General features: G+C 27.9%; 56 protein-coding genes, 1 tRNA gene, 1 other RNA gene and 2 pseudogenes (1 of these 60 running past the window's edge). 51 read left to right on the top strand and 9 right to left on the bottom strand.

Annotated elements, in window-relative coordinates:
- Positions 1-145: 145 nt before the first annotated feature.
- On the bottom strand, positions 146-373 hold the full coding sequence (gene acpP / locus IC213_RS08730; protein ID WP_227434025.1) for an acyl carrier protein: 228 nt from the start codon (positions 371-373) through the stop codon (positions 146-148).
- Positions 374-544: 171 nt separating this feature from the next.
- Here acpP and IC213_RS08735 point away from each other — a divergent pair, with 171 nt between their 5' ends.
- From IC213_RS08735 to ccpA, 5 genes are all read left to right on the top strand, one after another.
- Positions 545-970: a hypothetical protein gene (locus IC213_RS08735; RefSeq protein WP_227434026.1), complete on the top strand. Its 426-nt coding sequence runs from the start codon at positions 545-547 to the stop codon at positions 968-970.
- A gap of 47 nt (positions 971-1,017) precedes the next feature.
- Positions 1,018-1,224: a hypothetical protein gene (locus tag IC213_RS08740; protein WP_227434027.1), complete on the top strand. Its 207-nt coding sequence runs from the start codon at positions 1,018-1,020 to the stop codon at positions 1,222-1,224.
- Between the two features lie 180 nt (positions 1,225-1,404).
- Complete coding sequence (locus tag IC213_RS08745; protein ID WP_227434028.1) at positions 1,405-1,584, top strand: hypothetical protein; 180 nt, start codon at positions 1,405-1,407, stop codon at positions 1,582-1,584.
- 33 nt (positions 1,585-1,617) lie between these two features.
- A complete protein-coding gene (locus IC213_RS08750; RefSeq protein ID WP_227434029.1) occupies positions 1,618-1,824 on the top strand; it encodes a hypothetical protein in 207 nt (68 codons plus the stop codon).
- Positions 1,825-2,071: 247 nt separating this feature from the next.
- Positions 2,072-3,094 (top strand): LacI family transcriptional regulator CcpA, encoded by a 1,023-nt coding sequence (gene ccpA / locus IC213_RS08755; protein ID WP_413926669.1) that lies wholly within the window; start codon positions 2,072-2,074, stop codon positions 3,092-3,094.
- Positions 3,095-3,216: 122 nt separating this feature from the next.
- Here ccpA and IC213_RS08760 read toward each other — a convergent pair whose 3' ends face one another.
- The gene (locus tag IC213_RS08760) at positions 3,217-3,618 is read right to left on the bottom strand and encodes a hypothetical protein (RefSeq protein WP_227434031.1); all 402 of its coding nucleotides are present in this window, start codon (positions 3,616-3,618) and stop codon (positions 3,217-3,219) included.
- Positions 3,619-3,829: 211 nt separating this feature from the next.
- Here IC213_RS08760 and IC213_RS08765 point away from each other — a divergent pair, with 211 nt between their 5' ends.
- From IC213_RS08765 to IC213_RS08775, 3 genes are all read left to right on the top strand, one after another.
- Complete coding sequence (locus tag IC213_RS08765) at positions 3,830-4,693, top strand: hypothetical protein (protein WP_227863008.1); 864 nt, start codon at positions 3,830-3,832, stop codon at positions 4,691-4,693.
- Positions 4,694-4,810: 117 nt separating this feature from the next.
- A non-coding RNA gene (gene ssrS / locus IC213_RS08770) (6S RNA) lies at positions 4,811-4,991 on the top strand.
- A gap of 184 nt (positions 4,992-5,175) precedes the next feature.
- Positions 5,176-6,381: a hypothetical protein gene (locus IC213_RS08775; RefSeq protein WP_227482168.1), complete on the top strand. Its 1,206-nt coding sequence runs from the start codon at positions 5,176-5,178 to the stop codon at positions 6,379-6,381.
- A 101-nt stretch (positions 6,382-6,482) separates the two neighbouring features.
- Here IC213_RS08775 and IC213_RS08780 read toward each other — a convergent pair whose 3' ends face one another.
- Positions 6,483-7,805, bottom strand: coding sequence for a polysaccharide biosynthesis protein (locus IC213_RS08780; RefSeq protein ID WP_227434034.1), 1,323 nt, complete (start codon positions 7,803-7,805; stop codon positions 6,483-6,485).
- Positions 7,806-7,855: 50 nt separating this feature from the next.
- The gene (locus IC213_RS08785; protein ID WP_227434035.1) at positions 7,856-8,650 is read right to left on the bottom strand and encodes a histidinol-phosphatase HisJ family protein; all 795 of its coding nucleotides are present in this window, start codon (positions 8,648-8,650) and stop codon (positions 7,856-7,858) included.
- A 109-nt stretch (positions 8,651-8,759) separates the two neighbouring features.
- Here IC213_RS08785 and IC213_RS08790 point away from each other — a divergent pair, with 109 nt between their 5' ends.
- Genes IC213_RS08790 through IC213_RS08800 form a run of 3 tightly spaced genes read left to right on the top strand, consistent with a single transcriptional unit; the run spans position 8,760 to position 11,856 of the window.
- Positions 8,760-10,205 carry a PLP-dependent aminotransferase family protein gene (locus tag IC213_RS08790; protein ID WP_227434036.1) on the top strand — a complete coding sequence of 482 codons (1,446 nt, stop codon included), beginning with the start codon at positions 8,760-8,762 and terminating at the stop codon, positions 10,203-10,205.
- Positions 10,206-10,232: 27 nt separating this feature from the next.
- Entirely contained in the window at positions 10,233-10,442 is a 210-nt protein-coding gene (locus tag IC213_RS08795; protein WP_227863009.1) for a DUF896 domain-containing protein, read from the top strand.
- 19 nt (positions 10,443-10,461) lie between these two features.
- On the top strand, positions 10,462-11,856 hold the full coding sequence (locus IC213_RS08800) for an aminopeptidase (protein WP_227434037.1): 1,395 nt from the start codon (positions 10,462-10,464) through the stop codon (positions 11,854-11,856).
- 163 nt (positions 11,857-12,019) lie between these two features.
- On the opposite strand, the gene IC213_RS08805 is transcribed toward IC213_RS08800, so the two are convergent.
- Positions 12,020-12,925, bottom strand: a complete 906-nt coding sequence (locus tag IC213_RS08805) for a selenium metabolism-associated LysR family transcriptional regulator (RefSeq protein ID WP_227482171.1) — start codon at positions 12,923-12,925, stop codon at positions 12,020-12,022.
- A 363-nt stretch (positions 12,926-13,288) separates the two neighbouring features.
- Between IC213_RS08805 and IC213_RS08810 the strand changes: the two genes are divergently transcribed.
- The 24 genes and pseudogenes from IC213_RS08810 to IC213_RS08920 all read left to right on the top strand — a co-directional run bounded on the left by IC213_RS08810 (position 13,289) and on the right by IC213_RS08920 (position 37,268).
- On the top strand, positions 13,289-14,023 hold the full coding sequence (locus tag IC213_RS08810) for a hypothetical protein (protein ID WP_227434039.1): 735 nt from the start codon (positions 13,289-13,291) through the stop codon (positions 14,021-14,023).
- Between the two features lie 253 nt (positions 14,024-14,276).
- On the top strand, positions 14,277-15,458 hold the full coding sequence (locus IC213_RS08815; RefSeq protein ID WP_227434040.1) for a molybdopterin molybdotransferase MoeA: 1,182 nt from the start codon (positions 14,277-14,279) through the stop codon (positions 15,456-15,458).
- A 23-nt stretch (positions 15,459-15,481) separates the two neighbouring features.
- Positions 15,482-16,015: a molybdopterin-guanine dinucleotide biosynthesis protein B gene (gene mobB, locus IC213_RS08820; protein WP_227434041.1), complete on the top strand. Its 534-nt coding sequence runs from the start codon at positions 15,482-15,484 to the stop codon at positions 16,013-16,015.
- 128 nt (positions 16,016-16,143) lie between these two features.
- Entirely contained in the window at positions 16,144-16,419 is a 276-nt protein-coding gene (locus IC213_RS08825; protein WP_227434042.1) for a PTS sugar transporter subunit IIB, read from the top strand.
- A gap of 248 nt (positions 16,420-16,667) precedes the next feature.
- Positions 16,668-18,368 (top strand): ABC transporter ATP-binding protein, encoded by a 1,701-nt coding sequence (locus IC213_RS08830; RefSeq protein WP_227434043.1) that lies wholly within the window; start codon positions 16,668-16,670, stop codon positions 18,366-18,368.
- A 336-nt stretch (positions 18,369-18,704) separates the two neighbouring features.
- Complete coding sequence (locus IC213_RS08835) at positions 18,705-19,892, top strand: hypothetical protein (RefSeq protein WP_227434044.1); 1,188 nt, start codon at positions 18,705-18,707, stop codon at positions 19,890-19,892.
- Positions 19,893-19,955: 63 nt separating this feature from the next.
- On the top strand, positions 19,956-21,119 hold the full coding sequence (locus IC213_RS08840) for a M20 family metallopeptidase (RefSeq protein ID WP_227434045.1): 1,164 nt from the start codon (positions 19,956-19,958) through the stop codon (positions 21,117-21,119).
- A 162-nt stretch (positions 21,120-21,281) separates the two neighbouring features.
- Positions 21,282-22,073 (top strand): zinc transporter ZupT, encoded by a 792-nt coding sequence (zupT, locus tag IC213_RS08845; protein ID WP_413926670.1) that lies wholly within the window; start codon positions 21,282-21,284, stop codon positions 22,071-22,073.
- Between the two features lie 101 nt (positions 22,074-22,174).
- A complete protein-coding gene (locus IC213_RS08850) occupies positions 22,175-22,729 on the top strand; it encodes a DUF2812 domain-containing protein (RefSeq protein ID WP_227482173.1) in 555 nt (184 codons plus the stop codon).
- Between the two features lie 416 nt (positions 22,730-23,145).
- Positions 23,146-23,580: a transposase gene (locus IC213_RS08855; RefSeq protein WP_413927300.1), complete on the top strand. Its 435-nt coding sequence runs from the start codon at positions 23,146-23,148 to the stop codon at positions 23,578-23,580.
- Positions 23,581-23,592: 12 nt separating this feature from the next.
- Positions 23,593-23,721, top strand: a pseudogene (locus IC213_RS21300) (zinc ribbon domain-containing protein); the annotation flags it as partial.
- Positions 23,722-23,904: 183 nt separating this feature from the next.
- Positions 23,905-24,618, top strand: a complete 714-nt coding sequence (locus IC213_RS08860; protein WP_227434048.1) for a LytR/AlgR family response regulator transcription factor — start codon at positions 23,905-23,907, stop codon at positions 24,616-24,618.
- Positions 24,619-24,623: 5 nt separating this feature from the next.
- Positions 24,624-25,994 carry a sensor histidine kinase gene (locus IC213_RS08865; protein WP_227863010.1) on the top strand — a complete coding sequence of 457 codons (1,371 nt, stop codon included), beginning with the start codon at positions 24,624-24,626 and terminating at the stop codon, positions 25,992-25,994.
- 254 nt (positions 25,995-26,248) lie between these two features.
- The gene (locus IC213_RS08870) at positions 26,249-26,932 is read left to right on the top strand and encodes a hypothetical protein (RefSeq protein WP_227863011.1); all 684 of its coding nucleotides are present in this window, start codon (positions 26,249-26,251) and stop codon (positions 26,930-26,932) included.
- Positions 26,933-27,121: 189 nt separating this feature from the next.
- On the top strand, positions 27,122-29,494 hold the full coding sequence (locus IC213_RS08875; protein ID WP_227434051.1) for a glycyl radical protein: 2,373 nt from the start codon (positions 27,122-27,124) through the stop codon (positions 29,492-29,494).
- A gap of 14 nt (positions 29,495-29,508) precedes the next feature.
- Positions 29,509-30,411, top strand: coding sequence for a glycyl-radical enzyme activating protein (locus tag IC213_RS08880; protein WP_227434052.1), 903 nt, complete (start codon positions 29,509-29,511; stop codon positions 30,409-30,411).
- A 20-nt stretch (positions 30,412-30,431) separates the two neighbouring features.
- Complete coding sequence (locus IC213_RS08885; RefSeq protein ID WP_227863012.1) at positions 30,432-30,983, top strand: helix-turn-helix domain-containing protein; 552 nt, start codon at positions 30,432-30,434, stop codon at positions 30,981-30,983.
- Between the two features lie 169 nt (positions 30,984-31,152).
- On the top strand, positions 31,153-32,019 hold the full coding sequence (locus IC213_RS08890; protein ID WP_227863013.1) for a metallophosphoesterase: 867 nt from the start codon (positions 31,153-31,155) through the stop codon (positions 32,017-32,019).
- 163 nt (positions 32,020-32,182) lie between these two features.
- Positions 32,183-33,163, top strand: a complete 981-nt coding sequence (locus tag IC213_RS08895) for an SPASM domain-containing protein (RefSeq protein ID WP_227482177.1) — start codon at positions 32,183-32,185, stop codon at positions 33,161-33,163.
- A 505-nt stretch (positions 33,164-33,668) separates the two neighbouring features.
- Positions 33,669-33,890 carry a hypothetical protein gene (locus tag IC213_RS08900; protein ID WP_227434056.1) on the top strand — a complete coding sequence of 74 codons (222 nt, stop codon included), beginning with the start codon at positions 33,669-33,671 and terminating at the stop codon, positions 33,888-33,890.
- A gap of 504 nt (positions 33,891-34,394) precedes the next feature.
- Positions 34,395-35,264: a nitroreductase family protein gene (locus IC213_RS08905; RefSeq protein WP_227863014.1), complete on the top strand. Its 870-nt coding sequence runs from the start codon at positions 34,395-34,397 to the stop codon at positions 35,262-35,264.
- Positions 35,265-35,604: 340 nt separating this feature from the next.
- Positions 35,605-36,477 carry an AraC family transcriptional regulator gene (locus IC213_RS08910; RefSeq protein WP_227836226.1) on the top strand — a complete coding sequence of 291 codons (873 nt, stop codon included), beginning with the start codon at positions 35,605-35,607 and terminating at the stop codon, positions 36,475-36,477.
- A gap of 147 nt (positions 36,478-36,624) precedes the next feature.
- Positions 36,625-36,822, top strand: a complete 198-nt coding sequence (locus IC213_RS08915; protein ID WP_021383879.1) for a helix-turn-helix transcriptional regulator — start codon at positions 36,625-36,627, stop codon at positions 36,820-36,822.
- Between the two features lie 2 nt (positions 36,823-36,824).
- Entirely contained in the window at positions 36,825-37,268 is a 444-nt protein-coding gene (locus IC213_RS08920; RefSeq protein WP_227831252.1) for a hypothetical protein, read from the top strand.
- Between the two features lie 185 nt (positions 37,269-37,453).
- Here the strand turns inward: IC213_RS08920 and IC213_RS08925 are convergent.
- Positions 37,454-37,684 (bottom strand): annotated as a pseudogene (locus IC213_RS08925) (cupin domain-containing protein); the annotation flags it as partial.
- Between the two features lie 267 nt (positions 37,685-37,951).
- On the opposite strand from IC213_RS08925, the gene IC213_RS08930 reads away from it, so the two are divergent.
- Positions 37,952-38,839, top strand: a complete 888-nt coding sequence (locus tag IC213_RS08930; RefSeq protein ID WP_227831250.1) for a LysR family transcriptional regulator — start codon at positions 37,952-37,954, stop codon at positions 38,837-38,839.
- A gap of 205 nt (positions 38,840-39,044) precedes the next feature.
- On the opposite strand, the gene IC213_RS08935 is transcribed toward IC213_RS08930, so the two are convergent.
- From IC213_RS08935 to IC213_RS08945, 3 genes are all read right to left on the bottom strand, one after another.
- Complete coding sequence (locus IC213_RS08935; protein WP_227831249.1) at positions 39,045-40,238, bottom strand: alginate O-acetyltransferase AlgX-related protein; 1,194 nt, start codon at positions 40,236-40,238, stop codon at positions 39,045-39,047.
- 16 nt (positions 40,239-40,254) lie between these two features.
- Positions 40,255-41,664 carry an MBOAT family O-acyltransferase gene (locus IC213_RS08940; RefSeq protein WP_227863016.1) on the bottom strand — a complete coding sequence of 470 codons (1,410 nt, stop codon included), beginning with the start codon at positions 41,662-41,664 and terminating at the stop codon, positions 40,255-40,257.
- A gap of 940 nt (positions 41,665-42,604) precedes the next feature.
- Positions 42,605-42,687, bottom strand: a tRNA-Leu gene (locus IC213_RS08945).
- A gap of 339 nt (positions 42,688-43,026) precedes the next feature.
- On the opposite strand from IC213_RS08945, the gene polA reads away from it, so the two are divergent.
- From polA to IC213_RS09020, 15 genes are all read left to right on the top strand, one after another.
- On the top strand, positions 43,027-45,675 hold the full coding sequence (gene polA / locus IC213_RS08950) for a DNA polymerase I (RefSeq protein WP_227434061.1): 2,649 nt from the start codon (positions 43,027-43,029) through the stop codon (positions 45,673-45,675).
- Positions 45,676-45,683: 8 nt separating this feature from the next.
- Positions 45,684-46,286, top strand: coding sequence for a dephospho-CoA kinase (coaE, locus tag IC213_RS08955; protein WP_227434062.1), 603 nt, complete (start codon positions 45,684-45,686; stop codon positions 46,284-46,286).
- The gene (locus tag IC213_RS08960; protein ID WP_227434063.1) at positions 46,279-46,833 is read left to right on the top strand and encodes a lytic transglycosylase domain-containing protein; all 555 of its coding nucleotides are present in this window, start codon (positions 46,279-46,281) and stop codon (positions 46,831-46,833) included. Before coaE ends, IC213_RS08960 begins: the two co-directional genes overlap by 8 nt.
- The gene (locus IC213_RS08965; protein WP_227434064.1) at positions 46,833-48,551 is read left to right on the top strand and encodes an ABC transporter substrate-binding protein; all 1,719 of its coding nucleotides are present in this window, start codon (positions 46,833-46,835) and stop codon (positions 48,549-48,551) included. Before IC213_RS08960 ends, IC213_RS08965 begins: the two co-directional genes overlap by 1 nt.
- Before the next feature lie 78 nt (positions 48,552-48,629).
- A complete protein-coding gene (locus IC213_RS08970; RefSeq protein ID WP_227434065.1) occupies positions 48,630-48,842 on the top strand; it encodes a heavy-metal-associated domain-containing protein in 213 nt (70 codons plus the stop codon).
- A gap of 200 nt (positions 48,843-49,042) precedes the next feature.
- Positions 49,043-49,642, top strand: a complete 600-nt coding sequence (locus IC213_RS08975; protein ID WP_227434066.1) for a hypothetical protein — start codon at positions 49,043-49,045, stop codon at positions 49,640-49,642.
- Positions 49,643-49,874: 232 nt separating this feature from the next.
- Entirely contained in the window at positions 49,875-50,246 is a 372-nt protein-coding gene (locus IC213_RS08980) for a VOC family protein (protein WP_227434067.1), read from the top strand.
- 131 nt (positions 50,247-50,377) lie between these two features.
- Positions 50,378-51,661 carry a C40 family peptidase gene (locus tag IC213_RS08985; RefSeq protein ID WP_227434068.1) on the top strand — a complete coding sequence of 428 codons (1,284 nt, stop codon included), beginning with the start codon at positions 50,378-50,380 and terminating at the stop codon, positions 51,659-51,661.
- Between the two features lie 106 nt (positions 51,662-51,767).
- Positions 51,768-52,712: a hypothetical protein gene (locus tag IC213_RS08990; RefSeq protein ID WP_227863017.1), complete on the top strand. Its 945-nt coding sequence runs from the start codon at positions 51,768-51,770 to the stop codon at positions 52,710-52,712.
- Positions 52,713-52,927: 215 nt separating this feature from the next.
- Entirely contained in the window at positions 52,928-54,265 is a 1,338-nt protein-coding gene (gene rsxC, locus IC213_RS08995) for an electron transport complex subunit RsxC (protein WP_227434070.1), read from the top strand.
- Between the two features lie 22 nt (positions 54,266-54,287).
- On the top strand, positions 54,288-55,265 hold the full coding sequence (locus IC213_RS09000; protein WP_227434071.1) for an RnfABCDGE type electron transport complex subunit D: 978 nt from the start codon (positions 54,288-54,290) through the stop codon (positions 55,263-55,265).
- On the top strand, positions 55,265-55,834 hold the full coding sequence (locus IC213_RS09005; protein ID WP_227434072.1) for an RnfABCDGE type electron transport complex subunit G: 570 nt from the start codon (positions 55,265-55,267) through the stop codon (positions 55,832-55,834). The genes IC213_RS09000 and IC213_RS09005 overlap by 1 nt, the downstream gene beginning before the upstream one ends.
- A gap of 12 nt (positions 55,835-55,846) precedes the next feature.
- The gene (gene rsxE, locus IC213_RS09010) at positions 55,847-56,440 is read left to right on the top strand and encodes an electron transport complex subunit RsxE (protein ID WP_227434073.1); all 594 of its coding nucleotides are present in this window, start codon (positions 55,847-55,849) and stop codon (positions 56,438-56,440) included.
- Between the two features lie 14 nt (positions 56,441-56,454).
- Complete coding sequence (gene rsxA, locus IC213_RS09015; RefSeq protein WP_054269663.1) at positions 56,455-57,030, top strand: electron transport complex subunit RsxA; 576 nt, start codon at positions 56,455-56,457, stop codon at positions 57,028-57,030.
- A gap of 15 nt (positions 57,031-57,045) precedes the next feature.
- Positions 57,046-57,671, top strand: the 5' portion of a protein-coding gene (locus IC213_RS09020; RefSeq protein ID WP_227434326.1) for an RnfABCDGE type electron transport complex subunit B. The gene runs 346 nt beyond the window's last position; 626 of the gene's 972 nt are visible here — the first part of the coding sequence; it begins with the start codon at positions 57,046-57,048; its stop codon lies beyond the right edge, outside the window.

The following is a 57,671-nucleotide window of genomic DNA, read 5'->3' on the forward strand; positions in this document are numbered from 1 at the left end:
CCCAGTATATATTTTTTACAATTTATTAGAATAAAATTCATATATTGGGAAATATTAATAGTAAATAAATAATTGTTGCTATAAAGTAGAAATTATCTTTAAAAGCACAAATTAATTTACAGTCTCATTTGTAGACAAAATGATGTTATTTATTTTCTTCGATATATTTACATATATCACCAATACATTTAAAGTTTTCAGCTTCCTCATCTGGTATTTCTATACCAAATTCATCTTCAAGAGCCATTATAATCTCAACAGCATCTAATGAATCAGCTTCTAAATCTTCCATTAAAGATGCTTCCATAGTTATTTCATCTAAATTGTCTAACCCTAATTGTTCTGCTATTATTTCTTTTATTTTTTCAAACATTTTAAGCCTCCTACAGCAGTTTTAATTAATTTTAATGTTAGTTTAATATAATATCAAAAATTTTTCAATATGCAATTAGTAAAAAAAAATAAAATTTTATAAAGGTAGTAATAAAGTCTTATTTGATGAATAAACTTTATTGATAACAAATATAACTTAGGAGGAAATGCTATGAAATATGTAGGCTTATTACTAACATCTGTAGGAATATTTTTACTTATAGCAGTAAATTTTTATTATAATTCAATAACTTTAGATATGCAACGAATAGAGGACTATGTAATGGAAACCAATTTAATTCTTGAAGATGTAGCAGAGAAGGAAAGCTATGTATCTAATGAAAAGGACGATTATATATCAAGATTAATGCATGTAAAGAAAGGCATAGAAAATTCAAAAACATCCTTCTTGATAGAAAGATATAAAGAATACAAAGTAAAATCAATAGAAAGTTTAATTTATACTATATCAGAAGAAAAAAAGGATTATTTAGATGAAGTTGATAGATACAATAAACTGGGAGAAAAAGAAATAAATAAATTAATCAATAAAAACTTTTTAGAAGTAACTTATCTGTCTATTACTACATATATTTAATTAAAGAGACAAAAGTTAGTCTCTTAATGATTCAAGGAGGATTAGTTATGACAAAATTAGAAGACAATATGGAACGTTTCTTTGGAGGATGCGAAGGATTTTTTAGTAATAAAATGTTGATAATAATAGTTATAGTATTCTTATTATTATGTACAGACATTTTAGAAGACTTATTATGCGATGACAATATATGGATATGGGTTATATTAATAGTATTGTTGTTATTTAACTTCGATGATGGTTGTTGTTGCTAAAAAATATTGATTATTAAATAGGCAGAGCCAGTAACTTATACAAGTTATGGTTTTGCCTTTTTTAGTTAAGATAAAAAAAATAAAAAAATAATAAAAATACATTAGCAAAATGGAAACCAAATGCATAGTATATGTTAGGAGCGAAAAGCTCAACAAAATATCAACAGGAGGTAACGTGGAATGTTAGATAGATTCTTTGGAGAAGATGGATGTTTTGGTGGAGGAGGATGGTGGATAATCGTACTATTCTTCCTATTTTTAGCTTTTGGAGAGAGCTGGGCAGAATTTGACATAATGGCATGGATTCCATTCTTAATAGTTTTATTAATACTTTGCTGCTGTAGTGGATGCTTAGAATAAGAGTAGTAATTATTAAAAAAGGAGGAGTTTATTATGTTAGATAGATTTTTTGGAAACGATGGATGTTTTGGTGGGGGAGGATGGTGGATAATCGTATTATTCTTCCTATTTTTAGCTTTTGAAGATTGTTGGAGAGATATCGATATAATGTCATGGATACCATTCTTAATACTATTATTAATAACTTGTTCATGTGGTGGATTCTTTGATGGTGATGATGGTTGTGGCTGCGGCTGCTAAAACTAAACTGTTAAAGTGAAAAAATGCTGGTATGTTTTATACCAGCATTTTTTTATTTTATTTTTTAATGTAATTTAAATTAAGAATGAATATTATTAAAATTGTTGAATATAGGGTATAATATAAAATATAATGTATTTAAATGTACTTGCTTTTATGGTAAAATAAGAACTTATATAAATATAGTTAAAATAAGAACCTGTATAAATTTGGTTCAGATTTAGATAAATTTAGCAAAATTAGGAGGATGAAAATGAAAAGTAATATAACGATAAAAGATGTTGCTAAACAAGCAGGCGTGTCAATATCTACAGTATCTAGAGTTATAAATGATTCAAAACCTGTGACTGATGAAGTCAAACAAAAAGTTTTAGAGGTTATAAAAGAAACTGGATATATTCCAAATCCACTTGCAAGAAGCTTAGTAACTAAAAAGAGTCAATTAATAGGGGTAATAGTTCCAGAAGTTTCAGATTCTTTTGTTAATGAGATATTAAATGGAATAGAAGAAGTTGCTAAAATGTATGATTATGATATTCTTTTAGCTAATACATACTCTGATAAAGAACAAGAGTTAAAGAGTATAAATCTATTAAGAGCAAAACAAGTAGAAGGTATAGTTATGATTTCATGGGTAGTTGAACAAGAGCATATCAACTATATACAAAATTGTGGTATACCAGCAACATATATAAGTAAAACTGCTAGAAATTATGATATATACACAGTGAGCACTAGTAATAAAGAAGCTACTTTTGATATGACAGAACATCTTATAAAGAAAGGTCATGAAAAGATAGCTTTTATAATGACAAGTAAAGATGATACTGTTTTAGAAATGGAAAGACTTTCAGGCTACGAAGAAGCACTTTCAAGTAATAATATAGAGTTGGACAAGAGTTTAATCAAATATGGTGGAACTGATTATGAAAGTGGATACCATAGTATGAAAGAATTATTGGATGAAGGAATAATACCTCATGCAGCCTTTGTTACGGGTGATGAGGCTGCTATAGGAGCTATAAATGCTATCTGTGATGCTGGATATAAGGTTCCAGAAGACATATCAGTTGCAGGATTTAATGATGTTAAGATAGCTAAGATGTATAGGCCTAAGCTTACTACAGTTTATCAGCCTTTATATGATATGGGAGCAGTAGCAATAAGAATGGTTATTAAATTAATCAATAAAGAATTAATTGAAAACAAGAAAATAGAATTACCTTATCAAATTGTTGATAGAGAAAGTGTTATAGAGAGAAAGAAATAAAGTTATTAAAGTCAATCAGGTAGTGTTTAAAACACTACCTGATTTTTAGTTTAAATAATATGCAATTAAAATATTTTAGTTAAAAATAATAACTTTAAGCCCTAAAAGTAGTTTATTTTTGTTTATTCATGAGGGTTGGATTTTTTAGTTTTCTTAAATATACTCTTAGATTTTTTTTGTTGATTATTTGGTGTATTTTTTGGTGCAGGTGTATTTGATTTACCTTTAGTTGGTTGCTTAGTCTTTTTAGTTTTAGCAGGTTTAGTATCTCTTTGAGTCTCTGCATCTGATATTTTATCCATTATAGTATCTAATTTTTTACGTTGATTGTCATCTAAAAATGCTTTGAATTTTGATACTACTTCCTCTCTTCCATCTAGGTTCTTACCTATCTTTATAAGTTCCTCCATAAGTTCACTTTCTGATTTCCCTTTGTAATTATCAGCAATCTTTTCTATCTTATCTTTGTCAATATTTTTTTGCTTAGCCATCTTTTCTAATGAATCTGTATCTATTTTTTTCATAAAAAAACCCCTTTCTATAAATATATATTGAATTATATTCATACTATTTATATATAGAAATAATATTGAAGTGGTGAATTGTGAGTGATATATAATATAAATAAAAATTCTTATAGATAATATATATGCACTGAGCTTTAAAAATGGAACATTAAAATATGAAAAACATACTTTAATATAGGGCAATTATATAATATAAGGGGGAATTGTCTTGAATAACTTACTATTTTTGATTGGAGTGATTGCATTGAGTAATGGTAATATCTCTATATTTGATGATAAAGATAAATCAAAGAAAAATAATAGAGCCAGAAAAAACAAAAAAAATTCAAATGAGAAATTATCAAAAGCTATACATGAAACTTTAAGGTTTGATGCAAATGATATAAAAAGAGGTCTAAGACTTATGGATTTGAGTGAAGAAGACCTAGAAATGGGAATGGAAATAATAACAAGAACTAAAAAATACATGTCAAGAGATGAAAGGAAAATACTAGTAAAAATAGAAAGTATTTTAGACTTAGTTAGAGGCATAAAGAAACTTAACAATATAGATGTGGTAGATGTTGAAGAGGAAACAGATTTTTTTAGAAAAATGGATAGTGAAGACAAAAAAAATATGATGATAAAAGAAATTATAGATGTATTTCCAGAAAAGAGAAAAAATTCTGTTGAAAAGGCTATAGGAATGAAAAAAAAGATAGATTTATTTGCAGAATTGTTTTTACCTGATGATTTTGGTGAAGGTGGATTTAGTTTAAGTTCTTTGGCAAATATAAATAATCTAGGTAGTATGAATAATCTTAAACTGCTAGGAAATCTTTTAAGAGGTGATGATAGTAATAATGATGATGATGAATATGAAGATAATAATGAAGAAGATGAAGAGTCAACATATGAAGATGAGATAGATGATAATGAAGAAGAATTAACAGAAGATGAAGAAACAGACCATGAGTATGCAGAAAATGATGAAAATATAGTATATGATGAAGAATTATATGATGTTAATGAACAAAAGCATGAACATAATCGTAATGAAAAAAATACTAGAAGTAAAGCTAAGAGAAAGTAATAATTAACTAAATACATAAAGAGAAAAGGAAGAAAAAGTAATACTAGAATAAGATTATCTTAATTACTATATAAAACCACTTTAAAAAATTCAAAATTTATTATATAATAATAATATGAAATCCTGAAACATACGATAAGGCTTTTTTAAATTCAACCTACAAATGAAATACGGGAGACCGTGTCTAGTAAATTATAACATGCCTGTTTAGTTTGGACGTTAAAGGTTACTGGCAAGTCACCCACCTGGGAGTGCCTAGGGTGTGAATTTACTTAGCCACCGGTGTTTCGGGACAAAAAAAGTGCTACTATTTTAAATAGTAGTACTTTTTTTTATTAAAATGCATTTTTCTACCAAATATACCTAATTATTGATAAATTTAAAAAGCTAAGTAACAATTAGGATTATAAGTGCATAGTATTAATTAGGCTATAAAAAGCCGAAGACTTAATAAGAATCGCTTACAGGGAGGGCAATGAAAAATGCAAGATTACAAAAAAAATAAAAGAAGAATGCTAAATCAGCCAATGTCTACAATGAATGAAGAAGAAGTGTATACAGATGAAATAAGTTCAGATGAGATGAGAGGATTCAAAAAATCACATCATCATAATGGATGTAACAATGATAATAATTGTGATTGTCATGATGATTGTAAACCTAATCCATGCAATCCATGTAAACCTAATCCATGCAAACCTAATCCATGTGATGACAATTGTGGATGCCATGATAATTGTAAATGTGATTGTGAACCATGCCAAATGGATTCAGATGAATGTTTTGAAAACAAATGTGGACCAAACTGCTGTAATCCTATATCTCCAAGAAACTTTTCTGTAGCAAATGCAGTTCCATTTGCAATAGAAGCTAATAGAATTTTTGATACTATGCAATTCCAAACATTTACAGATGCAACTGGACCAAATGGAGAACCATTAACTTTTGAAACAGAAGTAGTAGAAGTATTTGGTTCAGTTCCAAGTGCAGGTAGAGCAAGTGTAACTATAGATAAAATATGCTTAAGTAATGATGGAATAGTTATAGACACAGGAATGACAACTTTAGAAGATTTCGATTTAGATCCATTAGGAGATATAATAGGAAGAAACTGTGAAACAACTTTTGAATATGCAGTATGTGGAGAAAGAAACGCTGAATGTTGTAGACAAGGAAAAGGCAAATCAGTAGCTTATAAACAAAGAGGCTTAACTGTAGCAGTTCGTAATCTAGTATTAGAACTAAGAGGTAGATGTGGATGTACAGAATTCGTTGCATTAGCTTTCCCAGCAGTTAGAGCAGGAGGTGGATGTAAGAGAAGAGTTGATTTTGTAGAATTTACTTTTAACACACTTTCAGCACCAATATGCTTGCCAGCTGACGGAAGAGCTGTCACTTTAAGACAAGAATACCAAACTAACTTAACTGTAGATTGTATAGGAAAATCTATATTAAAATTAGAATGTAATGAATGTTGTGAACCTATGTATGAATTAATTATACCAAATGATATAGATTTAGTACTTTGCTTACAAGAAACAGTTAGCACATTAATAAGTGAACAAATAGTAGTTTTAGCATCACCAAACCCAATCCAACCAAGACTTGTTGATACTTTCTCTAAAGTATGTGATTTTTCGCAATGTGGACCTAATCATGGAAGTGGAAATTCAGGTTGCCACAGATAGATAGGTAGATATATAGACAGTTTAAATTATAAATAAAAATCATTTAAGGAAGGCTACCAATAGTAGATGATTTACATTGGTAGCCTTCACGTTATTTATAACTAATGTATAGATTTTATAGATTTAAAAAGTACTATAGTATGTAATAAACAAGTAAATATTGATACTATTGTCATTGTGTATATGTATGCATAAATATTAAGTCCTGGAATGGGAAGAAATACATATAGAGCTACTAGCTGAATTAACATACCAATGATAGTGTTTATACTTGAAGCTAATTCTTTTCTTATTGAATGTAAAATACCAGATAGTGTTTGATTTAGTGACATAAATAGTGGTACTAAAAACATAGCTTTTAAATATTCTCCAGCAAGTTTATTTTTAAATACTAGTATACATAAATCTTTTCCAAAGAAATAAAAAAACACTGATGATAGTATACCTACAAATAAAGTTAGGAGTACAGAATACTTTATTTTTTTTAGGACACTTTTACGTTTTCTTAAAGCCATTTCTTGTGATATAGTAGGTATCAAATTTACAATAAGTGCTGAGCCAACAGTAAATGGTAAAAATATAAATGGCATTACCATCCCGCTGACGACACCATACATACTTAATGATTGTTGATAAGTCATGCCTGATAATGCTAATCTTGATGGTATCATCATAGAGCTAATAGATTGTAAAAGTATATTTGACATTCTATTGCAAGTTATAGGTATGGACATTTTCAATGTTTCCATAGAGGAATTATAAAAATCTTTTATACTTATAATATATTTATTGTCAAATGAAGAATCTCGACATAAACATATGAGCATAAATATGATATTACTCAATTCACCAATAGATATACCTAAAAGAGCAATATAACAATTCATAGACTTATCATTTACATACATAACGAGTAAAAAAACAAATAGAATTTTACCCATCTGTTCAATAATTTGTCCAATAGCAGGAACTTTTACGTTCTTTATGCCGTAGTAATACCCCCTAAGTACATTTGAAAGTGTTATTATAACTATGGCAGGACAAACTGCTAGTATAAATAAGTTCAATTTAGGGTCTTTTAGAAACTTAAGTGATAAAAAAGAACTATTGAAAGATGCAACTATAGATATAATTAATGCTACAAAAAATGATATGTATAAAGTTGATATAAACAAAGCATTAGTGTTGTGCTTATCATTTAAAGCTTTTCTTTTTGCAACTAGACAACTAAGTGCAGTAGGTATTCCAGTTGTTGTAACAGCTAAACAAATCATTAAAAAGTTAAAAATCATATGATATATACCTAGACCTGTTTCGCCTAAAGCTCTTGATAAGAATATTTTATATAAAAATCCAAATATTCTTACGACAAAGTTAGACATAAATAAAATAACTGTTGATAGTACTAAATAAGGTACTTTCAAAAAAATCACCTCCTTATCTTTTAAATATATTCATAAGGAGGTGTAAAAATTTATAATTTTATAAATTCTGGTTTCATTTTATTAAATTTAGATACATACTTAAATCCCATGTTTTTTAGTAATGAATATATGTAATCAAATTCATATGCAACTTGACTTACATGATGTGAATCTGAGCCTGTAGTTATGATTTCTCCTCCTAAATCTTTATACATCTGAAGGATATATCTAGATGGAGTTAAATCTGGCAGGTTGTATCTGTAGCAAGATGTGTTTATTTCGATACCTTTACCATCATAGATAGCTTGCTTGAGAGTTTCTTCAATTATATCTGAAAATAGTCTGTCATCTAGGATGGTATCATAAGGTGCATATCTTTTAATTAAATCTAAATGACCTAAAACAGAGTAATCCTTGTAGTTTTTAACAATATTATACAAATAAAGGTAGTAGTTCTCATAGACCTCATGTTGAGTCTTACCTTCAAAATAGCTACCAAGGTATAAATCCATTTTATCTATAGCATGAATAGAGCATATTATAAAATCTAATGGATATTGATGAGCTTCTTTTCTATATGTATCTATTAATTGAGTTTGAACTCCAAATTCAATCCCTTTTTTTATTGATATTTTATCTTTATATCTATTTTTAAGAGTTTCTAGACTTTTAAAATAATCTTCGTAAACAATCGAAAAAGAATCATCCGCATAAACATCATAATCGACATGGTCTGTGAAACAAATTTCATTTATACCAAGGTCTATAGATTTTTTTATCATTTCTTCCATTGTAGATTTTCCATCAGTAGAGAAACTTGAGTGCATGTGATAGTCGTAAAACATAAATATTTCCCCTTTTTATAAAAATTTTGGTATTATATATACATACTAAATAATATCAAATATATGCTAAGGCATCAATAAAATATAAAAACAATAAGCGGTGATAAATGTGGAAAAATACAAAATAGATTTAAGTGAAAGGAAGTCAACTAAATATATACAAATATTTAATCATATAAAGCAGTTAATAATAAACAAAGAACTAGTTGAGCATGAAAAACTTCCACCAATAAGAAAGTTATCAGATTATTTACATGTAAATAATACTACTATAGTTAAAGTATATGAGCTTTTGGAAAATGAAGGATATGTATATAAAATTATAGGAAGTGGAACTTTTGTATCAAATTCAAATTCTTATAAAAATGGTATAGATAAAGGGAAAAACAAGAATATTAGACAAAGAGATGATTTAATTCATTTCGATAATGGAAATCCATCTAATGATATGTTTCCTATAGATTCATTTAAAAATGCTGTAAACATGGCATTATCTAAAGATGGAAGTTCAATATTTGATTACGATGAAGGGCTAGGCTCTGAGGAGTTAAGAGAAAAGATGGTAGAGTATTTAAGTGATGAAAATATAAATACTACTAAAGAAAACATTCAAATAATCTCAGGAGCACAGCAAGGTATAGATATAGTTTGTAAAGGGCTTATAAGTTATTCTGATGTTGTTTTTATGGAAGAACCCTCTTACAATGGAGCAATTGAAGTATTTAAAAGTAGAGGTGCAAAAATAATATCTATACCTATGTTAGATGATGGAATTGATATAGGTATTTTAAAATTAAAATTGGAAAAAATAAAACCAAGACTTATATATATTATGCCTAATTTTCAAAATCCAACAGGTATATCTTATTCTACATATAAAAAAAAGAAGCTAATAGAATTGGCAGAAGAGCATGATTTTTATATAATTGAAGATGATTTTATCAGTGATTTTATATTTGATTCAGAGGATAATAGGACAGTCAGGAGCTATGATGATAAAAATAGGGTAGTATATATAAAGAGTTTTTCAAAAATACTTATGCCAGGATTAAGAATAGGAATTGTAGAAATGCCAAATGAATTATTAAAAAAAGTTTTGTGGGCTAAATATTCATCAGACATATCAACACCAGGTCTTATTCAAAAATCAATGTATTACTATATGGAGAATTTCAATTGGAAGAATTATCTAAGTCATATAGAGAAGATATATACTGATAAGTACAAGTTAGCAAAAAACTTGATTAATGATAAATTGAGTGGTAAATTAAAAGTTAGAAAATCTTGTGGAGGTATAAACTTTTTTTTAGAATTGCCAAGAGGGTATACATCACAAAGCTTTACAAGTTTTATGTTAAATAAAGGAGTATCCATGCTTCCAGGGACTTATTTTTTTGATAATCTAGTGGATGATAGATTTTTTAGAATAAATATAGCTCGTCCAAGTATGGAAGAGTTAGAAAAGGGAATATCTATAATAAGTGATAATATAGAAGAGTTTTTCTGTGAATATAAAAATAAGTTAGATATAAAAAGTAATAAATTATTTTATTAATAAATAGAAGTTTTTTAGGAGGAAAAAATGTTTGACAAGAAGAAATTAGATAGGATTAATGAATTAGCAAAGAAAAATAAAGAGGGAGCTCTTTCTGATGATGAAATCAAAGAAAGGGATATTTTAAGAAAGGAATATTTAGAAAATTTTAGAGCTCATTTTAAATCAAGACTTGATAGTGTTAAAGTAGTCTCACCAGAAGAATATGAACAATATATGAAAAATAATAAAAATTAAAACTTAATAGGAGGAAAACATGGACTTAAAGCATAAATTTAAGAATGCATGGGAAATTGAAAAAAAAGAGAATGCTATTGAACAGGTTATGGAATATGCTCGCAATTATATGGATTTTTTAAGTAAATCAAAAACTGAAAGACTTTCAGTAAAAGAAATTATAAAATTGGCTAAAGAAAATGGTTATATTTCAATAGATGAAGCTATGGAAAATGGAAGTGTAAGTCATGGGGACAAGATTTATGCTATAAATAAAGAAAAAGCAGTGGCACTTTTTGTAATAGGTAAAAACTATATAGAAAAAGGTATGAAGATTATAGGTAGTCATATAGATTCTCCAAGATTAGATTTAAAACCAAACCCATTGTATCAAGAAGCTAATCTAGGTTTTTTTAAGACTCACTACTATGGAGGAATTAAAAAATATCAATGGACAGCTATTCCTCTTGCTTTACATGGAGTAGTTATATTAAATGATGGTACAAAGGTGGATGTATCTATTGGTGAAGAAGACAGTGACCCAGTGTTTTGTGTAACTGACCTATTAGTTCATTTAGCTGGAAACCAAATGCAAAAGAAATTGTCAGAAGGAATCAGTGGTGAAGCTTTAAATGTATTAATTGGAAATATGCCTTTGGATGGCGAAGAAAAAGAACCTATAACAGCAAATATATTAAAAATTTTAAATGAAAAATATAGTATAGTTGAAGAAGATTTATTAAGCGCTGAGATTGAAGTAGTTCCAGCTGGGAAGGCAAGAGATTTGGGGTTTGATAGGTCAATGGTATTAGGATATGGTCATGATGATAGAGTATGTTCATATGCTGCTGTAAAAGCTATACTAGAGACTAGACAACCAGAATTTACTTCAGTTACATTATGTGTAGACAAAGAAGAAGTTGGCTCCCAAGGAAATACAGGTATGCATTCAAAGTTTTTTGAAAATACTGTGGCTGAGTTAATAGCTTTAGAAGGCGATTACTGTGATATTAAGGTAAGAAGAGCTTTAGCAAATAGTAAAGTATTATCAGCTGATGTTGCAGCTGGATATGACCCAAATTTTGATGAGGCATATGAAAAAAGAAACTCTGCATATATGGGAAATGGAATAGTTTTAAATAAGTATACTGGTTCGAGAGGTAAGAGTGGATGTAATGATGCTAATGCTGAGTTTATATCAGAAGTAAAAAGAATTTTTAACGAGGGTAATGTAGTATGGCAAACTGCTGAACTTGGTAAAGTGGACCAAGGTGGAGGTGGAACAATAGCCTATATCTTAGCAAATCAAGGTGCAGAGGTTATAGATTGTGGTGTTGGTGTTTTAAATATGCATGCACCGCATGAGATTGTTTCTAAAGTAGATATATATGAAATGTACAAAGGATATAAATCGTTTTTTAATATAAATTTATAAGTTTAATATACAATAGTATAAGTAATAAGTAATAAGTAATAAGTAATAAGTAAATAGAGTAGTATTATACTATGCTCATTAATTAAATGAACATAGTATAATACTACTCTATTTATTATTTAACAGCTTATAATTTAAATTTGAGTGTCGTGTATTAAAATTATTATATTATGATTTCAAAGTACTCACATAGTCTGTTTAGAAATTTATCTTCCAATGGAGAAAAAGTTTTCTTTTTAGAATAAATAAAGAAAAATTTTCTTGTAAAATCAACATCTTTTACTTTGTAGCATTTTATTTTGCCTGCATTTAGATAATCAATAGCTGAAATATATGATATAAAAGATACACCAAGGCCTAATCTAACCATTTCTTTAATGGCTTCATTTGATTCTACATGAGCTATTACATTTAATTTGTTTACCGGAAAGTTATTTTTGCTAAGGGTGTTTAGTATTAAATTTCTAGTACCAGAGCCTTCTTTTCTCATAATAAAATTGACAGAAGCCAATTCTTCTATATCAATGTAATTGTTATTGTTATCAATTTTAAAATCTGAAGGAGTAATAAGTACAAGTTCATCATCTAATAAGTCTAGATATTCGATTTGAGGATTGTTAATTTTAGAACCAACTAATCCAAAGCTTATCCGTTCATTTAAAATTTCTGATATAGCATATTGAGAATCATAATGGCTTATGGAAAATTTTACATCTGGATAACTCATAGAAAAATTCTTCATAAAATCAGGTAGAATATAAGTTTCAGGTATAGAACTACATGCTATATCTATAATACCTTCTATTTTACCTGAATATTCTTTTATATCATAAATTGCACGTTTGCAGTTATTTAATATATATATGGCATGCTCATAAAGAATTTCACCAGATTTTGTGAGTGTAATAACTTTGTTGCTTCTGTTTATAAGTACAGTTTCTAACTCTCTTTCTAAATTTTGTATGTGTGCACTTACAGTAGGTTGAGTTAAAAAAAGTTCTCTTGCAGCTTTTGAAAAACTTTGATGTTTTGCAACAGCAACAAATACTTCAAGTTGTTTAAAATCCATTATTTAATCCTCCTTAAATTATCTAAAACTATTATAACATATTTGATAAATTAATAGTTAAAGGTGATTTTTTGAAATAGAAAACCTTAAAATGTTTATGGAGTTTTTGATTGTTTAGGAATAATTTGGTATAATGTTATAAGGATATTTACCACAAGTATCTTGTAAATTGAATTTTCAAAATTCAACTTTAAAATGTGTTTTGTTACAAAAAAATTACAGATAGCTTCTTAATCTTATTAAATTTAAATAAATATTATATAATTATTTTATAAAATAATAAACGTAATTATTGAAAAAAAAGATAATCACACAATGAGATATAGATAAATATTATAAAATTTAAGAAAGGAGGATTGATTTATGAAGTTAAAAAGGTCATTAGTTTGTGTAACTATTTTAGGGATTGTACTTGTTGGATGTCATAAAGAAACTACTAAAGAGAAAAATCAAGTAGCAAGTAAAGCAACACAGCAAAAAACTATGACAAAAGTTCAAAATGATGTTAATGAAATGATGGATAAAGATTATAAATATGTTATAAAAAATATGGGAATACCTTATAACACAATTTATTATATAAAAAATAAGAATTTAAAAAAATCAAATACAATGCAAGATATAAATACATCAAGTTATATGACATTAGTTTACCCTAAATATACTGGAAACAATGAATTAGATGGAAGTGCTTTATACATTAACATTAATAAAAATAAAGTTGTTAATGTTGAAACAAATTCCTTTTCATCACAAAGTATAACAGCTATAGATGAAAGTTATGGTATTATGATTGAAACAAATGATAATGAAAAATCAGCTGTATCCTTGGAGGAATATAAAAACATTGACTTGGGAGAGTATATTGGAGTTGAAGAATCTAGGATAAATGAAATCGTGGGTAATGCCAATTATAATTTAACAGCATATAACCATGAAGGAAATAGGGTAGTGAAGAGTTATAGATTAAAAGAAGATAATAAATTATTAGACAAAGAAATACTTACAATAAGTATAGTAGATAATAAAATAAAGTCTATAAAAACTATTGAGAGTGATAAAGTTGTAAAAATAATAAAAGGAGCTTTATTAGAATAATGAATTTTAAAGCATACAAGTCTGTTTTAAGGTAGAAGTAAATTTCTAACTTGAAGCAGTTTTTTTTTATAAAATGTATAAAATTGAAATTAATACAATTAATGATAATTTTATAAGATTTATTAAATTTAAACTGCAATTATAGATAACAATTAGTTATAATTAAATATAAGCTAAAATGATTTATTGCAATTTACAATTATACTACATTAAGGATGTTTTTAAATAAAAAATATATTGGGGTGTATTTAAAATGATAGGATTAGCAGATGCCATAAAAATTATTGAAGAAAATGTTATACCAATAAGTAGGATTAAGAGAGTTAATCTTATAGAAGCAGTAAATAAAGTAGTTGCAGAAGATATATATTCAACAATTGATAGTCCTCCATTTGACAGGTCACCATATGATGGTTATGCATATGATGCAAATTCTGAAAATAAAAATTTAAAGGTTATAGGAACATTATATGCAGGAGAAGTGTTTGATGGTATATTAAATAAAAATGAAGCAGTGAAGATAATGACTGGTGGAAAAATTCCAAAGGGAGCAAACTGTGTAGTAAAGAAAGAAGATGTGACAACTAGAGAAGACATGATAACTTTAAATATAAAACTAAAGGAATATGACAATTATATATTTAAAGGTGAGGATATAAAAAAAGGTCAATTAATTATTAGTAAAAATCAAAATATAGGGTATGATGGTATAGGAGTATTAGCGAGTCTTGGAATATCTAAATTAACTGTATATGATGATTTAAAAGTTGGTATTTTAAATACAGGAACAGAATTACAAGATATAAATGAAACTTTGGAGGATGGCAAAATATATGATAGCAATAGATATACATTATATTCAAAGCTTTTAAAGCTTGGAATACAAGCAGATACAATATGTAATTGTACTGATGATATACAGGAGTTAGAAAAAAAAGTAAAGGATATGCTAGAAACTGTAGATTTTTTAATTACTACAGGTGGTGTATCTGTTGGAGATAAAGATTTAATACCAGATGTATTTAGAAACATAGGAGCAAAAGAATTGTTTTGGAAGATAAATATTAAACCTGGAGGAGCTTGTTATGTAGCTACATTGGGAGAAAAAATATTGTTTGGGCTTTCTGGCAATCCACATGCGGCAATTGTGGTATTTGATAATGTAGTTGTTCCTGTGATTGAGTATTTAACATATAAGGACAGCAATCATTATATAAAAGCTATATTTAAAGGAGAATTTAACAAAGTCTCAAATAACGATAGATTTGTAAGTGGAAAATTATATACAGATGAAGGTAAATTATATGTTACATTAAATGATAAAAAAGATGCCAAGGCTAGATTATCTGCAACATTGAGAAGCAATTGCATGATTAAGATAAAAAAGAGAGAAATAATAAAAGAAAATCAATTAGTAGATGTTGTTGTTATATAGTTTTATGAAGGGGATATGGTTTTATGTATAATGTATTATCAATTGTCTCTTATTCAGGAGTAGGTAAAACTACGTTGATTGAAGGTATAGTAAGAGAATTAAGTAAAGAAGGGTATAATGTTGGAGTTATCAAACACACATGCCATGATTTTGAGATAGATGAGGAAGGGAAAGATACTTATAAACATAGAAAATCAGGTGCGAGGAAAGTTTGTATAATATCAAATAAGAGGTTAGCATATATTGAAGAGTTAAAAGATAAAAATCCACTATATAAAATGATTAAGTTTTATGAAGATATGGACTTGATTATTATAGAAGGATATAAAAATTATAGATTTAAAAGATTAGAGGTAACTAGAAAGGATAAGTATAAGGATATTTTATCAAATAAATCTGATTTGATAGGTATTATAAGTGACATAGAATATGATTTAAATATTAAGCAGTTTAGTTTGAATGACTATAAAAATGTATCAAAGTACATAGAATATTGTATAAAAAATAATACTTTAAAATTAAATGATAGTGAAATAAAAAACATATTAAAAGAATAATTTTAAGATATTATTTTGATATAAAATGGTATAATTATTTATATATAAACAAAGATATGAGAAATTTATTTAATTATAAAAATCGTATTTTGAATTATAAAATATTATAGAAATCGTAGGAGGATAATATGAAAAAAATATTAGTAGCATGTGGAGCAGGAATTGCAACATCAACAGTAGTTTGCGACAAAGTAGAAAGATTGGTTAAAGAAAATAACATACAAGCAGAAGTTATACAATGTAAAATTGCTGAATGTGCAACAAAACAAGAAGGTGCTGATTTGATAGTATCTACTACTATATTGCCAACAACTTATGATATACCTGCAATAAAAGCAACAGCATACATAACAGGTATAAATACTGCTGCATTAGATAAGAAAATATTGGATGCTTTAAAATAAGTTTTTGAGTTTACAGTTATAAAAAATATTTAGTACTAAATATAGAGTTGTATCTTGTAAAATTTTATTTACATAGATATGGCTCTTTTTAGGTGTATTTTAAATATATGATTATATAAAATAAGTATTCAATTTTATGAAACATATTCTTTTGAATTGCAATTTTATAAAAGATTTAAAATTAGTGTTATGTTATACTAATTTAAGGGTATTTTTTAGACGTATTGATAAAGGAGGATTTAAAACTTATGATAAAACAATTTGTCAAATATTATAAACCATATAAGAAAATCTTTACATTAGACCTTATAGCTGCGTTCTTATTTTCTTTATGCGATTTAGTTTATCCTATGATAACTAGAAATATAATGGATGACATTGTTCCAAATAAAAATTTAAGAATGCTAGTAGTTTTTGCAGTTGTACTTATACTTATATTTATAGCAAAAGCAGGGCTTAATTATTTTATGCAATATTGGGGACATGTCATTGGTGTAGATATGCAAGCTGATATGAGAAATGAGGTATTTACACACTTACAGAGGCTTCCAAATACTTATTTTGATAATAATAAATCTGGTGTAACTATGTCTAGAATAGTAAATGATTTAATGGATATAACAGAACTTGCACATCATGGTCCTGAAGATTTATTCATTTCTATAGTAATGTTAGTTGGTTCATTCTTTATACTTATAGATATAAATATTCCTCTTACTCTTATAATTTTTGCTATATTGCCATTTATAATTTGGTTTGCTATAACAAAAAAAGATAAGATGAATATAGCCTTTATGAAAAGTAGAGTTACTATAGGTGATGTAAATGCAACTTTAGAAAATAGCATAGCTGGAATGAAAGTAACTAAGTCTTTTTGTACTGAAAAAGAAGAATTAAATAAGTTTGTAAGAAGTAATAAATTATTTAGGAGAGCACGACAAGATTCTTATAAAGTAATGGCAGAATATTATTCTGGTATGAATTTATATATGGATATTTTGGAATGGGTAGTTGTTATAGCTGGTGGATACTTTACTTATCTTGGGAAAATTACTTTAGGTGATTTTGCTGCATATATATTATATGTAAAGATGTTTATACAACCTATGAAGAAATTGATAAACTTTACAGAACAATATCAAAATGGTATGACAGGTTTTAAAAGATTCATAGAGATAATGGAACAGGACCATCAAAAAGAAGCTAAAAATCCTGTTGAACTTGAACATGTAAAAGGTAACATCGAGATAGAAAATATATCTTTTACATATGAAGATGATACCCAAGTATTAGATAATCTAAGTTTATCTATAGAAGCTGGTAAAACTATAGCTTTAGTAGGTCCTTCTGGTGGAGGAAAGACTACATTGTGTAATTTATTGCCAAGATTTTATGAGTTTGATAAAGGTGATATAAAAATTGATGGAAAAAGTATCAGGGATGTAAGTTTAAAATCTTTGCGAAAAAATATAGGTATAGTTCAACAAGATGTATTTTTATTTACAGGAACTATAAGAGATAATATTCTTTGTGGAAATCCTAGTGCTACAGATGAAGAGATGATTGAGGCTGCAAAAAAAGCTAGAATACACGATTTCGTAGAAACTTTGCCAGATGGATATGATACTTATATAGGAGAAAGAGGAGTAAAATTATCTGGGGGACAAAAACAAAGAATTTCAATCTCAAGAATCTTTTTAAAGAATCCTCCAATAATAATATTGGATGAAGCTACTTCCGCTTTAGATAATGTAACAGAAAGAGAAATTCAAGAGTCCTTAGAAGAGTTAAGTAAAGATAGAACAAATTTAGTTGTTGCACATAGGTTGACTACTATAAAAAATGCTGATGAAATCATAGTACTGACAGATAAAGGAATTGAAGAAAGAGGTACTCATGAAGAGTTAGTAAATAAAAATGGAGTATATAGTAGATTACACAATAACTAACATATACATTAAATTTATAAACATAGAATATATTAAGATTCATAAAGCAAATTCATTTTATATTAATGAGATGTTTTATGAAAAATGTATTCTATGTTTTATTTTTTGCAAATTATATTTAATTCTATTTATAAAAGTAGTGTTAAATAGCCAATTTACAGGATAACGTTTTTACAAAAAGAATAATTTAGAAAACTAACTTTAATTTATAGAATTTATAGAATTTTATGAAAAAAATCGAATTTTGACTTGAAATGTTTTTCAAAAGTAGTAAAATAATGGATAACTATACATACATTGTATACAAATATATTTATTTATGAGGGGGGATTTTGTATGGAGGCAATAACAGCTTTTTGTCTAGTTTTAGTATCACTGACGATAGGAGATGTAGTTTCAGCAAAAACTAAAGCTTTTGTTCCATCAGTTTTTGTATCAGCAATTATATTTATAGTAGGATTTTGGACTTTTTTCCCAGAAAATATCGTGGATTTAGCAGCTTTAGGGACACCATTAGCACAATTAGGCATGCTTTTATTAATAACTCATATGGGAACTATGATGAGTATTAAAGAGCTAGCAGGTCAATGGAAAACAATTGTAATAGCGTTAGCAGGAATAGTAGGAATATGTGTAGGAGCTTTGGCATTAGGAACTCTAGTGTTTGGATGGGATACAGCTGTAATCGCTACACCTCCTCTTACAGGAGGATTAGTTGCATCTATAATGATGGCAGATGCGGCTACAGCAAAAGGTCTTGCGAGTTTGGCAGTTTTAGCGATTTTAATGTATGTGGCACAAGGATTTGCAGGTTATCCTATCACAGCATTGATGCTTAAAAAAGAAGGAAAAAGACTTTTATCAGATTTTAGAAGTGGAAAAGTAACTGTAACTAAAGCTGAAGAAGAAACTGAAAAAGTACCTGAACAAAAGAGTAAGTTTAAGATAATTCCAGATTTACCTGAAAAGTACGACACAACATATATGATAATACTTAGATTAGGACTTGTAGCATGGTTAGCAGTACAATTTACAAATCTTACAAATGAAGTTGTATCAAGATATGTTATCTGTTTAATATTTGGTGTAATAGCATCAGAACTTGGAATAGTTGACAGAAAGCCACTTAATAAATCTGGTTCATTTGGATGGTTAATGACATCATTGATGGCTTTTATATTTGCAGGATTAGCAAAAGCTACACCAGCAATGCTTGCTGAAATGGCTGTTCCTCTTGTAGGAATTATAATATTTGGTGTAATAGGTATGGGAATATTCTCTATTATAGTAGGTAAATTTTTGGGTGAAAGTAAGGAAATGGCGTTTTCAGTTTCACTTACAGCACTTTATGGTTTCCCACCAAATTATATATTAACTGAAGAAGCAGTAAAGGCTCTAGCTGAAACTCCAGAAGAAAAAGAATTTCTGATGGATAAAATGCTTCCAAAGATGCTTGTTGGTGGATTTACTACAGTAACAATAGCTTCTGTAGTAATAGCAGGTATTTTTGTAAATCTTATATAAACTTTAATTAATAAATAAGGCATTTAAAAAATAAGAAGAATATGTTACACTTGGAGGTCTGGAATGAATATTAAAGAAATAACAAATGGATATAAAGATTATGTAATCAAACTTAGAAGGGAATTTCATGAAAATCCTGAAAAAAGTATGGAAGAATTTAGAACATCAAAGAGAATTAAAGAAGAACTTGATAAAATAGGAGTACCATATGTATCATCTGGAGGGACAGGTGTAGTCGCAACTATAAAAGGAAATAATCCAGGAAAAACTGTAGCACTTAGAGGAGATATGGATGCACTTCAAGTTGTTGAGTGTACAGAAGTAGAATACAAATCAAAAAATGAGGGGCTTATGCATGCTTGTGCACATGATGGTCACACATCAATGCTTTTAGGAGCAGCTAAGGTTTTGAATGATATTAAAGATGATATTAATGGAACTGTGAAATTATTTTTTCAACCAGGAGAAGAAGTAGGTAAAGGTGCAAGAGCTATGATTAAAGATGGCGCTATGGAAGGTGTAGATGGTGTATTTGGAATTCATCTTTGGAGTGATGTAGAGTGTGGGACTGTGTCAGTTGAAGAAGGTCCAAGAATGGCTTCTGCTGATTTCTTCAAAATTACTGTAAAAGGTAAGGGTGGTCATGGTTCACTTCCTCATCAAGGTGTTGATGCGGTACTTGCAAGTTCTGCATTAGTTATGAACTTACAATCCATGGTTAGTAGAGAAGTCAGTCCTTTAGAGCCGCTAGTTGTAAGTGTTGGAATTTTAAATTCTGGAACAAGATTTAATGTAATAGCAAGTGAAGCTGTTCTAGAAGGTACAATAAGATTATTTAATCCAGAACTTAGAAAACAAATTCCTACGATTTTAGAACGTATAGCAAAATCTACAGCAGAAGCATATAGAGCAGAGGCTGAGTTAGAGTATGGATATTTAACACCAGCTGTTATAAATGACAGGGAATGTTCAAAGATAGCTACAGAAGCAGTAATTAAGCTATTTGGAAAAGAAAGTATAGCACTATTTGAAAAAGTAACAGGAGCAGAGGATTTTGCTGAGTTTATGAATATTGCACCTGGTGCATTGGCATTTGTAGGGGCTAGAAATGAAGCTAAAGGAGCTTGTTATCCTCATCATCATGGGTGTTTTAATATAGATGAGGATGCTTTAGAGATTGGAACTGCCTTATATGTTCAATATGCAGTAGACTTTTTAAATAAATAAATTTAATATACTATAAAGAAAAAGCAGAGATTAAGTTTATACTCTGCTTTTTTATTGTCTATAATTACTATAAATATTGACTATAAAAAAAAGATATGATACTATAAAAGAAAATGATAATCAATATCAATTAATAAGAAGGTGATTTAATTGAGTAATATAATGTTTGCGTTTTTAATAACTTTGTTTGCAGGTTTGTCTACTGGAATAGGAAGTTGTATAGCGTTTTTTGCTAAAAAGACCAATACTAAATTTCTTTCTGTAAGTTTAGGATTTTCTGCTGGTGTTATGATTTATGTATCTATGATAGAAATATTTCCTAAGGCACAAGAAGCTCTAACAAAGTCTATGGGAGAAAAATTAGGAAGCTGGTCAACTGTAATAGCTTTTTTTGCAGGAATGGCTATCATTGCAATTATTGATAAGTTAATTCCTCAAGAAGAAAATCCTCATGAGATAAAGAAAATGGAAAATTTGGATGAAAAAAATATACAAAAAAATAAATCTCTCTTAAGAACTGGGATATTTACAGCAATGGCTATAGCAATTCATAATTTTCCAGAAGGGTTAGCTACATTTATATCGGCGCTTGATGATGCTACAATAGCGATACCAATAGCTATAGCAATAGCTATACACAATATACCAGAAGGAATATCTGTATCTGTACCAGTGTATTACGCTACAGGAGATAAAAAGAAAGCTTTCTATTATTCTTTTTTATCTGGAATGTCAGAACCTTTAGGGGCAATTATTGGGTATGTACTTCTTAGAAATTTTCTAAATGACACTACACTTGGAATTGTGTTTGCTCTTGTGGGAGGTATTATGGTATTTATATCACTTGATGAACTATTACCATCAGCTAGAGAATATGGTGAGCATCATCTATCAATTTACGGATTAATTGCAGGAATGGTTGTTATGGCTATTAGTTTATTGCTATTTAAATAGATTTTTAGATATCCAATTGTAACCTAAAATTAATATCAAAATGATATAATTATTAAGACAGATTATCATATGTCAAAAATATCATTTTGGAGGTGAATTTTATGGAAAAGAAAATGAAGTTTAAATTTGATTGGTATAGTTCACCTGATAGGATAGAAGAATGGTTAGAAGATATGGAAGAACAAGGATATAATTTATATAAGATAAGTAAATTTGGAGGAATATTTTATTTTTATAAAGGAACTCCAAGAAAAATAAAATATGCCATTGATTATTATTATGATGCTGAGGAAGATTATTTTAATAAACATAAGTATAGAGGGTGGAATCTTATATTTAGAAGCATTGGTAGTTTTATAGGTACATCTTCATGGTATGTATGGAGTAAAATATATGAAGATGTACCTCCTAAATTATATAGTGATTTGGATAAAAAAGACAAAGTAAAATCAATTTTATTCATGAATGTATTTTTATTTACTATTTTAGTAGTTATTTTTATATATTTATTGTTCACTGAAATAAGAAATTTATTTAATGGTTATGGAGTAGATATTTGTACTATCGCATTGCAAATTATGTTATTAATTTTGTATTTGGTACAATTATATAGAAGAATAATGTATTACTTAAGGATTAAAAAATTAACTAAATAAAGATGGAGAGTGTCTCAAAATGACTTTGAGACACTTTTTTTATCAATAAATGTTATTCTTTATATATATTCGTATCAGTTATAACCTTTTAGATTTTATTTAAATCTTGAGTATTGATAAGAATAATTTAAAAATGTTATTCTAAGGTATCGGATATTTAAAATCACATTTAAATATATCAATTAAAAAATTTCAATAGTGTGTAATAAGAAAGTGTATAAGGCGTTGTAATTAGAAAATAAAAATATATTTAAATATAATCAAATATAGTATAATACAATCACAGAAAAGTGTGATTGTATGAGTAAACACTATAAACATTTATACAAGGGTTTCAACTTCTAATTAAAAAGATGATTTAAAAATCAGGTTGAATTTCTCAGACAATAATGCTAGTGCTAAAGGAATGATAATAGATGATTAGTTGTCGCATATATGGATTAAGAAAATACAAGAAAAAGATTAGAGATAATGAGGAAGTTGAAAAGAGGTTAAAAAGAGAACTGATAAAACTTTCAAGGAAATATGAAAGTTTAAAAATAAGAAATAAAATAGAAGAAGGGAGAGCTACTAGTCAAAATATTCAAAAACAAGTAGTCAAAGTACAAAAACTTCATCAAAGATTAGCTAATATAAGAACTGATTATATAAATAAAACTATAAGCGAGATAGCGAAAAACAAGCCATCTTATATAGTAATTGAAGATTTAGCAGTTTCTAACTTGATGAAAAATAAGCATTTATCAAAAGCTATTGTGAGTCAAAAACTCTATGGATTTAGAACCAAACTAACATCTAAATGTAAGGATAATTGCATAGAACTTAGAGTTGCAGATAGATTTTATCCATAATCAAAGACTTGTAGTAAGTGTGGAGAGATTAAAAGAAACTTAAAACTCAAAGATAGAGTTTACAAATGTGAATTATCTATAGATAGGGATTTAAATGCAAGTATTAATCTTAAAAATACTAAAAAATATAAGCTAGCTTAAAATCAAATTGATTCGCACACACGTGGTTCAAGAGTGCTTATATATGTACGGAGGGCTAACTTCGGAATTTAAGCCTTTGGAGAACTATACAAAATCGTAGTCGCTTAGGTAAGGCGAGGTTCAGTGAAAAAGGAAAAATCTCTATATGGATATATTTGACCATATTTTGAGTAGCAGGAACTTATGATTAGGATAGCAATTTGTGAAGATGAAAAAGAAACACAATGTTTAATAGAAGAATATCTTTATAATATATTAAAAATTATTAATGTAGAGTATGAAATACAAAAATATAGTTCTGGAGAAGATTTACTCAAAGTGAGTTTAAAAGATATAGATATACTTCTTCTTGATATACTAATGGAGCAAATGAATGGAATGGATACTGCAAGAAAGATTAGAGAAGTAGATAATAAAATGGAGATAATATTTATAACCTCTTTAATAGATTATGTGCAAGAAGGATATGAAGTAAGAGCTTATAGATATTTGTTAAAACCCATAGAATTAGAAGAATTAAAAAAACATATATTAACTTGTATTAAAGATATTGAAACAAATAAAAGTAATTACATTGTAATAAAGAACAAGTCTAATACATACAAGATTTATTTAAATGAAATAAAATATATAGAAATTCAAAAAAAAGATATGTTAATACACACAATAAATAAGGGTTTTGGAGTAAAGTATAGTCTAGGAAAAATAGAAAAAGATTTAAAACTAGATAAATTTGTAAGATGTCATAAAAGCTTTATAGTTAATCTAAGTTATGTAGAAAATATAAAGCCCAATATTGCTATTTTAGAAAGTGGAGAAGAAGTACCTATTAGTAGATATAGATATAAAGAGGTTAAGGAAAAATTTTTGAAATTTCTTGGTGATACAATATGTTAAATTTTATGTCTGATTTATTATTAATTGTATCTATATGTGTACGATTTATTATTCTGAAAAGGATATTAATTTATAAAGAAGATAATAAAAAAGACAAACAAATAGTATTTTATACTTTATTGGGATTAATTTATATTATAGTTAAAATAACTAGATTATTTAATATAGAAGAAAATTATATTAATAATATGTACTATTTGATTGATGTTGTAGTATTTATTGTATGGGCGATATATTATAATTATTTTTACAACATAGGATATATTAAATTTATAATTTTCTTTTTCCTATTTAATATTTATTATGATTGTTTTAAAGATGTTGTAGATAGAATTTTATTTTTTGTAGTTACAGGTAATTTTGTTTCATCTAAAGAGTGGCTTTTGGCATCTGATTCTGATAATATAAAGGTTTACATATACAGTAATCTACTTATTATATTTGTATATATGATACTTAGTTTTCTGTATAATCGATTTAAATTGCTTAGCCAAGATAAAAGGAATTATGTATATTTGTTATTTGCTCTAATGGCTAACACCATGAATATAATTGGAGTCTATATATCAAGAATATTAGAACGGTTTAGATGGTTACATTCAGAACCATATTATTTTGAGAATTTTGTAAATCCAAAGATAATAGGAGCTAGCACCATTGTTCTTATATTATTGTTTAGGCAAATAATAAAAGATAATAAATTAAAATCTCAGAATGAATTAATAAAAAATAAGTTAGATATGCAATATACTCATTATTTAAGTATTCAAGAATCTCATATGAGGGTTAAGAAGCTTTATCATGACATAAACAATCATATTTGCTGTATAGATAATCTTAAAAATGATGGCAAAGAAATTAATGAATATATAAATAATTTAAAAGATGAAATTAGAGAGTTCAAATCTATTTATAATACAGGAAACATGATATTAGACATTATAATCAATGAGAAGAGTGAAATATCTGCCAAAAAGGGAATTAAATTTATTTGTGACATAAACTTTTCAAAAGTTGATTTTATAAAACCCATAGATGTGTCAAGCATATTTGCCAATATTTTAGATAATGCAATAGAAGCATGTGAGAAAATATCAGATGAAAATATTGATAGATATATTAGAATTAAAGGAACTATAACAAAATCATTTTTTGTACTTAAATGTGAGAATAGTAAAGCAAATAATGTTATTTCTAATAAAAATATACTGTTAACAGATAAGATGGATAAATTTGTACATGGAATAGGAATTCAAAGTATTAAATCGTCTTTACAAGAGTATAATGGAGAATTATTATTTGAAAATCAGAAAGACAAATTTATACTAAATATATGCATACCATTGAATCAAGATGCTGACAGTTGGGTCGATTAAGTTACTAGTTGGGGCATCTATATTGATACTTAAAAATAAGGATGTTATCTTTTTAATAATAAAAGATAACATCCTTATTTTTAAGCATAAAGAAATTTATAATTTTACTAATCTTAATTATAAGAATTAGTTACAAAGAAAGGTGATATATATTGAAAAACTAACCATAAAAATAATAAAAATACAAGATATTGTAATACAGGATGTAATTAATAAAAACTTGAAAAGTAGAAATACAATGGAGGAAAATATATATGAAGGCGAAAAAATATATTTTAGCTATGATAGTAATTTTAAGTATAAGTTCAAGCTTAATGGTAGGATGCACAACAACTGTATCCAATGAAGATTTAAATAACTCAGAGCAAGCTAGTGAAAATTCATCAAACAACTCAATTGAAGCTAAAAAAAATGACTCTATTAAATTATTTGAGGATTACTCAAAAAAAGCTAGTACTGTAGAAGGATTGGAAGAAGTTAAAAAAGATTTATCTCAAAAATTTTCAAAGGCTATAACGGATAGTGGTTATAAGGTAGTTAATTCAAATTCAGATGGAAGTTTTGTAGTTTCTATAAATGGATTTGAAAAGCCACCTGAAAAAGATATTAGAAGTTTATTTTACTCTATGTCTGAAGATAACAAAAAAGGAAAATCAGTAGTAGATATTCTCTGTGCTAAAGAATATCCTGATAATAAAAAGTTAGCTGAAAGTGATAAATATATTAAATTTATGTACAACATATTTAAGTCATTAACTAATACTGATTTAACTGAGAAAGATTTTTCAGATAAAGTTATAAAAATATTTAATGAAGGTGTAGGCTCTGTAGAACTTCCCTATATGAATGATATACATGTTAAAGTTAACAAAGTTAAAAAATCTACTAAAGTACTAAAATTGAGTTTAGAATATGAATTTGATATTTCAAGTCATTAATGTAATAAATAAATTATGACAGGTTAGAAATAAATTATAAAATAAAATTCATATTTATCTTTAGTAATGTTTTTTATTCAAAAATATATTATTTGTGGTTGCCATTTTATGTTAAAGGACAGTATAATATAATTAAAGTATGTTATAACATACAAAAGTTAATATATATTATCCAAAGGGGGATTTTAAATGAGTCAAACTGATAGAATAGAAGCATTTAGACAAGAATACGTTAATTCTAAACCTATGATATGTTGTGAAAGGGCTAGAATTTTTACAGAATCACATAAAAAGACTGAGGGAGAAGCCATATGTATAAGAAGAGCGAAAGCCTTTTTAGATGCATGCAAAGAACTTCCTATAAAAATATTTGAGAATGAATTAATTGTAGGTACAGCTGGTAAATTTAGAAGAACAGGTATATTAACACCAGAATTTTCTTGGCAATGGGTAGATAAGGAAATGGATACTTTTGATGAAAGAACTCAAGACCCATATGTCATATCAAAAGAGCAAATAGAATTTATAAGAAAAGAGATATTTCCATATTGGAAGGGTAAATCTTTGGAAGAAGTTTTTTTAGCAAGAATTCCAGAAGATACAGCTAAGATATTGGTAGATACAGGAATAATAGATAATGATTCTAAGTGGAGACAGGCAGTAGGGGAAGTAACTCCAGATTATCAAGATATACTATTTGTAAAAGGATATAAGGGGATAAAGAAAGAAGCAGATAAGAAGATAAAAGAATTAGATATATCAATTTCAGAAAATATTGAAAAAATAGATTTCTATAAGTCTATTTCTATTGTTGCAGATGGTATCATGACATTGGCAAATAGATATTCAAAACTTGCAAAAGAAATGAGTGAATCAGAGAAAGATTCAAAAAGAAAGTTAGAACTTATAAAAATATCAGAAGTATGTGAGAATGTACCAGCAAATCCTCCAACTAGTTTTTATGAAGCGATACAATTTGTATGGTTTGTGCAATTAGGTGGTGTTTTATCTGAAAATCCATTAGCATTGAACTTAGGTAGATTTGACCAATATATGTATCCATATTATGAAAAAGATACTAAAAAAGGAAATATAACTAAATCAGAGGCTCAAGAGTTGATAGAGGCTCTATGGATTAAGCTATCAGAGTGGGTATGGACAATATCAGCAAATACAGCAAATTATTTTGCAGGATACAACCAATTTCAAAACCTTACTGTTGGTGGCAAAAAGAGAAATGGAACTGATGGAACGAATGATATTTCATATATGTGTTTAAAGGCAACAGAAAGTGTAAAAACTCATCAACCAGGTTTAAGTGTTAGAATAAGTCAGGGAGCACCAGATGATTTTGTTATGGCAGTTGCGAAATTAGTAAAACAAGGTACTGGTTTTCCTGCTATACACAGTGATAGTGCAGGGGCACAAATGTTACTTCAAGATGGATATGATGCAGAAGATGCAAGAGATTGGAGCAATTGTGGTTGTGTAGTTCCTCACTTTAGAAAGACAGGTCAATGGACTTCAGCAGTAAATATTAATTTTGCAGCAGCACTAGAATATGCTATGAATGAAGGGAAGAGTAGATTAACTGGAGAAAAAATGGGGTTAGATGTAAAAAATATCAATGAATTTGCATCTTTTGAAGAAGTTAAAGAAGAGTTTTTAAAGCAACTAGCATATCTTATCAAGAATTCTGTTATAGGAACTACTGTTGCTCAACAAATTCATAAAGAAATAGTACCAAGACCATTTTTATCTACCTGTGTAGATGGTTGTTTGGATAAAGGTATTGATTTAAGTAAAGGTGGGGCAAAATACAATATAGGACCTGTTTTAACAGGCATAGGTCTAGGTGTAGTTTCAAACTCATTGGCAGCTATAAAAAAATTAGTATTTGAAGATAAGGTGACTACATTAGAAGAGTTAACAAAAGCATTAAATAATGACTGGGAAGGCTATGAAGAATTAAGAAAACTTGCCTTAGATGTTCCTAAATATGGAAATGACAATGATTATGTAGATTCATTGGCTATTGAAGTTTCTGATTTTTATTACAGTGAAACTAGAAAATATAAGGATATTTTTGGTTCTAAATTTAATAGTGCATTTATGGGTATATCAAACTATGTTCCAACTGGAAAAATAGTAGGTGCAACTCCATGTGGAAGAAAAGCTACAAAACCTTTGACAGAAGGAGTTTCTCCATTTGTTGGAACTGATACAACAAGTCCATTGGCAGCTATGAAATCTGCATCAAAAATAAATCATGATGTTCACACTGGAGGAACACTTCTAAATTTGAGATTTAATCAAGATTTGGTTGAAACAGAAAGAGGGCTTAGAAATCTAACTTCTATGGTAAAATCATATTTTGCACTAGGTGGATTCCACGTACAATTTAATACAATATCAAATGATGTCTTATTAAAAGCTCAAGAAAATCCAGAAGAATATAAAGATTTATTAGTTAGAGTTGCTGGATATAGTACTCAATTTGTTAATTTATCAAGAGAGATGCAAGATGCTATAATAGCCAGAAACTCACACAGTAAATTTTAATTATGAGGTAGATTATGAGTAAAAAAGGTAAAGTTGTAAAGGTACAACATTTTTCAGTAAATGATGGTGATGGAATAAGGACTACTATATTTTTAGAAGGATGCAAATTAAAATGTAAGTGGTGTTCTAATCCAGATTCATGGAGCAATATAGTAAAGCTAGGAGTCATGAAGGATAAGTGTATATCTTGTAATAGGTGTACAGATGTTTGTCCTCAAAATATAAGTTCATTATTTGACAGAAGTCAAATAAATGATAAGTGTGATTTGTGTGGAAAATGTGTTAAAACATGTCTTAATGATGCTATCTGTATAATGACTGAAGAAATGACTGTTGAAGAGATTGTAAAGGAAGTTGAAAAAGATTTTATATTTTTCTTTGAGTCTAACGGAGGAGTAACTTTTTCTGGAGGAGAACCCACACTTCAAATTGAATTTTTAAGAGAATTAGTTGATGCTTTTTATAATAAAGGTATAAACATAGCAATTGAGACTTGTGGATATTTTGAGTGGGATAAAGTGAAGGATGTCTTTGAAAAAATAGACCATATATTTGTAGATATAAAATCTATGGATGATAATGTTCACAGAGCATATACAGGAGTAAGTAACGAGATAATATTAGAAAATATATGTAGACTTTCAAAATTAAACAAATCTATGGTTATAAGAGTACCAATTATTTCTGGAGTGAATGATAGTGAAGAAAATATAAGAAACACTGCATTATTTGTAAAGCAAAATGTTTTAGGTGGAAAGATGGAATTACTTCCATATCATAAATTTGGACTTGATAAATATAAAGCATTAGGGCTTGAAGATTATATGTATGAATTTGATGAAATTTGCAATAGCCATATGTTAAAATTAAAAGAGATAGTAGAGCTTACAGGAGTAAAAATCATAGAATACAAATAGGCTATCAGGAGGATTTTAACATGGATAATAAATTTCCTAATGTAGGAGAAAACTTAAGGTTATTAAGACAAGATATGGGTATAAGTTTAGATAAAGCTTCAAAGATGACAGGAGTTAGTAAAGCAATGCTGGGGCAGATTGAAAGAGGTGAATCTAGCCCCACTGTATCTACCTTATGGAAAATTTCATCTGGATTCAAAATAAACTTTACGACACTGTTAAATGAAAATACAAACACTTATGAGGTTATAAAAAAAGAGGATGTAGAACCTATTATTGAACAACAAGGCAATATGAAGTTGTATCCTATATATCCTTTTAGCCCTCAAAGGAGGTTTGAACTTTTTATAATTGAGCTTGAAGCAAATTGTACTCATGTTTCATCTACACATAGTCATGTTCTGGAAGAGTATGTACTTGTAATAGAAGGTAAACTTGAACTTAATGTAGATGGAAAAACTTATATTTTAGAGTCTGGACATTCAATTAGATTTGATGGAATACTAGAACATTTATATAAAAATTTAAATAACGGAAGAACTGTATTTCATAATATAGAAGTTTATAGATAATTTTATAGTTATCTATTTTGGGAATAAATATTTATTACCAAAATGGATAACTTATTTTTATAATGTCGAAAAGATTTGTATGCATGTACTAACATTATTGTTTTAAAATAAACATAAAAGCATTATAATAATATTAATAAAATATAATAAAAAGGAAGAATATATGATTATGAAAGTTATATTGACAGTATTAGTATTAGCAATCTTATATATTCTGTATAAGTATGAGACTCAACATATAGAAACAACAGAATATACCATATTTAATGAAAAAATTCCAAAAGAATTTAATGATTTTAAAATAGTTCAAGTAAGTGATTTACATAATAAGGTATTTGATAAAAACAATAATAAAACATTGATAGATAAAATTGAATCCTTAAATCCAGATGTTATATTTATAACAGGAGACTTAGTTGATGGAGAAAATAAAAATTTTCAAATTGCATTAGATTTAATTGATAATTTAGTAAAAAAATATGAAGTGTACCATATAATTGGAAATCATGAACAAAAATCTTTAATAAAAAAATACAAACATCTATATAGGGATTATTTTAAGGAATTGTATTCAAAAAAAATAATAAATATGGAAAATGAATCTGTAAGAATATATAAAGGAGATAGTTATATTAATCTATATGGTTTAATCATACCATTGGAATGCTATCCATATTTTTTTGCTAATAATAAAAAGTTAGAATTGCGTGACAGTTTTGTACAAGATAAGTTAGGTAAAATAAACGAAAATGAGTATAATATACTTTTAGCTCATACACCATTTTTCTTTGAAAAATATGTAAAATGGGGAGCTGATTTAGTTCTGGCTGGTCATGTTCATGGTGGTATAATAAGAATACCTTTTATTGGAGGTGTACTATCTCCAAATAGAGAGTTTTTTCCTAAGTATGATTGGGGAAAATATGAAAAAGGTAGTAGCACTATGGTTTTAAATAAAGGCTTAGGAGGTTCAAAAGTTCTCATTAGACTTAATTGTAAACCAGAAGTAGTAAGAATTACATTAAAGTCTAATTAATAAGGTTTTTTGTGTATATAAACATCAATGACATATATATAAAATTGGTGTAAAACCCTATTAAATAGATACAATTATTAATTTTTAATAATTATTTAATTAATGTAAATAAATTGTTATTTTTAGCATGTAATATTTAAAATATAGGGGGTAGTTAAAAATCATGGGTGATATAATTAGATTTTATGAATCTGTAAAAAACAAATATCCGAAATTAAAAGATGGAACTAGAGTTCATATGTGGCCAAAAGAAAATATCATAATTGGACCTATTTATGATGAGGCAAATGGATATGAAAAAAGTATAGGAAGTGTGGATAGTTTAAGTTGGAAGCAAGTTGTTGTACTAGCAGAATGTGATGGGAAAAATACTACTAAAGATATATTAGATATATTATCCAACAGATATAGAAATATCCCTGACATGAGAGATAAGGTTATGGAATTTTTTATGTTTTATGATAATGAATATTTAACCTTTGAAGATGAGGAACAAACATTATCAAGTGTTTTTGAGATAACAGGAAATAAAGTATATCTTACACCTTTATACTTTACAATAGAGATAGATGGTAATGACAATAGGGTTCAATATTTTTCTGAAGTTATAAGTTTATTAAAGTGTATGTATGAAAAAGGGTGTAGGTTTATAGAAGTTATTGGTGAAGGTATTCTAAAAAACAAAGATATGAAAGAAGTATTTCAATATATGTTAGACCATTTTGATTTAATTATAGTAACTAAAGATAGTTTTACTATTGAAAGAAGTTTGATAAGAGAATTAGATGATTATCGTCATAAAGTAATATGGAATGTATATTCAGAGAATGATAACATACATGTTAAATTAAAAGAAGATATAAAAATAACTAGTTTGATAAAAAGAGGGCATACAGTAGTAAGGGGAGCTAGAGGAAGAGCAATAAAAATAGAAGATATGAGGTTTAAAGATATAAGAGAAAGATTTTCAAAATATGGTGCAGAATGGAGCCATGTATATATTTCTTCTGATGGCAGTGTAAAATCTTATTCCATTCAAAAAGAAAAAAGAGTCTATTTAGGCAATATATTTGACAATTCAGTTGAAGAAATTTTATTAGAAATGCAAAATAAGATTGATAATCAAGAGATTGTATATCAATAATTATCAAAATTAAGTTTTAGGAATAATTTATGATTGATTGTTTAGTTTTGTGTTAATAATCGTTAATGAGGTGATATAACTTGTTAAGATTATTGAACAAATTTTTTTATGATGTTTTACTTAAATGTTGGATTTTTATGATGTTATGGATTTTTAGAGAACTTTTTACAGATACAAAATTAGTCAAAAAATTTAAACTTCATAAAATATTTATGTAAAAATCATATAAAATTCATATAACAGATGTATTATATAGAGTATAGAAAGACTAGCTTAAAAACCATAATATAATACCCTATTGTAATGATAACCCTCCCTCACATCCTCAAATAGAGTTATCATTACAAGAATTAATCCATAAATTTAAAATTTATGGTTTTTTTTTATTTAATTTGTTTTATTATCTAGGAATATGATTTATTATAGAATATATAATAAGTAATATAAAATACATTTGATTAAGTTTTTGACATGTTTTTAACTATACTAATAAGGAGGAGTATTTATGAATGTAAATAATCGCAAGTGCCCAGAGTGTGGTGAACATAGTAAAAAATTTGAAGTAATAGAAGAGTGTGAGGAGTGTGTGACATTTGAATGTTACACTTGTGGAACTATATCTATATTAAAGTATTGCGACAACTGTAAAGAATTTGTATTTGTAAATATTCCAAATAATGTAGAGACCTATGAGTATTGTTGCAGTAAATGTAATAATAAGATTTAATATAATTAAAATATATAATTTCATATGTTGTTTATACAAATATCATATAAAATTCATATATGTAATGTATTATAGAAATATAGAAAGAACTAGCTTAAAACATAATATAATTACCCTAAATTTATAATGGCAACTCTCCCTCACATCCTCAAATATAGTTGTCATTATAAAATACTTTGGCTGTTTCAAAAATGTAAAATCATTTTAGAAGCAGTCTATTTTTTTATAAAAAATAAAGAAGGCAACGGGAAGCCTTCTTTCGTGTAAAAAAAGTTTAATTTTTTGTTAAGATTTGTTTGTTTATTTTATATTATCTTTATAATATGTTTTTATTTGAAGGTTGGCAATGGATTTTGCACAACTGGTCATTATGAATGTAAAAGTGGAATATTATTAATAAATAATAATTACAAAATTGTAATTATTATTTATTAAGCAAATGCGTAAAATATCACATTAATGGGTATATAATTAATAATATACTAGTTTGGGGAGGATAAAATTATGAATTATAAAACAATCATATTAAATAGAAAGTCTGTTAGAGAATATAAAAAGACAGATATTAAAAAAGAGTATCTTAGTGAGATTAAGAAATACTCAGAATCTTGTAAGAAACTAGTTCCAGAGATAGACGTTGATATAAGAGTAATGAATAGAAGTGAAGTTTTTGACAATTTAGATAAAATAGCAGGATATAAAGGAAACATGATAGATGCTCCAAGTTATATTATAATATTATCTGAAGTAAAAGATAATTACATCGAAAATTCAGGATACATAGGAGAAAATATAATTTTTAAGGTAACAGACCTTGGAATAGGTTCTTGTTGGGTTACTTTTGAGGATAGTAAAAAGGTATTAGATAAACTTGGAATTGACTCAGACAAAGAGGTAACAGGAATTATTGCCATTGGATATGGAGAAAATGCAAGCAATACTAAAGTACTAAATGCTACAAAGACTGGTGATAATTATTCAAAATCTGATATGCAAGTTGTTTCAGACAATAGTTCTTCTCGTTTAGGTGTAGAAGAAGTAGTTTATATGGATGAGTGGGGAAATAATGCAAATACAAATATATTAGAAGAGAGAGCGCTTCTTGACGCATTCCATTATGCAAGATTAGCTCCATCTACATTAAATAGACAACCATGGAGATTTATAGTTGATGGAGGAGTTGTAGTTTTAGCAGTTAGAAAAGATGGTCATACTAATTTGTATGAAGAAAAAATAGATGTTGGTATAGTTATGCTTTATTTTGCAACAATAATAAGTGCAACTATGTTTGAGTTAAAATGGAATTTAGGCACTCAAGACAAAGATTATAAAATACCAGAAGACTATAAAATAGTTGGATATTGTAATATATAAAACAGTTTAATATTTAATTTAGTTTTACTTAAATTAATTTCTATAAAGAGTTCAATGCATTATATGGAATAATGTCATTGAACTCTTTTGTTGTACAGTTGTATAATCTAATTTCAGCATTATTAGTTGATAAATTTTATGTAAAAGAGGATTATTAATGTAAATTATTGGACTTGATATAAAGCCAATATAAAATTGATAGCTAAATGAGTAAATGTTATACTTTAAACTGAATCTGTATCTATTGTTGAAATAGTATTTTAAATCTTACAATTTTGTGCATAGATTGAGAGGTATATTATTTTATTAAACTGTATAATTTGCTTGGAGGGAATGTTAAATGGAATGGATAAATAAATTAAATCAAGCTATTACTTATATTGAAGACAATCTTGAAAGTGGAGTGGATTATGCAGAAGCAGCAAAAATTGCATGTTGTTCAACCTTCCATTTTCAAAGAATGTTCTCATATATTGCAGAAGTACCTTTGTCTGAATATATTAGACGTAGACGTATGACTAAGGCAGCATTTGAACTACAAAATAGTAATATTAAAATTTTAGAGCTGTCTGAGAAATATGGTTATGATTCACCCACATCTTTTAATAGGGCTTTTCAAAATATACATAGCATTTCCCCTTCTGCGGCTAGAGCAAAGGGAGTTGTTTTAAAAGCATATCCCAAGATGACATTAACTATTTATGTAAAAGGGAACTTAGAAATGCAGTATCGTATTGTAGAAAAGAAAGGATTCCGTATTGTTGGTATAAAAGAAAGTATGAATATGATTGTAGAAGAGTGTTTTGATAAAGTTCCTAAATTGTGGGATAAATCCATAAAAAATGGAACAATTGATAAGATTTCAGAGTTAATAAATAACGAACCTCATGGGTTGCTTGGAGTTAGTGTATGTACAGATAGTAAAGGTTTAGATTATTACATTGCTGTCTCAACGGATAATCCTATAGTAGAAAATACTTATGAATACTTTATACCATCAGGTACATGGGCAGTATTTGAATGTATTTCCCCAATGCCAAATGCTTTGGCAATACAAGAATTACAAAAAAGAATTATTACTGAATGGTTACCAAGCTCTGGATATGTATATGCTAATGTACCAGATATTGAACTTTATCCTAATGGTGATATTAATGCTCCTGATTATACAACAGAAGTTTGGATTCCAATTAAGAAACAATCCCAAAATTAACGAACAATATAAACCTTTAAAATTACAGACTGGAAATGGTCTGTTATTTTTTTTGATAAATGGAAAGCATACTTTACATAAGATGGATATCGTTGTATAATTATGGAAAGTAGACTTTACATAAATGAGGTATTAAAGGAGAGCAAAGTGAAAAATAGATTAGAAGAAATAAGAAAAAAGAGAGGTATAAAACAAGAAGAACTTGCATCTGCTTTGCAAGTATCAAGGCAAACTATAGGTTCATTAGAAAATGGTAGATATAATCCTTCTATTATATTAGCTTTTAAGATAGCAAGATATTTTGATATGAATATTGAAGAAATATTTATTTATGAGGAGGAGTAAAAATGAAAAAGGACAGATTATATGTTGGAATTGGATATTTTATTTGTGGAATTTTACTTGTTTTATTGGCTACACTTACAGAGTTTTCATTTGAGGCTTTGATTTGGGGATTATCTGGAGCTACTTTGGGTCCTGGGGTATGTATGATTTTTCAATATATATATTGGAGTAAACCAGAAAGAGCTGTAGAATATAAAGAAAAGATAGAGAATCAAAGGATAGAGATGAATGATGAAAGAAGAATTATGTTACGTGACAAATCTGGACGTATTACTAATCAAATCATGTCTTATGTTTTCGTAATTCTTATACTTATTGTTTCTATATTGAGTGTGTTCTCTGTAATGCTGACAAGTAGGTGGGTTTTAATTGTTCTTGGATTACTTATTTTATTTCAATTTATTTGTGGTGCTGTTGTATATAATAAATTAGATAAAAAGTTGTAATGAATTATAACACTGAATATAAAATTATATAAAAGCAAATTAGTTTATAAATTGACAGTATAAGCTTAAACTATATGTATAAATTCTTAAAAGCCACAAGTATTATATATTGTGGCTTTTTTATATGGAATTCTATATGTTTTGAAGAGAAGTACTATAGTATTATCATTACTTATGAATGATTTTTATAGATTACAAAATAGGCTAGTCTTCATATAAATTACCACTATTTTTTTATTAAGAGTTCCTTCTAATTCAATCATTAGAAATTTTGTAAGTTTTTTAACTACTGGTCTATGTATTGTATTTTGAGGTACAATGATAAATTCTCCTTCTTTAACTTCTGTTAATCCTTCTGGAGTTTCCAAATTAAATCCTCCCTCTATTACATAAAACAATTCATCTGATTTTTCATGAACATGAAAATCTAAGCTTCTATTTGCTACTTATACAACACTTAGTATATTATTGTTTATTTTTCCTAATTTTTTGTATACGTACAGTTGTTCAATATTATTTACTTCTTCAATTATATTAGTTTTTGATAACATTAGAATCTCCTTTAGATTTTATTTTTGTTTGACTTTTAGTATATCTGTATGTTAACATCAATCTAATTATTTGTGAAATAGATTGATTTGATTATATCAATCTGATATTTAGATGAAATGAGGTACATAGATATGGAATTAAAGCATTTAAATACATTTTTAACACTTAGTAAAATTAAAAATTTTACTAGAACTGCTGAACATTTGAACTATGCACAATCAAATATTACAGCTCATATACAACAATTAGAAAAGGAATTGGATGTACATCTCTTTGAACGTATAGGAAAAAGTGTAGAATTGACTAGAGAAGGTGAGAAGTTGGTTCCATATGCTGAAAAAATGCTTTTATTATCATCTGATATAAAAAAGATGTATAAAGAGAAAGATAATTATGGGCGTATTGTTATTGGAGCATCAGAATCTATTTGTATTTTTAAGTTACCTGAGATTATCAAAGTATATAAAGAGAAATATCCAGATGTTGACCTTTTTATAAAAACTCTAGATTCTTCTGATTTTGTTCCTTTACTTGCTGATAATACGATTGACATAGCATTTATACTTGATTTACCTATAAATGATAAATCTACTATTTCTGTATTAAAAAATGAGGAGCCAATCTGTATCTTATCAGTTCCAGAAACTAAGTTAGCCTTAAAAGAAAAGGTGTATATTCAGGATTTTAAAAATGTTCCATTTATTTTGACAGTAAAGAGTTGTTGTTATAGAAGTTTATTTGAGAAAGAGCTATCTGAATCATCTATAGTACCCAAAATAGTTCTTGAAACTGGAAGTATTCAGGTAATTAAACAAACAGTACTTAGTGGGCTTGGATTGTGCCTTCTTCCAGAGCTTGCAGTAGAAAAGGAATTAAAAAAACATGAATTGGTTAAGATTCCTTATACTACAGACTATAATATTTTTTCACAATTAATTTATCATAAGGATAAGTGGCTGTCTAAGAATTTTTGTGATTTTATCTCTATTGTAAAAAAGACGTATGGGATTATTTTTTAATTGTTTATGCTATGCTAATATAAGATATATATTGATATTTTTAAAAAGATAACATAGTGTAGAGAGGTTGTTTATAAGTTTATATGGTAGGTATATGCATTGTTAGATAAATAGTCTCTTTTCCGGTTTTGGTATAAAAAAGGGATGATTCAAATTTTTATTTTGAAATAATCCCTTAAAATTAATTTTAGTTAATATTTTTATATTATACTATTCCTTTATCTATCATCGCATCTATCATTGAATCAAACCCAGAGCTATTATACATAAACATTACAACATCGGCATTGCTTTCCTCAATCATATCTTTGTATGTTTTATCTATTGAATTTATATTTCTAGGGTCTACTATCTCTACTTCATTAAACATATCAGCAAATAAAAGTGTTGTAGGAGCCTGGTATGAATCTCTAAATATTAGTATTTTTTTATCTAATAATGCTTTAGGATTTTTTACAGTTAATATATTAGTTTGAGCTCCTCTAATGTATGCCCCACCATAATCCCACTTTTTATCACTTCTTTTAGTTGCATAGACCTGTCTTTCTTCTTTTTCTTTTCCATTTATGTCAAAGCTATAATCTTGGTTATCTTTTGTCATATAAACTACATATTCATTTTCTTTAATTAGCATATCTATATTTTGATTATAACTTCCTACAAACTTTTTATCAGTAACTATAGACTTTTTGTAGCTATTAAAATGATTTCTTAAATCTTGCTTAGAAAGACCCAAGTCCATATTTGATGCCATCATTTTAAAGCCTTCAAATGCTCCATATCCAGTCCAATGATGGTCAGTTTTAAAATATAAATTTTCTCTTTCTTTATTTGAATAGTTGCTTAAAAAATACTCATCCATATCTATGTATTTAATTGAATCTTGATTTAATCTACTTTTAAAATTCTTTAAATTTATATCTATATTACTTATATTATCAACATACTTAGGATATAAATGTTTTAGCATATTAGATTTATGTGGCATCATTGTAAAATACACATCTTTTCCCATATCTTTACTTAGAACAGATAAGTAATTAATAGACTTTTCGTATCTATTTAATTGGTTTTGGTTTAAAACTTTTGGAAACATACCTAATATCCAGTTATCTTTTCCTAAGTAATAGTTACCTACTTTAGTTTTATTTAAACTAGCTTGAGATTTTGTATTTATTGATATCATTTCATCTCTAAATGCAAAATGGTCATTAAAGTACTCTTCAAATTTATCTATGTAGTTACCTTTTTTAAAATTTTCTATAGTTGGGAATTTTGCAAGATTTCTATTTTCAGTTATACTTAATTTTTTCTTTGGAAGTGAGAAGTTTAGTATAAAAAATCCAAATACTATAATTAAAAATGAAATGGCAACAATCTTTGGTTTATTTTTATTCATGTCAATACCTCCAAAATTAGAATCTAAAGTATAAGAATGGATTATAAGTTGAGCTACTTAACATTACCATTACAATAAACATGCAAACAACTATGAAAGCCGCATTAGTAACTTGACACATTGTGCTATTTAGTGTATTTTTCTTCTTCTTAACTACTAATGACTTTATAACTTCTACAATAGGAGTTGATAGAATGATTGCTCCAACAATTATATACCAATATTCAATTATAAATACATTGAATGCATTACTGACAAGTGGATAATTGCCAGAACCAAACATAATACCTATAAACTTAATAGCTTTTGGTAAATCTTCTGCTCTAAAAAATACCCATCCAATCATGACTATAAAAAGTAAATACATGTGTCTTATGATTCTTGGCATTTTATATAACAACCTTTCTAAAAATACTTTTTCTATTGATATTAATATTCCAAAATATAGACCCCATATAATAAAAGTCCAATTAGCTCCATGCCACATGCCAGTTAAAAACCATACTATAAATAGATTTCTATATAGTTTTAATCTAGAAACTCTATTTCCACCTAATGGGAAATATACATAGTCTTTGAACCAAGTACTTAAAGATATATGCCACCTTCTCCAAAACTCAGATACTGTTTGAGAGATATATGGATAGTTGAAATTTTCTAAAAAATTAAATCCAAATATCTTACCTAAACCAATAGCCATATCACTATAACCACTAAAGTCATAGAATATTTGAAGTGTATAGCAAACTACACCTAGCCACACATCAAGTCTTGATAAATCTCCAGATGACTTATTAAATACATCATCTGCAATTATACCTAATTGATTTGCTAAAATTACCTTTTTTCCAAGACCAATAACGAATCTGTTTACGCCTTGAGTAAATTTATACCAATTATGTTCTCTATGTTCAATGGCATCTGCCACAGTCTGATATCTAACAATAGGACCTGCTACAAGCTGAGGGAATAAACTTATGTATAATGCTAGGTTAGTTAATTTTCTTTGAACTTTAGCATCATTTCTATATACATCTATTACATAGCTCATTATCTGAAATGTGAAAAATGAGATACCTAAAGGTAATTTAATTTCAGGTATAGTTATATTTGTGTTTAATAAAAAATTAATATTATCTACAAAGAAATTGCTATACTTGAATATCCCAAGAATGGATATATTGTAAATCACAGAAAGCACAACCCATATTTTCTTATCTTTACTGTCAGAAACTTTAATACCAAATATATAGTTTACTATTATTGATAGCATCATCAAAAAAATATATTTTGGTTCTCCCCATGCATAGAAGGCAATACTTGCTAGAAGTAACACAACATTTTTATACTTAGAATTTGCCAAGTAATAGCAAATGAGTGTGACTGGAAAGAATAAAAATAAAAATATTAAACTACTGAATATCATATTAGACTCCTTATCTTTTTATTATTTAATAAATGAATAATAAATAAAACAACTAAAATTAATAATATATATATTAAGAGTGAGGTCTTGATTTATTTCTGATTTTAAGCCCATACTATTTAACTACCACTGCTTGCTGAGCACTTCTTGAGAGAGTACCAATACCAACAATAAGTTGATGTAGCAAGAATTATACTCAGAGCAATTGTTAAAGATCTAGCTTTATAACTTTTTATGTATTTTAGTGTTATTTTTAAATTATCTTTTATATTTACAACTTCCTTTCTTAACTAAATAAATTATATATTTATCTAAAATATATAGCAAAGTAAGTATTTTCAAGTTTTAAGTACTTAATTGTACAAATTTAGCTGTGTTTTTACAAGTTTTATTAATATATATGTAAATTTTGACTTCTTATATAATTTTTTTAAAATGATGTAATGTTATAATGGATTAATAAAGCTATTATGATAAAATAATAAAGAAAAATCACGGACACATTGTTTAACTATATGTGTTTGCCTTTGGTTGTAGCTCTATACAGTCCATTAAGATAGATGTTGTTTATATCTATAATTGTAAAAAGAACTCTTTATTAAGTATTGGAGTCAGAATACTTTCAGATATGCTTTTATTACAAGTTTGTTTTAAATGACAAATACTTTAAAATAATATCGAATCGTTATACTGAATAATGATGATTGATTATAAATATTTTTAGAGAGGGAAAAGTTTTAGAGATTGGGAAAAAATCAATATGATAAGAAGTATGGATTTATTAAGTAAATACATAAAAAATCCTGCTTTGTTTAGATATGTTTTAGGAGTTCAAGAAGTCATGCCTATGGTATTTATACTTATACAAGGCTAGAAACAAAGATGAAAAAATATTACAATAAAAAAAACTCTTTAGTATATACTAAAGAGTTTTTTTTATTGGTGCCGCTGATGGGACTCGAACCCATATGGTTTCCCGTACGATTTTGAGTCGTATGCGTCTGCCAGTTCCGCCACAGCGGCTTATATTTTAAATCCGAACTACTTGTATATCCTACCAGATTTTCCAAGAATATGCAAGAGGAATATTGAATACAAAGCACTCATCAAACTGTCAAAATATCATAAATACTAGCTTTTCCTCATGAAAACTTATGAATCAACACAGTTGATTTTGAGTTAATTGCATCTACCAATTCCACCACTCGGTCATGTCATGTTTATTATTATAGCAAAAAAATATATTGTTTGCAACATATTTAATTTTAATATACTATTATTATTATGGGAATATTAAATAATAGCATATTGGTATATAATATATATGTTACAAAAATAGAGAATCTTTAGGAGTGATATAATTTGGAAAAAAAATTAATTATAATAGATGGAAATTCAATAATAAATAGAGCATTTTACGCTTTGCCAGAAATGAATAATAAAGAAGGCTTAAAAACTAATGCTATATATGGATTTACGACAATGTTGTTTAAAATAATAGATATATATAAACCAACACATATAAGTGTAGCTTTTGATAGAAAAGCACCTACATTTAGACACTTAGAGTATAAAGATTATAAAGCAGGAAGAAAGGGAATGCCAGATGAATTAGCAGAGCAATTACAGCCACTAAAAGACCTTTTAGATAAATTTAAAATAAATAGATTAGAAATAGATGGTTATGAAGCAGATGATATTATAGGAACTGTTTCTAAAAAAGCAGAGGATAATGGATATAAAGTATACATAGTAACTGGAGACAAAGATGCCATTCAACTTGCTTCAGATAAGACGACTACTCTTATAACAAAAAAAGGTGTAGGAGAAGTTGAAGAATATGACTTTAACTCTGTAATTGAAAAATATGAAATGACTCCAACTCAGTTTATTGACTTAAAAGGACTTATGGGAGATAAATCAGACAACATACCAGGAGTACCTGGAATAGGGGAAAAAACAGGAATAAAACTTATAAAAGAGTTTTCTAGTATAGAGAATTTAATAGAAAATACAGATAAACTTAAAGGAAGCGTAAAAAAGAAGATAGAAGAAAATAAAGAAATAGCTATTCAAAGCAAAAGACTTGCAACAATTATAAGGGATGTACCAATTGAAGTAAATTTGGATAGTATGATTTTTGGCGATTATGATAAAGATGAACTTTTAGATAAGTTTAGATATTTTGGATTTACAAGCCTTTTATCAAGATTAGTTGACTTGGTTGACTCAGATGATAATGAACAAGTAGAAGAAAAAATAGAAATATTAAAATTAAAAGATATAGATAAATTTATAGATGAAGTAAATAAAAAAGGACAAGTTATTTTAAAAACTGTTAGAGGACAAGGTAATATACTTGAAAAAAATATAATATATATCTTTATAAGTGTAGATGGAGAAAAAATATATTATATAGATTCAGATGAAGTAACAAAATTAGATGGTATACTTTCAAATAAAGAAATAAAGAAGTTTGGATATAATTTAAAGGATGATTATATATCTTTAAAGCCATATAATATAAACTTGGAAAATATAAATTTTGATATAACAATAGCGGAGTATTTAATAGATTCTACCTCATCTACATCATATGACTGTAGTGCTATAGCTATGAAATACTTATCAAAAAAAGTTAAATCAAAAGAAGAATTACTAGGTAAAGGTGTTAAATCTAAGAACTACGAAGATTTAGAATTTGAAGATTTGGCAGAGTATATGGGGCAAATAATCTGCACAGTTAAAGAAACAATTCCTATGATGGAAAGAAGTTTAATCGATATGAGTATGGATGGTCTTTTTTACCATGTAGAGATGCCCTTGGTGGAAGTTTTAGGACATATGGAGTATGAAGGTATAAAAGTAGATAAGAGTATACTAGATGACCTAAGTATTGAGTTTAAAGAAATAATTTCTACACTAGAAAAGGAAATTTATGAATTATCAGGAGAGCCATTTAATATAAATTCACCAAAACAGTTAGGTGTTATATTGTTTGAAAAATTAGAACTTCCAATAATCAAAAAAACCAAGACTGGATACTCAACTAATGCGGATGTCTTAGAAAAATTAAGGGATAAACATCCAATAATAGACAAAATAACTGAGTATAGACAAATAGTAAAGCTGAATTCTACTTATGTTGAAGGTCTTCTAAACATAATAAATCCAGAAAGTAATAGAATTCATTCATCATTTAATCAAACTATAACAACTACTGGAAGGATTTCATCTACAGAACCAAATCTTCAAAATATACCTATAAAAATGGAAATGGGTAGAAAAATAAGAAAGGTGTTTATTGCAGATGAAAATTGTAAGCTAGTTGATGCCGATTACTCACAAGTAGAACTTAGAGTTCTTGCACATATGAGTCAAGATGAAAATATGATAGAAGCATTTAAACATAATGAAGATATTCATACTAAAACAGCTTCACAAGTTTTCAATGTTTCTATGGAAGATGTAACTAGTGAATTAAGAGGTGCAGCTAAGGCAGTAAACTTTGGTATTATATATGGTAAAAGTGATTTTGGATTGGCTGATGATTTAAATATACCTGTGCCAAAAGCAAAAGAGTATATAGAAAGTTATTTTGCTAAGTATCATAAGATAAAAGAGTTTATGGACACTACAGTAGAAAAGGCCAGTGAAGATGGTTATGCTGTGACTATCTTAAACAGAAGGAGATATATACCAGAAATAAAATCTAGCAATTTTATGGAGAGAAATAGAGGAAAGAGATTTGCAATGAATGCACCAATACAAGGAAGTGCAGCAGATATAATAAAGATTGCTATGATAAATGTTCACAAAAAGTTAGAAGAAAATGATTTGAAATCAAAGCTTATACTACAAGTTCATGATGAATTGATAGTTGAAGCAATTGACGATGAAATAGATATAGTTAAAAAGATTGTAAAAGATGAAATGGAAAATGCTGTAAATATGGATGTTCACTTAGATGTAGATTTAAATGTTGGTAGTTCTTGGTATGAGACAAAGTAGGTGATTTTATGTTGATATTAGGACTTACAGGAGGAATAGGCTGTGGAAAAAGCAGCCTATCGAATATATTTAGAAAATTTAACATTACTATAGTGGATGCAGATATTATATCTAGACAAATCTTTGAGGATGAGTTGTTATTAGAAAAAGTATTTAAACATTTTGGTCGAAATATAAAAAAGGATGATGGAACTTTAGATAGAAAAGCTCTTGGGAAAATAGTTTTTAATGATGAAGAAAAACTTAATGAGTTAAATAATCTGACACATCCAATAATAAGAGAAAAAATAATAAGTGATATAGAAGAAGCTAGAAAAAAAGACGAAAAGATAGTAATATTAGATGCAGCAATATTAGTAGAAAGTGGATTTTTGGAAATAGTAGATAAGCTATTAGTGGTTACTTGTAAACAAGAAGTACAAATTAGCCGAATACAAAAGAGAGATAATTGTAGTAAACAAGAAGCACTTAGTAGAATAAATTCACAAATGAGTCAGGAAGAAAAATCCAAATATGGTGATTATATAATAGATAATTCGGGAACAATAACTGAATTAGAGAATAAAGTATACAAATTTATTGAATACATGAAGGAGAATTGGCGTGAATAATAAGAAAGTATTGGTTCTATCTATTTTTATAATCTTATTTGGGGCACTATTAATGGAAAGCAAAATAATACATAAGTTTTTGTATCCTAAAAAATACTCAGAGTATGTAGAAAAATATTCTAAAGAATTTAATTTAGATGAAAATATAGTTTACAGTGTCATAAAAGCAGAAAGTAAGTTTAATAGCTCTGCTGTTTCAAAAAAAGAGGCCAAAGGGTTAATGCAAATATTAGACATAACTAGAGATTGGGGAGCGGAAGAACTGAATCTAGAAAATATTGATATTTTTGACCCAGAAACCAACATAAGAATTGGTTGTTGGTATTTAAATAAATTATATAAAGAATTTGGTTCATTGGATTTAGTAATAGCTGCATATAATGGTGGCTCAGGTAATGTAAAGAAATGGTTAGAAAATAATGAATATAGTAAAGATGGAAAGAATCTACATGATATACCCTTTGAACAAACTTCAAAGTATGTAGAAAAAGTAAAAAATAATTATAAAAATTATAATAAGATATATGGCGAGAAGGGGAAAAACTAATGAAGAAAATAAAAGTCTTAACAGTAATTTTAGCTATAACTCTTATGATAGTTGGTTGTAGTAATACTAAAACAAAAGAAAGTAGCAGTGAATCAGGTATTAAAAGTCAGAGCTCTATAGATGCCAAGTATATAAACTTAACGATGGTGACTCCTAAGACTATAAACCCTATAACAAATACTGATAAGTCTGTTGGCTACATAATGAACTTAATCTATGATGGCTTGTTTACAATAGATGAAAACTATAATGTAACTCCTCAATTAGTGAAGGAGTACAATATAGCTCAAGATGGAATGAGTATAGATATAAAATTAAACGATGCAAAATGGCATGATGGAAAAGAAGTTACTTCAAATGATGTAAATTATACAATTGGTTTAATTCAAAAAAGTGCAGAAAGTCCATATAATGAATTTACAAAAAATATAGCTTCTGTAAATATTAAATCAGATAAAGATTTTACAATAAAATTTAAAGCTAAGTATGCTTTTTCTATTGATAGTTTAATATTTCCAATAGTATCTCAAAATCATTTAGATTCAAAAGATGTAAATGACAAAAATAATAATATGATAGGAAATGGGAAATATAAAATAGAATCATATACAGAAAGAGAAGGAATGATTTTATCTGTGAATAAGGATTACTATGAAGAAGTTCCTAAAGCTATGAAAAATGTAAAAGTAGGAATGGTTCCTAACGAAGATGCTAGAACATCTATGGTTATGGCTCTTGATAGTGATATAACAAATGTTACGCTGAATGATTTGAGCAAATTTCAAGAAAAAGAGTTTAATATAACAAAATATCAAGGTAGAGATTATGAATGTGTATTATTTAATTACAATAATTCTTTTTTTAAGGATGTCAATTTTAGAAAAGCAATTGCACATTCTATAAATAAAAGTAGAATTATTAGTGAAGGTTATATGGATGATGCAACTCCTGTTAATTTTCCACTTAACTCAAAATCAAAATATTATAGCAGTGATGTGAAAGATTTAGAGTACAATAAAGATAAAGCGATTGAGTATCTTAATAAAGTAGAATATGCAAATATAAATGCAGTGAATCCAAAAAATGATAAGGTAGATAAAAAACAAAAAAAATCAACTAAAAAAAATACAAAGAAACTTACTGCAGAAGAACAAAAAAAGGCTGAACAAGAAGAAGCTGAGAGAGTAAAAAAAGAAGCTGAAGATAAAAAAAATAAAGAAAAAGAGGAAGTAAAGAAAAGACTTTCTGAAATGAATTTAAAAATAATAGTAAATAAAGATAATAGTGAGAGGTTAAAAACATCACATATAATAAGTGAAAACCTAAAAGCTATAGGAATAAACAATACAATAAATCAGTTATCAGACAAAGAAATGGAAAGTGCCCTTAATTCTAAAAATTACGATTTGGCATTGGTAGGATGGAAATTATCTATTGTACCAGATGTAAGTAGTATAATAGCAAGTAGCGGATACACTGATGATAAGTTAAATGGATACATGTCTGCACTGACAAGTTCTGCATCTGAAATTGAAACAAAGAAAGCTTATAAAGATGTACAAAAATATGTTGAGGATAATGCAACATTTATAAGTTTAGCTATTAGAAACAACTATATTGTAAGCAATAGTAGACTAAAAGGAAAGATTACTCCAAATGAATTTGATGTATATGAGGGAATCTCTAACTTAGATATAAGCTCAAATGAATCGAAATAAATTAAATGACTAATTTATATTTAAAAAATTTAAACTGTGTGATAAAATACCCTTATAGGGTATAAGGAGGTAATTGATATGAAAAAGAAACTATTAGTAGAAGGTATGAGTTGTGGACACTGTGTAAATCACCTTAAAACTGCATTAACAGAAGATATAGATGGTGTTGAAGTTTTAGATGTAGATTTGGAAAATAAATGTGCATCTGTAGATATGAAAGATGATGTATCAGTTGATAAGTTAAAAGAAGTAATAGCAGAGTTAGGTTTTGAATTAAAAGGAATTGAATAAAAAATAATAAAATAAAAAAAGACCTCTATTGGGGGAGTAATAGAGGTCTAAAAATGGGGGAGATTGAGTATGTTTGATTTTACATTACTATTATCTCCCCTTTTAAATTAATATATACATAAAAAGTAAAAAATTTCGAGAAAGATTCACATTTCGTAAACTTTTTGAATATACTATAAATAGCTAAGGGAGGGAGTATCATGGAGTCTAGGGGATATAAAGAAGATTTAAAAAAAATGATACTTGATATGGCCCACAAAGAACTTGAGAGTTATGTATCACAAAAAGGAGCAAAAAAATACTTTGAAGGTAATTTGGATAAAGTTATTAATAATAATATAAAAAAATTCAATCAAAGTATTGGTCTTAATAGAGTATATTTAAAAATGTTAAAAAAGTGTGCATATCAAGAAAGTGTAACTTCGATATCAAGAACTATCAAAAAAGAAACATTATTTAAATCAAAAAAAGAGCTATTTGCTTTTTCAGAGTACTTAAAGCTTAATGTTAATAAGCGACTTTCATATAATCAGATTTTAAGAAAAATATCAAGGTATATATACTATAATAGAAATTCATATGCTCAAAAATATGTTACTTTCAAAAGAGGAGATGAAGAATATCTTTTAGAACCTGAGAAAATAAAAGATGAACTGATATCAAGCTATAGGTCAAAAACTAGGGAAGATATGAAATCAATAGCAAAACTTTTAGATATAGAAATAGAGGATGATTATAGTGCTGAAGATATTAGAAAAAAAGTAATAAACTATATTATAAAAGAAAAAATTAAAAATTAAATATAAAAATTAAAAAAATAAGTTCTATTATTTTACACAATCAAGATAACTTGAGTACAATTTTTTCATGTGTTTAATAGAACTTATTCTTTTTTTGACATATTCTTTTAAATAATTTAATGCTACTTAAGTATTACGTAGTATTATTCAAATTTTTAACTTAATTTGATTTAAATAAAGTTATAATAATGATATAATATAAAAAAAGTAAAAATTGGAGAGTGATTTCAAAATGAAGTTTAGTTTTTGCCATAACAATTTTAATGTTACTAACTTAGAAAAAAGTTTGAATTTTTATGATAAAGCTTTAGGTCTAAAAGAAGTAAAGCGTAAAGAAGCAGAAGATGGAAGTTTTATACTAGTTTATTTAGGAGATGGGATTACTAGCCATACATTAGAGTTAACTTGGCTTAGAGATTGGGATAGACCATATAATTTAGGGGATAATGAGTTCCATTTGGCTTTAGAAGTTGAAGAGTTTGATGAGGCAAAAAAACTTCATAAAGACTTAGATTGTATATGTTTTGAAAATGAAAGTATGGGAATTTATTTTATAGCGGACCCAGATAATTATTGGATTGAAATACTTCCTAAGAATCATTAATTTTAATAATATAATTATAATTTCTTTACAATTAATAATAGAATAAGTTATCATTAAAATATAGTTGTTAAAAATGGATAATAGTGGTACAAATTTATGATTATAAAAATATGTTGGGGGGAGTGATAGTAGTGAAGAAAGCTATAACGGCTTTAGGGATTGGAGCAGTAGCAGTATCTGTTAGTTCCATACATGCAAGTGCTCTTGAAAAGGGAGTTGTGACAGCTAGTGCTTTAAATATAAGAAGCGGGCCAAGTGCTGATTGTGACAAAGTAGCAAAGTTATATAAGGGAAAAACTGTAGAAATTTTAGAAAAATCTAATGGTTGGTATAAAGTAAGAGTGTCAAGTTCTGTTGTTGGCTGGGGAAGTTCAAAATACATATCAACGAGTGGTTCATCTGGAAGTACTTCGAATCAAAATAATTCAACATCAAGTGGAACATCTATTAGTGGGAATGGAAAAGTAAATGTCAGTTCTAGATTAAATATAAGAAGTGGTGCAGGTACAAACTACTCATTAGTTGGTAAAGCAAATAATGGAGATGTAGTAAAGTTATTAGAACAAAGTAATGGATGGTATAAAATAAAGCTATCAAATGGAGTTACTGGATGGGCTAGTAGTCAGTATATCTCAAAAACATCAGAAGATGTTGGAACAAATGATTCTAATTCAAGTAATACTACTAATAATAACAACACTGATAAAAATCAATCTAGTGAAGTATCACTTGAAGGCAAGAAGGGAAAAGTAACATCTACTGTAAGTTTAAATGTAAGAAGTGGTCCTGGGACAAGCTATTCTGTAATCGGAAAATTAAATGGTGGAGATGTTGTTGAGTTAAAAGCTAAAAGTAATGGATGGTATAAAGTAAAATTATCAAATGGGACAACTGGATGGGTAAGTTCTAGTTATATTTCTGAGACTACTGAAGGATTAAAAGAAAACTCTAATTCATCATCTAATAATAATTCCCAATCTAATAGTAATTCAAATTCTTCATCTATTGGAAATTCAGATAAATCGACTGTAAATGGTTCAAAAGTAGTAGATTTTGCATATACACTTATTGGAATACCATATCAATGGGGAGCATCTGGTCCAGATAAGTTTGATTGTTCTGGATTTACACAGTATGTTTTTAAACACTCAGTTGGACTTTCTATACCAAGAGTTTCTAGAGAGCAAGCTCAATTTGGAAGTGCAGTTTCTATGGGTAACTATGCACCAGGAGATTTAGTTTACTTTGATACTGACGGAGATGGAGCAACGAACCATGTAGGTATATATGTAGGCAATAGTAAGTTTATACATTGTAGTGGAACTCAAACTAATCCTAATAAGGTTAAAGTAGACAATTTGACTACTTCATATTGGTCTAAAGCATTGCTTGGAGCAAGAAGATTTGCTTCGTAGATATAATTTTTATTAAAAAATTAAAATAAATAAGTTTTCTATTCATAAATTGAGACTCTTAAAAATATACTTTATTAATAATATAATTTTGGGAGGGGACAAACTAATGAATAGAAGAAAGACGATATACAGAGGATTTAATAATAATAGACATAAGATAGATGTGCGTAAGTATATAATAACTATTGCTTGTTTATGTTTGATTGGCTATTATTCTTATACAAAAATAAAAGATAGCAAGATGTTAGAGTATATATCAGCTAAAATACCATTTCTAAATAGTTCATCAGATATAACTTATAAAGATATATCTGATGAACTAAATGCCATAAAAAATGGAAAAAAATCTAAATCACAAACCAATTCAAATAATACTCAAAATAATAATTCAGAAAAAGCAGTAAATAATACCAAGGAACCAGAAGAAGTAAAATTAGCTACTATTGAAGGCTGGGATATATATACCATCCAAGTTGCTGCAATAGATAATGATGACGATTTGAAAAAAATACAAACATCATTAGTTAGTAGTGATATACCTTTTTCAGTTATGGAGAAGGATGGAGTAAAAAAAATACAAACATACTCTTCTTTTGATGAAAATGAAGTTAGAAAACATATGAGTTCTATAAGAAAAGTATTTCCAGATGCGTTTTTATCTCATTTAGATGCACCTATGCTATCTTTAGAATATACAAGTAATTATGCTTATATAGATAGTATATCCAAAGAATTAAATAAATTAATAACAAACTTTAAAGAAGAATCAAGTTTTTGGTCGAATGATGAAAATAATGTAGATATGGAAAAATATAATACTATTTTGACAAATAGAAAGGCAATATCACAAAATATATCAAAAGAAGCTGAAAAGATTGATTATTCTGAAATGAGTTTATTTAAAGATAATTTGATTGACTATGTAAAGAACATAAACGAAAAAATTGATACTGCCTCAAAAGCAGCAAATGAAGAAAAATATAGTGTAAGTAAAAGTCTACTTTTATCATCTATGCAAGAGTATTCTTTGTTCATAAATTCCATAAAATAAAATACAGAAAATTTAGACTTTAGAAAGCTATAGGAAAAGGATTGTTTAATAAGACAATCCTTTTCCTCGTTTTAACTTAATAAAGAGGCGTTGATTTATAAAATAAATTATAAAAATAGGGATATTTTTTTAACAATTGTTAAGATTTTTTAATATATATAGTATACTTATAGAAGGCAGAAAAAATGTTTTTTTATAGATAAGGGGGTAAAACAATGAAACTCTTAACTTTTAAGGGAGGGATACATCCTCCATATAGAAAAGAGTACTCTAACACAAAGGCACTTGAAAAAGCTCAAGCTCCAAAGATAGTTTACATTCCTCTTCAACAACATATAGGGGCACCAGCTAAACCTATTGTTGAAGTTGGCGATGAAGTAAAGTTTGGGCAAAAAATAGGTGAACAGCAAGGTTTCGTTTCATGTAACGTTCATTCTTCAGTATCAGGTAAAGTTATTGCTATTGAACAACATGAAGTACCAGGTGGTTCAGCTCAATGTGTAGTTATCGAAAATGACTTCAAGGAAGAATTACATGAAAGTGTTCAACCAAAAGGTCAGTTAGAGGATTTGAGCAAAGAAGATATAGTAGGTATCATAAAAGAGGCAGGAATAGTAGGTATGGGTGGAGCTACATTCCCTAACCATGTAAAAGTATCTCCTCCACCAGACAGTAAAGCAGAAGTAGTTATATTAAATGGGGCAGAATGTGAACCATATTTAACTGCAGACCACAGATTAATGGTGGAAAATCCAGAAGATGTTGTATTTGGTTTAAGAGCATTAATGAAAGTATTAGATGTTAAAAAAGGATTTATAGGAATTGAAACAAATAAACCAGATGCTATAGAAGCCATTCAAAATGTAGCTAAAGATTATAGTGAAATCGAAGTTGTTGGCCTTCAAGTGAAATATCCACAAGGAGCAGAAAAACAACTTATTTATGCGTGTACAGGTAAGGAAGTTCCATCAGGCGGATTGCCAATAGCAGCAGGTGCAGTTGTTGACAACGTTGCCACAGCAGCTCAAATAGCTAAATCTATTAAAACAGGTATGCCTTTGGTAGAAAGAATTACTACAATAACAGGTAGCTGTATCAAAGAACCTAAAAACCTAATAACAAAAGTTGGGACATTAGTCTCAGAAATAATAGACCAATGTGGTGGTTTTAAAGAAGATAAAAAAGTTGGTAAAGTGATAATGGGTGGACCTATGATGGGGATAGCTCAATATACTACTGAAATAGCAACTAATAAAGGTTCTTCAGGGATTTTATGTTTAGATGAAGAAGAATCACGTACACCAGATGTTCAAAATTGTTTAAGATGTGGAAGATGTACAGATGTATGTCCATCATTCTTACAACCACTTTTCATAAGTGCATATTCTTTGAAGGAAGATTATGACACAGCTGAATATCATAGAGCTATGGATTGTATAGAATGTGGGTCTTGTTCATTTATTTGTCCAGCAAGAAGACCATTACTTCAATCTATAAGATCAGCAAAAAGAGAAATAGGAGCAAAGAGAAGAAAGCAAGCTGCTCAGAAATAAAGAAAGTTAAGGGGGAAAAACGATGGAAAATAAGTTGATAGTATCATCTTCTCCTCATGTGAGAAGTAATGAAGATACTTCATATATAATGAAACAAGTTATTATAGCACTCCTTCCAGCAGCAGTAGCAGGAGTATACTTCTTTAGACTTAATGCATTGAGTGCTATGTTTTTTTGTATACTTGGTACAGTAGGTACTGAATTTTTATATCAAAAACTTATGAAGCATAAAAGTACTATAGGAGATTTTTCAGCTGTTGTAACAGGATTATTATTAGCATTTAACGTACCAGCATCACTTCCTTGGTGGATGTGTCTAGTAGGAGGAATATTTGCAATATTAGTAGTTAAAATGGTATTTGGTGGAATTGGATGTAACTTTGTCAATCCAGCACTTGCTGCAAGAGCATTTTTATTAGCATCATTTCCAGTAGCAATGACTGCTTGGACTCAACCAGGTGTTAACTGGATAGGTAAAAATTTAGATGCAGTTACTACTGCAACACCATTAAGCTTTTTGAAAAATGGAGCAGCAGGATTAGCAGACCTTTCTAGCAATGGAATTAGTCTCGCTGATATGATGATTGGTAATATTGGTGGATGTATAGGTGAGACATCAGCAATATTATTATTATTAGGTGGAGTATACCTAATGTATAAAGGCATAATAAATTATGTTATCCCAGTATTTTACATAGCAACTGTATTTATATTAACATTCCTTTTAGGTGGATTTAATATAAATTTTGCAATATATCAACTGTTTGCTGGAGGACTTATGTTAGGTGGATTCTTCATGCTTACGGATTATACAACTTCGCCTATGACTAAGAAAGGTCAAATAATATACGCTGTATTAGCAGGTCTTATAACAACTGTTATAAGAATGTATGGTGGATATCCAGAAGGTGTATCTTACTCAATACTACTAGTAAACTGTCTTGCACCACTTATAGATAAGTTTGTTAGAAACAGAGTGTTTGGGGAGGTGGCTAAATAATGAATAGTATGGTAAGACTAGGTGGAACTTTACTTGCTATAAGTGCAATAGCCTCATTAGCACTTGGAGCTACAAATCAAGTTACAGCTCCAGTAATAGAACAAAGAAATATACAAGCAAACAATGAACTTAGAAAAGCAGTACTTCCAGAAGCAAAAGAATTTAAAGAAATGAAGGAAAGTACTTATAAAGACCTTGGAGATGGTCTTATAGCTGAAGTATATGAAGGGCTAGATGGTTCTGAGGTAGTAGGATATACTTTAAAAGCTAAACCAAGTGGCTATGGTGGAGAAATTGAAGTTATGGTAGGTATATCAGCTGATGGCCAAGTTACAGGTGTTGATATTGGTAATATGTCAGAGACAGCAGGACTTGGAGCAAAAGCTAAAGATGATGCATTTAAAGGTCAATACAAAGGAAAAACTGCTGAACCTCTTGAAGTAGCAAAAGGAAGCACAACAGCAGAAAATCAAATATTAGCAATATCAGGTGCAACTATTACATCTACAGCAGTTACTACAGGAGTAAATGCTGCAATAGATGTCTTCAATAGTGCTCTTAATAAATAAGGAGGGTTAATTATGAATTTAGCTAAAGTATTTAAAAATGGGCTAATAGATGAGAACCCAACATTTGTGCAAGTTATAGGTATGTGTCCAACACTAGCCGTTACAACTTCAGCAATAAATGGAATCGGTATGGGTCTTTCAACAGCAGCAGTTTTAATATGTGCAAATTTAGTTATATCATTACTAAGAAAAATCACACCAGATAAGATAAGAATACCTATATTTGTAGTCATTATAGCTACATTTGTTACAATAGTAGGAATGGTTTTAAAAGCATATGTTCCTGCTCTTGATAAGGCTCTTGGTATATATATACCATTAATAGTTGTTAACTGTTTAATACTAGCTCGTGCAGAAAGTTTTGCTTTTAAAACTGGTCCACTAGCTTCAATTGTTGATGGTGTAGGTCAAGGTCTTGGATTTACTGTTGCTCTTACAGTAATAGGTGCAGTAAGAGAATTACTTGGAAATGGTAGTTTATTTGGAATGACACTATTTGGAGCATCTTTCCAACCAGTATTAATATTTATATTACCACCAGGTGCATTCTTAACATTAGGATTCTTATTTGCAGGATTTAATAAATTAAGAAGTAAAAAAGCGTAGTGGAGGTGTAATAAATGAATTTAATACTTTTATTTTTAAGTATCGTTCTTGTTAATAACGTTATAACATCTCAGTTCTTGGGTATATGTCCTTTCTTAGGAGTGTCTAAGAAAGTTGATACAGCAGTAGGGATGGGAGTTGCAGTTACATTCGTTCTAACTCTAGCTTCAATTATAACTTATTTTATACAAATTTTATTAGTAAAGACTGGAACTGAATTTTTACAAACAATAGCTTTTATATTGGTTATAGCTTCTATAGTTCAGTTCGTTGAAATGGTAATTCAAAAGATGAGTCCATCTTTATATCAAGCATTAGGAGTTTATCTACCTCTTATAACTACAAACTGTGCAGTTCTTGGTATAGCTCTAGTTAATGTTCAAAAAAGTTATAATTTAGTAGAAACAATAATAAACGGATTTGGAGCAGGAGCTGGATTTACTTTAGCAATAGTAATATTCGCAGGTATAAGAGAAAGACTAGAATTAGCTGATATACCAGAAGCGTTTAAAGGTTTCCCTATAACACTTATATCAGCAAGTTTAATGTCAATAGCTTTCTTAGGATTTACAGGACTTATAAAGCTATAAAAAAGAGGGGTGAAAATAGTGATACTTACAGCTGTATTAGTTTTAGGAGTTATGGGCTTAATCTTCGGGATAGTATTAGATTTTGCATCTAAAAAGTTTGCTGTAGAAGTAGACGAAAGAGTGGAAGCTATACTAGGAGTACTTCCAGGTGCTAACTGTGGTGGTTGTGGATTCCCAGGATGTGGAGGTCTTGCAAGTGCGATAGTTGAAGGAAAAGCACCAGTTAATGGTTGCCCTGTAGGTGGAGCAGATGTTGGTGCAAAAGTTGGAGAAATAATGGGCGTAAGTGCTGAAGCAGGTGAAAAACAAGTAGCAAAAGTTATTTGTAAAGGAACTTGCTCAAGTGCAAAAGATAAATATGAGTATGAAGGAATATCTGATTGTAGAGCAGCAAATGTTTTAAATTCAGGAGCTAAAATGTGTAAGTTTGGATGTTTAGGTCTTGGAACATGTAAGACTGTTTGTAAATTTGATGCTATTTCTATAGTTGATGGAGTAGCAGTAATAGATGAAGAAAAATGTGTTAACTGTGGAAAATGTAAAGAAGCATGCCCTAAGGGTATAATAATTACAAAACCAGAAAGCCAATCAATAGTTGTAGAATGTAATAGCAAAGAATTTGGTAAAGCTGTTAAAGAAAA

It is taken from the genome of Clostridioides sp. ES-S-0049-02, assembly GCF_020658465.1.
GTDB lineage: Bacteria > Bacillota > Clostridia > Peptostreptococcales > Peptostreptococcaceae > Clostridioides.

What these genes read in the sequence shown, in the direction of transcription:
- coaE (WP_227434062.1), top strand. Translation starts at nt 45,684, where the DNA reads ATGTTGATATTAGGACTTACAGGAGGAATAGGCTGTGGAAAAAGCAGC.
- IC213_RS08885 (WP_227863012.1), top strand. Translation starts at nt 30,432, where the DNA reads ATGGATAATAAATTTCCTAATGTAGGAGAAAACTTAAGGTTATTAAGA.
- IC213_RS08810 (WP_227434039.1), top strand. Translation starts at nt 13,289, where the DNA reads ATGAAGTTAAAAAGGTCATTAGTTTGTGTAACTATTTTAGGGATTGTA.
- mobB (WP_227434041.1), top strand. Translation starts at nt 15,482, where the DNA reads ATGTATAATGTATTATCAATTGTCTCTTATTCAGGAGTAGGTAAAACT.
- IC213_RS08870 (WP_227863011.1), top strand. Translation starts at nt 26,249, where the DNA reads ATGAAGGCGAAAAAATATATTTTAGCTATGATAGTAATTTTAAGTATA.
- IC213_RS09005 (WP_227434072.1), top strand. Translation starts at nt 55,265, where the DNA reads ATGAATAGTATGGTAAGACTAGGTGGAACTTTACTTGCTATAAGTGCA.
- IC213_RS08935 (WP_227831249.1), bottom strand. Translation starts at nt 40,238, where the DNA reads ATGAATAAAAATAAACCAAAGATTGTTGCCATTTCATTTTTAATTATA.
- IC213_RS08940 (WP_227863016.1), bottom strand. Translation starts at nt 41,664, where the DNA reads ATGATATTCAGTAGTTTAATATTTTTATTTTTATTCTTTCCAGTCACA.
- IC213_RS08795 (WP_227863009.1), top strand. Translation starts at nt 10,233, where the DNA reads ATGTTTGACAAGAAGAAATTAGATAGGATTAATGAATTAGCAAAGAAA.
- IC213_RS08890 (WP_227863013.1), top strand. Translation starts at nt 31,153, where the DNA reads ATGAAAGTTATATTGACAGTATTAGTATTAGCAATCTTATATATTCTG.
- IC213_RS08930 (WP_227831250.1), top strand. Translation starts at nt 37,952, where the DNA reads ATGGAATTAAAGCATTTAAATACATTTTTAACACTTAGTAAAATTAAA.
- rsxA (WP_054269663.1), top strand. Translation starts at nt 56,455, where the DNA reads ATGAATTTAATACTTTTATTTTTAAGTATCGTTCTTGTTAATAACGTT.
- IC213_RS08855 (WP_413927300.1), top strand. Translation starts at nt 23,146, where the DNA reads ATGATTAGTTGTCGCATATATGGATTAAGAAAATACAAGAAAAAGATT.
- IC213_RS08920 (WP_227831252.1), top strand. Translation starts at nt 36,825, where the DNA reads ATGAAAAAGGACAGATTATATGTTGGAATTGGATATTTTATTTGTGGA.
- IC213_RS08875 (WP_227434051.1), top strand. Translation starts at nt 27,122, where the DNA reads ATGAGTCAAACTGATAGAATAGAAGCATTTAGACAAGAATACGTTAAT.
- IC213_RS08750 (WP_227434029.1), top strand. Translation starts at nt 1,618, where the DNA reads ATGTTAGATAGATTTTTTGGAAACGATGGATGTTTTGGTGGGGGAGGA.
- IC213_RS08735 (WP_227434026.1), top strand. Translation starts at nt 545, where the DNA reads ATGAAATATGTAGGCTTATTACTAACATCTGTAGGAATATTTTTACTT.
- IC213_RS08815 (WP_227434040.1), top strand. Translation starts at nt 14,277, where the DNA reads ATGATAGGATTAGCAGATGCCATAAAAATTATTGAAGAAAATGTTATA.
- IC213_RS08975 (WP_227434066.1), top strand. Translation starts at nt 49,043, where the DNA reads ATGGAGTCTAGGGGATATAAAGAAGATTTAAAAAAAATGATACTTGAT.
- IC213_RS08970 (WP_227434065.1), top strand. Translation starts at nt 48,630, where the DNA reads ATGAAAAAGAAACTATTAGTAGAAGGTATGAGTTGTGGACACTGTGTA.
- IC213_RS08860 (WP_227434048.1), top strand. Translation starts at nt 23,905, where the DNA reads ATGATTAGGATAGCAATTTGTGAAGATGAAAAAGAAACACAATGTTTA.
- zupT (WP_413926670.1), top strand. Translation starts at nt 21,282, where the DNA reads ATGTTTGCGTTTTTAATAACTTTGTTTGCAGGTTTGTCTACTGGAATA.
- IC213_RS08800 (WP_227434037.1), top strand. Translation starts at nt 10,462, where the DNA reads ATGGACTTAAAGCATAAATTTAAGAATGCATGGGAAATTGAAAAAAAA.
- IC213_RS08825 (WP_227434042.1), top strand. Translation starts at nt 16,144, where the DNA reads ATGAAAAAAATATTAGTAGCATGTGGAGCAGGAATTGCAACATCAACA.
- rsxE (WP_227434073.1), top strand. Translation starts at nt 55,847, where the DNA reads ATGAATTTAGCTAAAGTATTTAAAAATGGGCTAATAGATGAGAACCCA.
- IC213_RS08905 (WP_227863014.1), top strand. Translation starts at nt 34,395, where the DNA reads ATGAATTATAAAACAATCATATTAAATAGAAAGTCTGTTAGAGAATAT.
- IC213_RS08850 (WP_227482173.1), top strand. Translation starts at nt 22,175, where the DNA reads ATGGAAAAGAAAATGAAGTTTAAATTTGATTGGTATAGTTCACCTGAT.
- IC213_RS08740 (WP_227434027.1), top strand. Translation starts at nt 1,018, where the DNA reads ATGACAAAATTAGAAGACAATATGGAACGTTTCTTTGGAGGATGCGAA.
- IC213_RS09000 (WP_227434071.1), top strand. Translation starts at nt 54,288, where the DNA reads ATGGAAAATAAGTTGATAGTATCATCTTCTCCTCATGTGAGAAGTAAT.
- IC213_RS08835 (WP_227434044.1), top strand. Translation starts at nt 18,705, where the DNA reads ATGGAGGCAATAACAGCTTTTTGTCTAGTTTTAGTATCACTGACGATA.
- IC213_RS08865 (WP_227863010.1), top strand. Translation starts at nt 24,624, where the DNA reads ATGTCTGATTTATTATTAATTGTATCTATATGTGTACGATTTATTATT.
- IC213_RS08910 (WP_227836226.1), top strand. Translation starts at nt 35,605, where the DNA reads ATGGAATGGATAAATAAATTAAATCAAGCTATTACTTATATTGAAGAC.
- IC213_RS08760 (WP_227434031.1), bottom strand. Translation starts at nt 3,618, where the DNA reads ATGAAAAAAATAGATACAGATTCATTAGAAAAGATGGCTAAGCAAAAA.
- IC213_RS08805 (WP_227482171.1), bottom strand. Translation starts at nt 12,925, where the DNA reads ATGGATTTTAAACAACTTGAAGTATTTGTTGCTGTTGCAAAACATCAA.
- IC213_RS08745 (WP_227434028.1), top strand. Translation starts at nt 1,405, where the DNA reads ATGTTAGATAGATTCTTTGGAGAAGATGGATGTTTTGGTGGAGGAGGA.
- IC213_RS08880 (WP_227434052.1), top strand. Translation starts at nt 29,509, where the DNA reads ATGAGTAAAAAAGGTAAAGTTGTAAAGGTACAACATTTTTCAGTAAAT.
- acpP (WP_227434025.1), bottom strand. Translation starts at nt 373, where the DNA reads ATGTTTGAAAAAATAAAAGAAATAATAGCAGAACAATTAGGGTTAGAC.
- rsxC (WP_227434070.1), top strand. Translation starts at nt 52,928, where the DNA reads ATGAAACTCTTAACTTTTAAGGGAGGGATACATCCTCCATATAGAAAA.
- IC213_RS08830 (WP_227434043.1), top strand. Translation starts at nt 16,668, where the DNA reads ATGATAAAACAATTTGTCAAATATTATAAACCATATAAGAAAATCTTT.
- IC213_RS08840 (WP_227434045.1), top strand. Translation starts at nt 19,956, where the DNA reads ATGAATATTAAAGAAATAACAAATGGATATAAAGATTATGTAATCAAA.
- IC213_RS08900 (WP_227434056.1), top strand. Translation starts at nt 33,669, where the DNA reads ATGAATGTAAATAATCGCAAGTGCCCAGAGTGTGGTGAACATAGTAAA.
- IC213_RS08990 (WP_227863017.1), top strand. Translation starts at nt 51,768, where the DNA reads ATGAATAGAAGAAAGACGATATACAGAGGATTTAATAATAATAGACAT.
- IC213_RS08965 (WP_227434064.1), top strand. Translation starts at nt 46,833, where the DNA reads ATGAAGAAAATAAAAGTCTTAACAGTAATTTTAGCTATAACTCTTATG.
- IC213_RS08775 (WP_227482168.1), top strand. Translation starts at nt 5,176, where the DNA reads ATGCAAGATTACAAAAAAAATAAAAGAAGAATGCTAAATCAGCCAATG.
- IC213_RS08785 (WP_227434035.1), bottom strand. Translation starts at nt 8,650, where the DNA reads ATGTTTTACGACTATCACATGCACTCAAGTTTCTCTACTGATGGAAAA.
- IC213_RS08980 (WP_227434067.1), top strand. Translation starts at nt 49,875, where the DNA reads ATGAAGTTTAGTTTTTGCCATAACAATTTTAATGTTACTAACTTAGAA.
- ccpA (WP_413926669.1), top strand. Translation starts at nt 2,072, where the DNA reads ATGAAAATGAAAAGTAATATAACGATAAAAGATGTTGCTAAACAAGCA.
- IC213_RS08895 (WP_227482177.1), top strand. Translation starts at nt 32,183, where the DNA reads ATGGGTGATATAATTAGATTTTATGAATCTGTAAAAAACAAATATCCG.